Here is a 47,088-nt window from a genome sequence, read left to right on the forward strand (position 1 = left end):
CTCGGTGATCTCGGCGAGAGTGGCAGGCGGATCGCTGTCCGACCTGCCACTTTCGCCCACTCCTGACGCCAGTCAGACAAGGATGTCGGTGGTCGCCGGGATGCTGGTCACCATGGAGAGCGTCACCGAGCCGTGTCTGCGGGAGAACGCCGGCCGACGCCGCCCACGTCAGCCTCGGCGGCGCGGTCCGAGATGGGAGCGGATCGGGAACGGCGTGCACGTCCCGGCCGGGCTCGACGGTGACGCCCGCTGGCGAGCGGGGTTGGCGGCTTGGTCAGCGGTCTTGCCCGGCTCCGCCGTGTTCACCGGCCTGAGCGCCATGCGACTCCACGAACTCTGGTTGCCGCCTCTTCCCGACGACCTGCCGATCTTCGTCGCACTTCATGAGTCGTCGGTCCGGATCCGGCGGCCCGAGCTGCGGATCAGCCGACACCCTCAGCCACCGGCAGCGATCTCGCTCGACGGGCTGCGAGTGGCACCGGTCGCCGAAGCGGCGCTCGCGTGCGCACGTGAGCTCGGTGTGCTCGACCTGGTCGTGCTGCTCGACAGCGCGCTCCACCTGCAGAAATGCACGCTCGCCGATCTCGAGACCGTCGCATCCTCCGGGCGACCGGGCGCACGTCGGCTGAGCGAGGCGCTGCACTTGTGCGACCAGCGCTCAGAGTCCGCCTGGGAGTCCCTCCTTCGCATCCTGCACACCGCGTGCGGGGTCGAGGTCGAGCCGCAGATGGACATCCACGACGCCCGTGGCGTCTTCATCGGACGAGCCGATCTGCTGGTCACCGGGACCAAGACCCTGCAGGAGTACGACGGCGCGCAGCACCGCGAGCGCGGGCAGTACCGCCGTGACCGCGGACGAGACGCGGCACTCGCCAAGTCCGGCTACGTACGCCACGGTTGGGTCGCGGGTCAGGTCCGTCATGACAGCTGGCTGATCCTTCGCGCAGCGACGGACGCGCTCGGTCGAGAGCTCACCGTCGATGACATCCGACCGTGGTGGAGGCTCTTGGAGGCGTCGCTCTTCTCCAAGTCCGGGAAGGCGAGGATGCGAACGGTCTGGCGGCTGCCCGACGTCTCATAGAGAGTGGGCGAAAGTGGCAGGCGGATCGCTGTCCGACCTGCCACTTTCGCCCACTCTCCTCCTCAGAAGGTGTGCCGCAGGGGGTAGCCCGAGCGACCGTCCACGGTCTTGGTCGCGAGCACGTGGTGGAGCTGGATGTTGTTGCGCTCGAAGCCGATCCGGGAGCCGGCCATGTAGATACCCCAGACCTTCGCGGTGCCGAGGCCGACCTCGTTGACGCAGGCGTCCCAGTTGTCGCGCAGGTTGTCGTTCCACGCCGTGAGCGTCTTGGCGTAGTGGACCCGGATGTTCTCGTGGTGCTGCACCTCGAGGCCGGTGTTCTCGACCGCGGAGACGATGGTGCCCGAGCCGATCAGCTCGCCGTCGGGGAAGACGTAGCGGTCGATGAAGGCCCCCGCGTTCGCCCGCGAGATGTTGTCGGGACGGGTGATGCAGTGGTTGAGCAGCCGGCCTCCGTCGCGCAGCTTGCCCTTGATGAAACCGAAGTACGCCGGGTAGTTGGCCACGCCGATGTGCTCGGTGAGCCCGATGGAGCTGACCGCGTCGAAGTCCCCCTCGACCACGTCGCGGTAGTCGGAGAAGCGCACCTCGGCGACGTCGTCGAGACGATCGGCCTTGATCGCCTTCTGGGCCCAGTTGGCCTGCTCGCGCGAGAGCGTGACACCGAGCGCCTTGACCCCGTAGTGCTGAGCCGCGTGGCGCACCATCCCGCCCCAACCACAGCCGATGTCGAGCAGCCGCATCCCGGGCTCGAGCCCGAGCTTGCGGCAGATCAGGTCGTACTTGGCCGCCTGCGCCTCCTCGAGGGTGGCGTCATCGGTCGGGTAGAGGGCACAGGTGTAGGTCATCGACGGACCGAGGACGTACTCGTAGAAGGTGTTGGAGACGTCGTAGTGGTGGTGGATCGCGTCGGCGTCGCGCTCGGGCGAGTGCCGCGTCCACGGCAGCGCGCCGATGGCGCGACCGGAGAGGTGGCGTACGTTCTCGGCCCGCTGCCGCCACGCGGGCAGGTGCTCCTGCGGCGGTGGCTTGGGCGGGACGAAGTTCTTCACCCCGAGCGCGCGCACCATCTCGACCGTCTCCCGAGGACTGGGTCGCTTGAAGTCGGTCTTGTCCAGGATCAGGTTCAGGAGCGGGTAGGGGTCGCCCGGATGGATGCCGTGCAGGGCCATGTCACCGCTGACATAGGCACGTGCCAGGCCGAGGTCGCCCGGCGCGGTCAGCAGGAACGCGAGCCCGCGCGGGTTGAGGATCTCCATCCCGAAGGGAGAGTCGTTGTCGCCGGCGACGCTGCCGTCGTACGCGGTGAGCTTGATCGGCAGCCCACCGTCGAAGAGTTCGTTGATGGTCTCTGCAATATGGTTCACAGTCTCTTCACCGCCTTGCTGTACAGATCGGTCAACCGGTTGCCGGGGTCATACCTCGCCTTCACGGCAGCGAGGTTGTCCCCGTCATAGAGAGCGTCGAAGACATCCTTGTCGTAGAACGCCTCGGAGTAGAGCGATTTATGCCCGCCGAGCTCGTGGACCTGCGCCTCGATCGCCCGGTTCTTGGGAGCGTTGACGGCACCGGGGCCGACGTGGACCGTGCCCCAGAAACCGACGTTGACGTACGTCCGGCCCGCCTCGAGCGGGTAGGTCGGCCATTTCCCTCCTGTGTTCGTCCCCTGGGAGACCAGCGGGCACAGCCACACCGGCCGCATCCCGATCTCGGCGTCGAACCACTCAAGGAACGTCGGAAGGTTCTCGACCGGGACCTCGATGTCCTGGATCACCCGTTCCCTCAGGAGCCGTCCGGCACGCGCGTCGAGCTTGTCGGCGATGCCGAACCGCCGGTCCAGGCCGACCAGCTTCATGTAGACGTCCGAGCGCCGCAGCCGGCGCGGCCAGACCCTGCGGAGGTACTTGTTCTGCGCGCCGAAGGCGCCCGAGCACCAGAACCAGTCGGTGTCCCAGCGCCACAGGTAGTCGTAGGTCGTCAGCAGATCCGTCTCTCGCTCCTGGATCGAGCGGTAGTAGATCTGCTGGCCGCCGTAGTCGCTCGCCCGCTCGGTGACCTGTCGGGTGGCCTGCTCGGTCCAGGTCGCCAGGGTCAGGTAGTACTCCCCCGGCTCGAAGGCGACGCCGTCGAGCCCGTCGACCCGCTCCCCCTCGTACGTCCTGGTCTCGGTGATCTGCGCGATCGTCTTCGTGAGCAGGCCGAGGTCGTCGAAGCGTACGTGCCGCAGCGCGACGTAGCCCGGCACCTTCTCCAGCTTGATCTTGAGCCGGGTGGCGTAGCCGAGGGAGCCGTAGGAGTTCGGGAAGGTGTCGAAGAGGTCGTCGCCGGGACGGGTCGTGACGATCTCGCCCGCGCCGGTGAGGATGTCCATCTCCAGCACCGACTCGTGCGGCATCCCGTTGCGGAAGCTCGTGGCCTCGATGCCCATGCCCGTCACCGCGCCACCGAGCGTGATCGTCCGCAGCTGCGGGACGACGTACGGGATCATCCCGTACGCCAAGGTGGCGTCGACGAGGTCCTCGTAGGTGCACATCCCCTGGACGTCGGCGGTGCCCGCGCCGGCGTCGACCTCGATCACGCCGGCCAGTCCGGAGACGTCGAGACCGGGCGCATCGGTCGCCGCCCGGGCCCGGAAGAGGTTGGTGGTGCGTTTGGCCAACCTCACGGGAGCGCCGTCAGGGATCCGGCGGTAGGAGGCCGTCAACCGCTCGACGGCCTCGGTGTGTCGTTGCCAACCAGTCTCACCCGTCACTCCACGCACTTTACTCGCGCCCTGGGATCTCGGGTTTCGATTTTCAGGTTCGTTCGCTTACAGTCACAAGCGCCGACTGCTCCCGTCGAGCTCCCCCATCTCGTGCACCCTGGAGGGTCCCCATGTCCAGTGCTGCCCATCGTGACGCTGTGTCGACGCTCGCCGAGAAGGCGACCCCCTACTTCACCGAGAACCAGGTCAAGTGGCGCAACAAGTCCGTCTCCCAGGCCCGGCTCGCGCTGGCGATCGACCAGATCGTCGTGCACATGCGTGAGAAGGGCGTCGACATGGCCACCATGAACGGCCTCACGGCCTACCGTGACGAGGACGGGATCCACGTCACCATCGAGCTGGGCACCCTTCCGCTCCTCGCCGAGGGCGCTGCGACCGGCGGCCACCGGGCTGCTCGCTGAGCGAGTTGAGCAGCCCGCAGGGGCTCAGCGGAGGGTGCCGCGCGGGTCGCCGACGAGGACCGGGACGTCCTCGCCCGCGAACTCCTTGACGATCGAGAGGTCGTTCGCCGAGACCTCCTCGGCCTCGCCGAGCACGACGACGGCCTCGAGGCCCTTGGCTCCCGACGCGACCGCCATCGCCACGCAGACGCCGATCGCGGAGATCTGGAGCGAGGGCAGGTCCACGGTGGCAGCGGCGTAGGTGCGGCCGTCGAGGTCGCGCACGGCTGCTCCTTCGGCCGCGCCGGTGCGGGCACGCGTCGCGCGGGCCAGGGTCACCAGCTTGCGGTCCTCCGCGGTGGGCTCACTCTGCTCGGGCATGGGCCTCTTTCTTTCTGTCCGACTTCTCGCTGTGCTCGTCCTCGTCGTCGGCCTCGGTCTCAGCCGGGACGACGGCGCTGATGCGTACGGTACCGATCTTGTTGCGCCGGCCAGCAGCCTCCTCGGCCACGAAGCAGAGCCCGTGGGCCTCGACCTCGGACCCGGGGATCGGCACGAGGCCCAGATGCTTGGCCATCAGACCGCGTACGGAGTCGACGTCGTCCTCCTCGACGGGGACGCCGATGAGCTCCTCGAGGTCGCTGACCAGGAAGCGGGAGGGCACCCGCCAGGAGCCGTCGCCGAGGTGGAGCGGCTCGCGGTCCTCGAGGTCGTACTCGTCGGTGATCTCGCCGACGATCTCCTCGAGGATGTCCTCGATGGTGATCAGGCCGGCGGTGCCGCCGTACTCGTCGACGACGACCGCGATGTGCTGGCGGTGCTGCTGCATCTCGGCCAGCAGCTCGTCGACCGGCTTGGAGTCGGGCACCCAGGTCGGTTTGCGCATCAGCGACTCGACCCGCTGGGTGGTCTCGACCTCCGGCGCCTCGAAGTCTCGCGCGACGACGTCCTTGAGGTAGACCATCCCGATGATGTCGTCGAGGCTGCCGTCGATCACCGGCATCCGGGAGTATCCCGAGCGCAGGAACAGCGACAGCGCCTGGCGCAGGGTCTTGCGGCGCTCCAGGAAGACGATGTCCCCGCGGGGCACCATCACCTCACGGGCACGGGTCTCGCCGAGCTCGAAGACCGAGTGGATCATCCGGCGCTCGTCGGCCTCGATCAGGTCGGAGGCCTCGGCGATGTCGACCAGCTCACGCAGCTCGGTCTCCGTCGAGAACGGGCCCTTGCGGAAGCCCTTGCCGGGGGTGAGCGCGTTACCGAGCATGATCAGCAGGCTCGGGATGGGGCCGAGGATGGCGGTGATCGCCCCGATCGGGCCGGCGACCGCGAGGGCGATGCCCTCGTGGTGCTGACGCCCCAGCGTGCGGGGACCGACGCCGATGACCACGAAGGAGACCACGGTCATCGTTGCGGTCGTGGTGAGCACCGTCGGCCACCAGCGGCCCTGGTAGAGGTCGTAGGCCCACAGCGCGGCCAGCACCGTGGCCCCGATCTCGCACAGCAGCCGCAGCAGCAGCACCGTGTTGAGGTAGCGGGCGGGGTCGCCGACCACCGCGACCAGGCGCTTGGCGCCGGCACGGCCCTCGGAGACGAGCTCCGCGGCCCGGGCGCGGGAGAAGGCGCTGAGCGCTGCGTCGGCGGCTGAGAAGATGCCGGCGATGAGGACCAGAACTGCGGCTGCGATCAGCAGCCTCGCATCGTCCATGGGTGTGGGTCGAGCTCCTAATCGGGTGCTTTGGCCGACGAGCCCCAGGCCGTGAGCAGCTTGGCCTGCAGCCCGAACATCTCGGCGTGCTCTTCGGGGTCCACGTGGTCATAGCCGAGCAGGTGGAGGATGCCGTGGGTGGTCAGCAGCTCGATCTCCGCCACGGTGCCGTGGCCGGCTGCCTCTCCCTGCTTGGCTGCGATCGTCGGGGCGATGATGATATCGCCCAGGTCGCCCTCCTCCGGCTCCTCGTCGAGGCGGCCGGGGAGGAGCTCGTCACCGGGGAAGGACAGCACGTCTGTCGGGCCCTCGGTGTCGAAGTAGCGCTCGTTGAGCTCGGTGATCGTGGCCTCGTCACCGAACTTGATCCGGAGATCGGCCTGCGGGTGCACGCGCAGCTGCTCGAGCAGGAAGCGAGCGAGCTTGGCGACGTGCTCGACGTCGATCTCCTGCTCGGACTCGTTGATGATCTCCGTGCTCATGTGGTCGCTCGCTTGCGCTCGCTCATGCGCGCGTCTCCCCAGTGGCCCGCGTCTGGGTGCGCACGTCGTGCTCCTCGTAGGCGGCGACGATCTTGGCGACCAGCCGGTGGCGTACGACGTCGTGGCTGGTCAGGTTGTTGAAGCTGATGTCCTTGACGTCGTCGAGGATGCCCTCGACGACCCGCAGCCCCGACCGCTGGCCCGAGGGGAGGTCGGTCTGCGTGACGTCACCGGTCACCACGATCTTGGAGCCGAAGCCGAGGCGGGTCAGGAACATCTTCATCTGCTCGGGCGTGGTGTTCTGCGCCTCGTCGAGGATGATGAAGGAGTCGTTGAGGCTTCGCCCGCGCAGGAACGCGAGCGGGGCCACCTCGATGGTCCCCGACGCCATCAGCTTGGGGATCATCTCCGGGTCCATCATGTCGTGCAGCGCGTCGTAGAGCGGGCGCAGGTAGGGGTCGATCTTCTCGGTCAGGGTGCCGGGCAGGAAGCCGAGCTTCTCGCCGGCCTCGACCGCCGGGCGGCTCAGGATGATCCGGTTGACCTGCTTGGTCTGCAGCGCCTGGACAGCCTTGGCGACCGCCAGGTAGGTCTTGCCGGTGCCCGCCGGGCCGATGCCGAAGGTGATCGTGTGCTTGTCGATCGCGTCGACGTAGCGCTTCTGGTTGAGCGTCTTGGGGCGGATGCTCCGGCCACGGTTGGAGAGGATGTTGAGGCTCAGCACGTCGGCCGGCTTCTCCGTCGTGTCGGCCTGGAGCATGCCGATCACCCGCTCGACCGTCTCGCCGCTCACACCCTGACCGGTGCGGATGATCTGGACCAGCTCCTCCAGGACCCGCTCGATCATCGCGATCTCGCTGGGGGCGCCGTGGAGAGTGATCCGGTTACCGCGCACGTGCACGTCGGCGTCGAAGTGGGCCTCGATGATCCCGAGGTGCTCATCGGCCGGGCCGAGGACGGTCACCATGTCGACGCTGCTCGGAACGACCACGGTGTGCTTGGTCGAAGCGGAGCCCGAGACAACCTGGGCGGTCGTCGGTGTGTCGGTCGGAAGCGGACTTGGGTGTCGATCGGTCATGGATGCCCGGAGCGGGCCCTTTCTCGTCATGAGGCTGATACGTCCATGGTACGCGGGCGCTCCGCCCCGTTCCTACTGGATAGTTCGGGGTCAGCTCCCGAGCAGCGATTCGACGCGGGAGGTCTCCTCGGCAAGCTCGTCGCGTTCGTCCGGGGTGAGGTCGCGGAGCAGCTTGACGACCTCGACCTTGCCGTCGACGGGCTTCCAGAGGCCGATGAGGTGGCCGCCGGCGATGATGACGGCGCCGCCGCCCCCGATGCCCCACTCCTTCCGGGTCCCCTTGGCGGTGATCCGCTCCCGGTTGGCGTGCGAGAGCCAGACGTTGTCGAACCTGCCCAGGAGGCGTACCGGGGCGTGCTCCTCACCGGTGGCGAGCGGAGCGTCCGGGACGTCGTAGAGGGTCTTGCCCGCCTCGTCGCGATACGTCACCAGGCCCTCGATCCGCTTGATCACCGGGCCCAGCCGGGTCAGCGACGACCACGTGGTGATGTCGGCGGCGCTCGCCGGCCCGAAGGCGAGCAGGTAGCGGCGTACGATCTGCGGCGCCAGCGTCTGGACGACATCGTCCACGGCCACCGGGGGCACACCCGTCCAGCGCGGGAGCAGGTCGTAGACGAGGCCGCCCGAGCCCTTCCACAGGCCCCGCGGCGGCAGCTGGACCAGCGGCAGCTCGTTGCGCGCCCGCAGGCCGAGCGCCTTGGCCGGCACGCCGGGGAAGTGCTCGACCAGACCGGCCTCGAGGGCCACGTTGGGCAGCGCCCCGAGAGCGAGTACGTCCTCGGCGGCCTCCACGAAGCCCTCCAGCTGCGCCGCCGGGCGGACGATCTCGACCCGCTGGGTGTAGAAGTCGTGGACCGGCTGGGTCCAGGCCCTGATCAGGGCGGCATCGGCCGCGGTGTGCATGTGGATGGTCGAGCGCAGCGAGGAGAGCCGGACCAGCTCGCTCGACTCGAGCTGTGCGCTGAGCGCGTAGGGGTCGAACGACTCCAGCCGGGCGGCGAGCGCGAAGAACGGCGGCAGCGACTCCTGCGCCTGCAGGCCGACCAGATGCTCAATCATCTCGGCCGAGGCGAGCGAGGCCCGGGACAGCAGGTGCTGGCGGAGCAGGAGGGTCCGGTTGAGCTGCCGTTCGGTGAGGATCACGGTAGCGATGATGTCCTACTCGACGGTGATCCGGGCGCCGACCTCCTCAGAAGGCTTCCCCTCGCCGTCGGAGGTGTCGTCGGTGCGGGCGATGAAGAGGTACGTCCCGGGCTCGAGCCCGGAGACGTCGACCGTCGTCGTCCACGGGTAGAGCTTGTCCATCCACCCCTCAGCGGTCGCGTGGCCTTCGAGCACAGTCTCGCCGGAGCCGTCGCGGATCTCCCACGGCACGTTCGCCTCGTTCGAGTTCGCCGTGCCCGAGGCCTCGAAGCTGTCCGACACCGTCGCACCCTCAGCCGGCGCCGCCAGCGTGATGAGAGCGGAGGTCCGTGGCAGCGTCGACGGCTCCTCGGACGGCTGGGTCGACACCTCGGGGTCCTCGGCGACGGCATCGTTGCTGCCGCACCCGGCGGTCAGTACGCCGCAGAGAGCGAGAGCGATGATGGCGCCCGCCGGACGCGTACGTGTGCTCCTCATGCCTCCATACTCACCCGGCGCCACCGAAGGACGAACCCACCACGCCGAGCAGCCGGTGGTCAGTCGGCCGGTCAGTCCCAGCGGCGGGTGCGGGCCAGGAGGGCGGCGCTCGCGGCGACACCGGCCGTCGAGGTGCGCAGGACCTCGCCGCCCAGGCGGATGGTGGTGGCGCCGGCCTTCTCGAACAGGGCGATCTCGTCCTCCGTCAGGCCGCCCTCGGGGCCGACCACGACGAGGATGGTGCCCTCGTCGATGACCGGGACGGCACCGAGCGGGAGGGTGCCCTCCTCGTGGAGCACGACAGCGACGTCGGCCGCCTCGATCTTGGCCACGACGGATTCGGTGGTGGCCATCGGCTCGACCTCGGGGTGCCACAGCCGGCGCGACTGCTTGGCGGCCTCGCGGGCGGTGGCCCGCCAGCGGGCCAGGGACTTGACCGCGCGCTCGCCCTTCCAGACGGCGACCGAGCGGGCCGCTGCCCACGGGACGATGTGGGCGGCGCCGATCTCGGTGAGCATCTCGACGGCGAGCTCGCCGCGATCTCCCTTGGGCAGCGCCTGGACGACCGTCAGCGCGGGCTCGGGCGGCGCGTCGCCGAGGATGACCTCGTCGACGCGTACGGTCATCGACTTCTTGGTGGTCGCCGTGATCGTGCCGGTGACGCCCTCGCCGGCACCGTCGGTGAGCACGACCTCCTCGCCGACGCGGAGGCGGCGTACGACCACAGCGTGGTGGCCCTCGTCACCGCTCACCTCGACTTCGTCGCCGATACGGGTGCCGGCGAGCGACTCGACGAGGTGGACAGGGAGAGTCATCGTGGATCAGTGCCCGTTGAGGGTGTCCTTGAACCAGGAGAAGACGCCGCCCTTGTGGGCCGCCTTGAGCTGGCCCTGGACGGACTCCTCACCGCGCATCTCGGCGAGCTGGCGCAGCAGCGCCTCCTGCTCGAGGTCGAGCTTGGTGGGGGTCTCCACGTTGATGGTCACGATCAGGTCGCCGCGACCGCCCCGCAGACCGGGCACACCGCGGCCGCGCAGGACGTGGTCGGTCCCGGACTGGGTGCCGGGCTTGAGGTCGATCTGGATCGAGGCGTCCTCGGGGTCGATCTGGTCGGCGCCCTCGCCGACGAGGTCGGCCTCCAGCGTCGGCAGGTTGAGCGTGGTGCCGAGCGCGGCCGCGGTCATCGGCACCTTCGCGGTGCAGTGCAGGTCGTTGCCCCTTCGGGTGAAGGTGGCGTGCTTCGCGACGTGGATCTCGACGTAGAGGTCGCCGGCCGGGCCGCCGCCGGGGCCGACCTCACCCTGCTCGGCGAGCTGCACCCGGGTGCCGTCGTCGACGCCCGGCGGGATCTTGACGGTCAGGGTGCGGTGGGAGCGCACCCGGCCCTCGCCGCTGCAGTCGCGGCACGGGTCGGGGATGACGGTGCCGAAGCCGTTGCAGGCCGAGCACGGGCGCAGCGTACGGATCTCGCCCAGGAACGAGCGCTGCACGACCGCGACCTCACCCTGGCCGTGGCAGGTCTCGCACGGGACCGGGTGGGAGCCTTCCGCGGCTCCCTCGCCGCCACAGGTGTCGCAGACGACCGCGGTGTCGACCTTCAGGTCGCGGGTGACACCGAAGGCGGCCTCGGCCAGGTCGATGTCGAGCCGGATGAGGGCGTCCTGCCCGCGGCGTACGCGCGGACGGGGGCCACGCCCCGCACCACCGGCGCCCGCACCGGCGCCACCGAAGAAGGCGTCCATGATGTCGGTGAAGGAGAAGCCCGCGCCCTGCGCGCCGAAACCGCCCGCGAACGGGTCCCCACCGCGGTCGTACGCAGCCCGCTTCTGTGGGTCGCTCAGCACCTCGTACGCGTGGGAGATCTCCTTGAACTTCTCCTGCGACTCGGCGTCGGGATTGACGTCAGGGTGGTACTGGCGCGCCAGCTTCCGGTACGCCTTCTTGATCGTTGCGTCGTCGGCGTCCTTGTCGACACCGAGGAGCTCATAGGGGTCCAACGTCGGTCTTCCTGCCATCGAAGTTCGCTGATCTTCCTTGAATCGAGTCTGCTGCTCAAGCCTCGTCGAGGATCCGGGAGAGGTAACGCGCCACCGCGCGCACCGCCGCCATGGATCCGGGGTAGTCCATCCGGGTGGGGCCGACCACGCCGAGCGTGGCCAGCGCCTCGTCGCCAGGTCCGTAGCCGGTCGCGACCACGCTGGTCTGCGACAGCTCCTGGTAGGGGCCCTCGGCGCCGATCCGCACCGTGACCAGTCCGCCCGCGGTCGCCTCGCCCATCAGCTTGAGCAGGACGACGTGCTCCTCGAGGGCCTCAAGGAGCGGGCGTACGGCGGTGTCGAAGCTGTCGCCGAAGCGGGCCAGGTTGCTGGTGCCGCCGATGGAGATGCGCTCGTCGGAGCGGTGGTCGCTCATCGCCTCGATCAGGGCCTCGGCGATGCTGGTCGCGAGGTCGTCGCTCGGGGCTTCGGCGTCGGCCTCGGGCTGGGCGATCGCGCGCAGCGCCTGGCAGGCCTCACCGATGATGACGCCGTCCACGGCGGCGTTGACCTGCGTACGCAGCCCCGCCAGGGTCTCCTCGGAGACCTCCTCGGTCACCTCGAGCAGTCGCTGCTCGACGCGGCCGGTGCTGAGGATGAGCACGAGGAGGAGCCTGGTCGGGGCCAGCGAGACCAGCTCGACGTGGCGGACGGTGGAGCGGCTCAGCGTCGGGTACTGCACCACCGCGACCTGGCGGGTCAGCTGGGAGAGCAACCGGGTCGAGCGGCTGACGACGTCGTCGAGGTCGACCGCGCCGTCGAGGAAACCGGCGATCGCCCGCTTCTCGGCCGCGGTCATCGGCTTGACCGTGGTCAGCCGGTCGACGAAGAGGCGGTAGCCCTTGTCGGTGGGCACCCGGCCGGCGCTGGTGTGGGGGGCGGTGATGTAGCCCTCCTCCTCCAGCGCGGCCATGTCGTTGCGTACCGTCGCCGGCGAGACGCCCAGACCGTGACGCTCCACCAGCGCCTTGGAGCCGACCGGCTCCTCGGTCTTCACGTAGTCCTCGACGATGGCCCGAAGGACGGAGAGCCTGCGTTCGTTCTGCATCTGCGCCCTCCCTGTCGTCCTGGCTGCCTGGCACTCATTCCGTGCGAGTGCCAATCCTACCGGTTCGCGTCACAGGAACCAGTTTCCGGTGGCCGCTTCATTCTGTGGAACGGATTACTTCTCTCGCCATCGAGATAGCCTTAGGTTAGGCTGACCTTAGAGTCACTCGCTGCACTGCTTCCGCCCCACTGGAGAGTCCTATGATCGCCGACGATCTGCTGGTCCGCATCACGACCCACGCCAACGACGAGCACCAGGCCGACCTGTGCCGCTCGCTCTCCGCCCGGCTCGGTCTGCGGCCGCGTCACATCGTGGGCGTGCGCCTCTCCCACCTCACCGAGGAGAGCGTCGAGGTCTCCTGGATCACCCTCGACGGCGGCCACCACGTGACCTTCCGGTTCCCGGAGACCGCGGCCACGCCGGACGATGTTCTCGAGCAGCTCGGGCGAGTGCTCACGGGTTCTCGCTGCTGACTCCGTTACCGTTCTCCGGATGAGCGATCGCTATGGCTCCGACGTCCTGGCCGGTGATTGGAAGAAGCCCAAGCACGGGCGTGCCGTCGAGACCCCCGCAGAGCTGGGCGCGGTGGTGGAGGAGGTCGAGACCGACTTCGTCGGCGAGATCGTGCGGATCGACCGCGACCTGCACACGCTGACCCTGGAGGACCGGAAGGGCAAGCGGCGTACGTTCCCGCTCGGACCGGGCTTCTGGCTCGACGGCAAGCCGGTCATCCTCACTCCCCCGGTGACCCGCACCGCGCCCGCGAAGCCGACCCGCACCGCGTCGGGCTCGGTCGCCGTGGACAACGTCAAGGCGCGGGTCGCGCGCGAGTCGCGGATCTTCGTCGAGGGGCGTCACGACGCCGAGCTGGTCGAGAAGATCTGGGGCGACGACCTGCGGATCGAGGGTGTCGTCGTCGAGTACCTGGGCGGGGTCGACGACCTCGCCGACCATCTCGTCTCGTTCCGGCCGGGGCCCGAGCGCCGGGTCGGGGTGCTCGTCGACCACCTGGTCAAGGGCTCGAAGGAGGCCCGGATCGCGGAGTCGATCCGGCGCTCCGCGGTCGGCCAGCACGTGCTCATCGTGGGCCACCCGTTCATCGACGTGTGGCAGGCGGTCAAGCCGGCCCGGCTCGGGCTCGAGGCCTGGCCGAACGTGCCGCGCTCGATCGAGTGGAAGAAGGGCATCTGCCAGCACCTGGGCTGGCCCCACCGCGATCAGGCCGACATCGCCCGTGCCTGGAAGCACATCCTCGGACGGGTGAACTCCTTCGGCGACCTGGAGCCCGCCCTGCTCGGGCGGGTCGAGGAGCTGATCGACTTCGTCACCGAGCCCGTCTGAGGCTCCGTCAGTAGGACGACTTCTTCGGCATGATGATCCACAGCACGATGTAGACGATGAACTGCGGTCCGGGAAGCAGGCAGGAGATGATGAAGGCCAGCCGGATCAGGTTCGAGTTGATGCCGAAACGCTGGCCGAGGCCGCCGCAGACGCCGGCGATCCATTTGTCGTTGCTGGGACGGGAAAGAGTTGTGGTTGCCATGGCTCCACTCTCCCCTGTCGAGCGCTCTTTACCAATCAGGATCACCCCTGATCCTTCGGTCAGGACCAAGGTCCCGGACTCAGGGATGCTCAGGGCTCCTCAGGGGAGCAGGTCTCGGACCACCGCGTCGGCGAGGAGCCTGCCGGTCTCGGTGAGAAGGATCGTGTCGCCCTCGACGGTGACCAGGCCGCGGCGTACCTGCTCCGGAAGCGCGGCGCGGCCCTCGTCGTCGAGGGCGTCCGCCGGGAGGCCGTCGGCGAGTCTCAGCTCGAGAAGCACGCGCTCGACCCGCCGGTCCTCCTCGGCGAGGATCTCGCGGGCGTGGGCGGGGCTCTGGTTGCTGCCGATACGGTCCGCGTACGCCTTGGGGTGCTTGACGTTCCACCACCGGGTGCCGCCGACGTGGCTGTGGGCGCCGGGGCCGACACCCCACCAGTCGCCACCCTGCCAGTAGAGCATGTTGTGACGGCAGCGCTGGGACTCGTCGGTGGCCCAGTTGGAAACCTCGTACCAGGTCAGACCGTGCTTTCGGAACGTGGCGTCGGCCAGCTCGTACTTGTCGGCGAGGTCGTCCTCGTCAGGCATCTCGATCTCGCCCCTTCTGACCCTTCGGGCCAAGGCGGTGCCGTCCTCGACGATGAGGGAGTAGGCCGAGATGTGGTCGGGGTTGCTGGCCAGTGCCGTGTCGAGGCTGACCCGCCAGTCGTCGACCGACTCGCCCGGGGTGCCGTAGATGAGGTCGAGGGAGACCTGCTCGAAGCCGGCCTGCCGTGCCCAATCGACGACCAGCGGGACGCGCTCGGGGTCGTGGGTGCGGTCGAGGGTCTTCAGTACGTGCGGGACGGCCGACTGCATGCCGAAGCTGAGGCGCGTGAAGCCGCCCTCGCGCAGGGTGCGCAGGTAGTCCAGGTCTACGGAGTCGGGGTTGGCCTCGGTCGTCACCTCGACGTCGCCGGCGAGACCGAACTCGTCCTTGATCGCCGTCAGGATGCTGGTGAGGTCCTGCGCCGGGAGGAGCGTCGGGGTGCCGCCGCCGAAGAAGACGGTGTCCACCTGCTTGTCACGCTCGCCGAGCACGCGGCGGGCCAGCCGGACCTCCTCGATGGCCTGGTCGGCGTACGTCTGCCGGCTCACGCCGGGGCCCAGCTCGACCGCGGTGTAGGTGTTGAAGTCGCAGTAGCCGCATCTGACCGTGCAGAACGGGACGTGGACGTAGAAGCCCAGGCCCTTCTCCCCCAGCGTGCTCAGCGATTCGGCCGGCAGCGACCCGTCGGTGGGGGCAGGATCGCCGGGAGGCAGAGCGGAAGGCACGCCTCCATTATCGATCCACCTGTCGAAAAGGGTTAACCGCGCTCGATGGGGTGGTGGGAAAATCCTGGGGTGTCCGTCTCGCAGCCAGATCTTCTCCTCGACGATGTTCTCGACAACCCGGTCTGGCACTCGCTGACCGGTGCGCACGCCGCGCTCGCCGAGGGCTCGGGGCTCGCTCGTCGCTACCGTCCCGACGTCTCGCCCTTCGCCGCCGTCTCCGACCCGGGTTCGGCTCAGGCATGGCGCGATCTGGCCGCGGCGGTCGGGCCCGGCGGCACCGCGCTGATCACCGGTGCCGACGGCGTCTGCGGCGAGGGGTGGGAGATGGTCGGGGGTGGCGAAGGGGTCCAGCTCGTCGAGACTGCGCGGGTCGCCGCCGCACCCGATCCCGAGGCGGTCGTGCTCGGAGCCGCCGACGTCCCCGAGATGCTCGACCTCGTCGCCCGCACCGAGCCCGGACCGTTCGAGAAGTCGACCCACACGATGGGTACGTATCTGGGGCTGCGCCACGACGGCCGCCTCGTCGCGATGGCCGGCCAGCGGATGCACCCGGGCGGGTGGATCGAGATCAGTGCCGTCTGCACCGCGCCCGAGGCCCGCGGCCGCGGCCTCGCCGGCCGCCTCGTCCGCGCCGTCACCGCCGACATCCACGCCCGCGGCGCCCGCGCGCTGATGCACGCCTCGGTCACCAACACCGGCGCCATCTCCGTCTACCTCGGCCTCGGCTTCGAGCAGCGACGGCGTACCACCTTCGAGCTCTTCCGCGCACCCCTCTGACCCCCTGCCGAATCTGTAGTTCCGGGGCCCGAGTCTGTGGTTGTGGGCGACGAATCTCTACTTTCGTCGCCCACAACCACAGTTTCGGCCAGCCATTTCTGCGGATTCGGCGGGGTGGGGTCAGTGGAAGTCGCGGGAGCGGTGGCGGGAGGCGATGGCCCGGGCTGCCTCGGGGTGGATCTCCTCGAGCGGGGCGAGGCGGTCGGCGACCAGATTGGTGACCCCGTCGTTGCGCTCGAGGATGCCGCGGATGAGCATGACGGAGGTGGAGACGGCGATCTTGCGGTGCTTCTTCCACAGGCCGGCGGAGCAGACGACATTGAGCATGCCGGTCTCGTCCTCGAGGTTGATGAAGGTGACGCCGCCTGCGGTCCCGGGGCGCTGACGGTGGGTGACCAGGCCGGCGACGGTGATGCGCCGGCCGGGCTCCGCGGTGGGGAGGTCGCTGATCTTGGGGAGTCCCGCCGCGGCCAAGCCGGCCCGGAGATGGGCGAAGGGGTGGCTGCCAGGGGTCACGCCGGTCGCCCACAGGTCGGCGAGGGTCTCCTCGACCGGGTCGAGGCCGGGCAGCGCGGGGGTCTCGGCGGTGAACCGTACCCCTTCGAGCTGGTCCTCGGTCTCGGTCCAGCCCGCCTGCCACAGCGCCTCCCGACGGCTCGATGTGAACACCTCCAAACATCCCGCGGTGGCCAGCGCCTCGAGCTGAGCCCGTTCCAGGCCGGCGCGACGGGAGAGGTCGAGGGAGTCCTTGAACGGCGCCTCCTCGCGGGCCTTCACGATCCGCTCGGCCACGTCCTTGCCGATGCCGCGTACGGAGTCCAGGCCCAGCCGTACCGCGAAGTTGGCGTCACGCCGGTGCTCCGGGGTCGGGTCGGGGGTGCCGGGTACCCACGGAGTCTTCTCCCCATCCAGCCGGCAGTCCTCCCTCCCGGTAGGCGTCACCACCTCGACGTCGGTCGGCTCCAGGTCTGCGGCGGCCTGGCTGCGGAGGAGGTCGGGACGGCGTACCTCCACCCCATGGCGACGGGCGTCCTGGGTCAGCGACTGCGGTGAGTAGAAGCCCATCGGCTGGGCTCGGAGCAGGCCGGCCAGGAACGCGGCCGGGTAGTGGAGCTTGAACCACGACGAGGCGTAGACGAGCTTGGCGAAGCTCAGCGCATGGGACTCGGCGAAGCCGAAGTTCGCGAAGGAGAGGATCTGGGTGTAGACCGCCTCCGCGGTCTCCTCGGTCATGCCCTTGGCGCGCATGCCCTGGTAGAGCTGCTCCTTGAGCGAGTCGATGCGCTCGAGACCACGTTTCGAGCCCATCGCCCGGCGCAGCAGGTCGGCGTCGTCGTGGTCGAAGTCGCCCAGGACCCGGCCCATCTCCATGAGCTGCTCCTGGAACAGCGGCACCCCGAGAGTGCTCTCCAGCACCGGCTCCAGCAGCGGGTGGGCGTAGCTGACCTCCTCGCGCCCGGTGGCCCGGCGTACGTAGGGATGGACCGCTCCGCCCTGCACCGGCCCGGGCCGGATGAGCGCGATCTCGATGGCCAGGTCGTAGAAGCAGCGCGGCTGCAGCCGCGGCAGGGTGCCGATCTGCGCGCGCGACTCGACCTGGAAGACCCCGATCGAGTCGGCCCGGCAGAGCATGTCGTAGACCGCCGGCTCCTCCTTGGGGATGGTCGCCAGGGTCCAGCCCTCGCCCAGATGCTCGAGCGCCAGATGCATCATGTGGTCGAGCGCCGCCAGCATCCCGAGCCCGAGCAGGTCGAACTTCACCAGCCCCATGTATTCGGCGGCGTCCTTGTCCCACTGGATCACGGTGCGCTTCTCCATGCGGGCACGCTCGATGGGTACGACCTCGCCGATCGGCTCCTCGGTCAGCACCATGCCGCCGGAGTGGATGCCGAGATGGCGCGGGGCTCCGTGGATCTCCTCGGCCAGCGCGAGGACCGGAGCCGGGATGCCGACGTCGTCCGGCGCCTCGACGCGGGAGTAGCCGAGGTGCTTGGACCAGGCGTCCTGCTGGCCGGGGCTGTGGCCCAGCGCCTTGGCCGCGTCCCTGACCGCCATCTTCGGCCGGTAGCCGACGATGTTCGCCACCTGCGCGGCGTTGCGCCGACCGTAGGTGTCGTAGACCCACTGGATCACCTGCTCCCGCTTGTCGGAGTCGAAGTCGACGTCGATGTCGGGCTCCTCCTCCCGGTGCTCGGAGATGAACCGCTCGAACGGCAGCTCGTAGAAGACCGGGTCGATCGCGGTGATCCCGAGCGCGTAGCAGACCGCGGACGCGGCCGCCGACCCTCGGCCCTGGCAGAGGATCTTCTGACTCCGCGCGAACTCGACGATGTCGTGCACGATCACGAAGTAGCCCGGGAAGTCCTTGCGCTCGATGACGTCGAGCTCATGCAGCACGCGTTCCCGGGCCTTCTCGACGAACTCCGGGTCGGAGGCGTACGGCTCCGCATAGCGCTCCGCGAAGCCCTCCTCGGTCAGATGGCGCAGCCGGCTCGCGGCGGTCTCGCCCTCGGGGATCCCGCGCTTGGGCAGCTTCGGGGTGGCCTTGCGCAGGTCGAAGGCGCACTCCTCGGCGATCTCGACACTGCGCGCCACCGCGCCCGGGTAGCGCTGGAAGAGCTGATGCATCTCCTCCCCCGACCTGACGTACGCCACCGGACCCGCCGGGAGCCAGCCGGCGATGTCGTTCAAGGTGCGGCGCGCGCGGACCGCCGCGAGCGCGTCGGCCACCCGGTGCCGGTCGGGAGTGGCGTAGTGGACGTTGTTGGTGGCGACCGTGGGCAGACCGGCCTCACGGGCGATGCCAGCGAGCAGGTCGTTGTCGTAGGAGTCGGTCGGATGACCGCGGTCGGTCAGCTCGACGACGACGTTGTCGCGACCGAACCGGTCGGTGAGATCGCTCAGCGCCCGGGCGGCGGCGATCGGGCCGGTGTCGGTGAGAGCCTGGCGTACGGTGCCCTTGCGGCAGCCGGTCAGGATCAGCCAGTTGCCGCTGCGAGCCCGGTCGGCGAGCTCGTCGAGGTCGTAGGCCGGCCGGCCCTTCTCGTCGCCGCGCAGCTGCGCCTCGGTGATCGCGCCGGCCAGCTGCCGATAGCCCTCGACGCCCCGGGCGAGCACCAGCAGGTGGCTGCCCTCGGGGTCGGCGACCCCGTTCTGCGGCTTGGTCAGGCCCAGGGACAGCTCGGCGCCGTAGATGGTCCGCAGCTGCTGCTCCCCGCTGGTCGGGGCCAGCTTCTGTGCCGCCTCGGCGAAGGCAGGCGCACCGTAGAAGCCGTCGTGGTCGGTGATCGCGATCCCGTGCAGCCCCCGCCGGATCGCCTCGGCGACCAGTGCCGACGGCGAGCTCGCTCCATCGAGGAAGGAGAAGTCGGAGTGGGCATGGAGCTCGGCGTACGGCACCACCGGGCCCTCCGGCCCGCGCACCTCCTCCTCGGGAAGCCGCTTCTTGCGGCGTGAGATCGGCGCGTCACCGTAGGGGTCCTTCGGAGGGCGGCCGGACAGCCTCCGCTCCAGCTCCTTCCACGGGATCTCGGGGTTGTTCCAGCCCATCGGTCACCCCGTCAGTCATAGCTGGCTTCGGTGAGCCAGTGGTCGGTGTCGAAGGTGGCCAGCCAGGCGCGGCCGTCGACCCCGACGAGCTGGAAGCGGGCGACCCGCCGCCCGCCGCCGGGCTCCCACCACGCCTCGGTGACCGGCCACGGACCCGCCCAGGAGGCGACCCGCTGCCAGGGTTGGCCGGCCGAGGGCCGGTAGCGGACGGGGTCGCCGGAGACGCCACCGCGAGGGAGCACCACCACCTGCCGTCCGGCCTGGTCGCAGACCTCCGCCTGCCAGGGCTCGGCGAGCACCCGGGCAGGCGCCGGCGGCGGGATGCTTCCCGGCCACGGCAGCGCGCGGTCGCGGAGGGCGCTGGTGCGGTCGCCCCAGGGGACGTACGCCTGCCGGTCGCTCGGGCTCCGACCGCCCTGCAGCACCGGGGCGACGACGGCCTCGTGGCCGAGCAGTCCCTGGACCCGGGCGATGCCGCGGTCGACACGCTCGTTGGTGCCGCCCCAGAGCCCGTCGGCGTGGACCGCCTCGGAGACGGCGACCTCGGGGACGAAGCGGACCTCGGTCACCGCGCCGCCCGCAACGACCCCGGCCAGCTGCCAGTGCAGCCGGTCGATGAGGTCGACGGAGGAGAACCAGCGCGGGTGCGCCCAGGTGCGGCAGGAGTCGGCGCCGCAAGAGCCGGGCACAGTCTCCATCGCGACCTCGATCCGCACCTCGGTGCAGACCTCCTGCCGCGTCGCCAGGCCCTTCACGAACCCCTCCGCGGCCTGCCGGGCCGAGAAGCAGACCGCCTCGGCGGAGTCGAGCGGCGGCTCGAAGGCCACCTCGGTGGCGAGCTCGGGCGGTGGCGTACGCCCGGTCACCGGCCGCGCTCCCTCGCCGTGGATCACCCGGCGGACCCAGGCGGCCTGCGCACCGAAGCGGGCCTTGACGTCGGCGCCGGGCAGGTCGGCGAGGCCGCCGAGCGTGGTCAGGCCGAGCCGCTGCAGCAGGCTGACCGCGTTGGCGTCCTCGAGGACATGGACCGGTAGCGCGCGCAGGAAGGCGGTCGAGCCGCCGTCCGTCGGGACGGCGTACGTCTCCTGCAGCCCGGCGCTGCGCGCGGCCTGCTCGGCGGTGAAGAGCTCATCGGCGATGCCGATCCGTACGTCCCAGATCCCGAGCCCGACCACACACTCGGCGATCGCCGCGCCGGCCTCGGCCTCGCCGCCGTAGAAGCGTGCCGGCGAGCGCAGCGCGACCAGCCCCGGGCGGAGCGGCATGACACCGGGGCGCAGCTCCTCCAGGCGCACCAGCACCTCCTCGAACACCCGCGCATCACGGGCCTCGTCGGCGGCGAGCACCTGGACCTCCGGGCAGCGCGACTGGGCATCTCGGCGCCGCATCCCGCGCTTGATCCCGAAGTCCCGCGCCGCCTGGTTGGAGGTCTGGACCCGGTTCTGCGCGAAGACCGCGGCCGGCAGATGTCGCGGCAGGCCGGCATCGCCCAGCGCCGCGGCGACCGGCCAGTCGGCACACCAGACCACCAGCGTGCGGCTCTTCTGGATGGTCATGCCGACTCCTGTTTCCGCAGGTCAGAAAGGTCAGCGACGGGTTCGAGGACGCGGCGCAGACCGCCGTCCTCGGCCGGGAACCAGAGCGCCGTACGCCGAGGCGGAGCCGTCCCACGCACCGCCTCGACCACCATCCTTCTCGCCCGAAGATGACCGTCGCCGTTGCCCAGACCGATCCAACGCGGTTCGGTCGCCCGCAGGCGTACGTCTGCTCTCGGCCACTCCCCCAGCGCGACCAGCGCGGCGCCGCGGGTGCGCAGCCGGGCACCGATCTTCTCCGCGACGCTCGGGGTCACCCGACCGGTCGGTCGGACCAGCACCAGCGTGACCACGTCGACCAGCGCCGCGGTCGCCTCCAGCCAGGAGTCCTGGGGCCGTGGCACCAGGATGGTCCGCTCCAGGTCGACTCCGGCCTCGGCCGCGGCCTCGACACCGAAGTCCTCGACACCGACGACGGCAGTCCACTCCCCCGCTCCCGACGGCCCCGCCAGCAGCAGCATCGCCAGCGACAGCGAGTCGGCCGCGTACGTCCCGCCCGCCCGCAGCTGCACCACCCCACCGAGCGCCTCGTGCGTCGCCAGCTCCGCACCCATGCCCGGCTTCTGCTCCAGCCGACGCACCTTCGACCGGAGCTGCTCGATCTGAGCCAGCTTCTGGTGTCGCTCAATCCCCGCTACCACTCCCACTCAACGAGTATCGAACATTTGTTCGAACACATCAAGGTCGAGTCCTCACTTCTGGCGTGCCGAGTCTGTAGCTGTGACGAACGAGACTGTCGACTCGTCACCCACAACTGCAGACTCGGCCTCCAGAACTGCAGATTCGGCGCTATCCCCTGAGCGCGGAGGCGAGATAGGTGAGGCGGGGGTGGTCGGAGGTGGGGAGGGCGGTGACGGTGGTCTTCTTGGCCACCGCGACCTTCCAGTAGGTCGCGCCGGCGACGACGAGGAAGTCGGCCTTCGACGAACCATCACCGGACAGGGGCGTGGTGATCAGCTCGGGCTCACCGAAGGCGCGGAGGGCAGCGATGACCGGGGAGTCCTCCGCCAAGGCGGCGCGGGCGGCGGCGATGAGGCCCTCGTGGGCATCGGGGACGGCCACCACTCGCAGGGTCTGGATGCGCGGCTCGGCCTCGGGCGAGAGCATGACCTCGATGTCGTAGCGGCCCCTCTCGGCAGGTACCACGGCCAGCGCGACACCCATCGCCCGGGAGAAGTAGCCGTAGGGCGCACCGCCCAGCGGCAGCCCGACCTTGGCCCGCGCCTGGGTGATCTGGACGCGCCGGGCGGCATCAGGGGCGTCGAGCTCGACGTTGTCGGCGAACAGGGACGGCAGCGCGAACACCTCGGCACCCGCAGGATCGAACGTACGCAGCCGCTCGACCGCGGTCTCCAAGGCCGCGTCGAGCCGCGGGCGAAGCCCCTTGACCACCGTCGAGAACCGGTGCGGACCACCACCGGCGAGCTCGTCGGAGACCAGCGAGCGCAGCGCGGTCATCGCGGTCGGGTAGCCCCCGGCATAGGTGCTGTTGGACAGCGTGATCACACCCAGGCCGGTCGCGGGGTGCCAGACCATCCGCGAGCCGTAGCCGGGGTAGCCGCCGGAGTGGTGGACGAGCTGGCCGAGGCGGCTGTCGTGGTCGACCATCAGGCCGTAGCCGTAGCCGGCCGCGACCGCCCCGATCCCGGCCTCGGCACCGGAGAACCCCAGCGAGGCCGACACCGCCCCGAACCGGTGCAGCTGCTGCATCTCGCGCCGCGACGCCTTCGACAGCGGATGTCCGTCAGCCCCCGCCGAGAAGGCACCCAGGAACCCGCCGACCCAGCGCGCCAGATCGGCCACCGAGGAGTGCAGACCACCCATCGCCGCGAACGATCCCGACGGCACCGGCGGCGCCACGGCCCACGTCGGCGGTCCCTCGAGCCGGTCGCCCGCCCAGGCAGGATGCAGCGGAGGAACATGCCCGGGAACTCGATTCGGGACCGCATCGGGCGAGTAGCCAGAGGAGGTCATCCCCAGCGGCGCCAGCAGCTCGTGCTCGACGAAGTCCCGGTTGGCCCCCTCGGGAGCCGAACCACCCACCACGTTCTCGATCGCCCGCCCGAGCAGGGCATAGCCGAGGTTGGAGTACTCGAACCCGACCCCCGGCTCGCGCCCGGTCGAGAAGCCTCCGTCGAGGAACGTCCCGAAGGCGTCGTAGGACAGCGACTCCTGCCGGTCGCCCCACGGGTCGTCGGTCGGCAGCCCGGCCGACATCGAGAGCAGCAGCCGCAGGGTCACCGCCGGCGAGTCGGCGGAGTAGGGCGCCTGGTCGACGAGCTCGGGCACGTACTGCGCGATCGCCTCGTCGAGGTCGACCAGCCCGCGGTCGCGCAGCAGCAGCACCGCGGCCGCCGTGAACGACTTCGACATCGACGCGATCCGGAAGACGCTCTCGGCGGTCGGCGCCGGACCGCCCTCGGTCGTCGCCCCGAACGCGCCGGAGTGGACCAGCTCGGAGCCGCGTACGACCCCATAGGCCAGCCCCGGAGTCAGGTTCTCCTCGAAACGTTCCTGGAAGAGCGAGTCGATGACGGAGATGTTCAGGCTCATACGGGCGTTCCTTCGCTGGCAGGTTGCTCGACGCGTTGCAGCCTAACCACGGAAGGCACCGCAACCGTGGCAAGACAGGTCAATACACAGAGCACACCGCTCACCAGGAACACCGGTCGCGCCCCCAAAGACTCCCCCAGCGGCCCGTACATCAGCTGTCCGATCGGCATCGCGATATACGACCCGAGCATGTCGTACGACCACGCCCGTGACTGCATCTCCTCGGGCACGTTCTCCATCATCGCGAGATTCCAGCCGAGCCCGAAGATCTCGATCCCGGCGCCGGCGACAGCCATCGCGATGACGAAAGGCACGGTCTCCGGCCACAGTCCGAGCGCGATGAACGGCAGCCCCATCAGCGTGACGCCAAGCATCCCGGCACGCAGCGGATACCGGAGGGTCAGCCGCATCAGCACGAATGTCATGACAAGAATCCCGATCGCCTGGGCCGAGTTGCCCAGCCCCCAGCCCTGGACCCCCAGCGAAGTGGACTTGGCGTACGCCGGCCCCAGCACCTGCATCCCGCCTGCCCACATCGTGTTGATGACCATGAAGGCGAGCACGACGACCCACAGCCAGGTGGTGGAACGGACGTACGTCCATCCCTCGACCAGCTCTGCGATGGCCGACGTCTTCGGGCCCGTCCTGGCGCGGCGCGGGATCCGCACCGGGAGCAGGAAGATGGCGGCGAGGAGCCAGGCCAGCGCGTCGATCGCCAGCGCCCAGCCGGCGCCGACCCCGACGACCAGGACGGCCGCGGCCGACGGCCCGAGGATCGTCAGCGAGCCTCGCGACATCGACAGCAGCAGGTTGGCCGGCTGTAGATCCTTCTTCGCGACCAGCTGCGGCACCATGCCCTGCATCGCCGGGTACGCCATCGCCGACATGGTGCCGTTGACCGCTTCGAGGACGATCAGCATCCAGATCTCGGCGTTGCCGGAGATGATCAGCCCGGCGGCCACAGCCTGGGTGAGCGCCGAGGACAGGTTCGAGATCTGTAGGACCAGCCGCCGCGGGAAGCGGTCGGCGATCACGCCTCCGACCAGCAGGAAGATGACCATCGGGATGGTGTGTGCCGCCACGACGGCACCCAGCGCTGACGCCGAGTCGGTGACCTCGAGCACCGCGAAGGCCAGCGCGATGTGCGACATCGAGGTGCCGGCCATGTTCACGAACCGTGAGGCGAAGAACCACCCGAAGTCGCGGTCCTTGAGGACGAAGAGACTCTCCTTGATGCTCACTCCCCTTCACCCATCACGAACGCGGAAGCGGTCAGGTTCACGTGGATCGTGCCCTCCGTACGCGGCGGACGAGCGTTGTCGTGGAGCAGACCGCTCGCCTCCCGGACGAGGTCGTGGACCCGCTGCCAGACATCGGGGTCGACCCACATCTCCGCGTCCGAGACGATGGCCGGTCCCTCGGCGCGCAAGCGGCGGCGGCGTACGAGCTCCTCGGCGATCGCGCGGGTGTGGACCTCGTCGTCCTCCCTGGACGGCGGCCCCTGGGCGGCGTCGCGGCGCCAGACGTACCGATACCGCTTCGCGACCCCACCGCGGATCCGCTCCTCGCTCGCGACCTCGATCAGCCCGGCGCTCTCGAGCAGCCGGAGATGGTAGGAGGCGTTGGCATGCGTCAGGTCGAGCTCGCGCGCGACCTCCGCAGCCGACAGCTCCGCACCCGTCAGCAGTGACAGCATCCGGAGCCGCAGCGGGTGCCCGGCTGCCCGCAGCCGCGAGATCTCCTCGTCCAATCGAACCTCCCAAGAGTTGTTTGGGAGTGAGTCTGGCGACTCCGCAGCACAACCGTCAAACAGTTATTGGAGAGTCAGTTGGTGGCAGCGTACTTCTCCGCCGCCGCCCGCGGCTTTGAGGGCCCGGAACAGGGTCGAGACGGTGATGTCGTGGTCGGGGCGGTGGACGACGACGATCTCGTCGCCGACCTGCAGCTGCCCCTCCTCGAGGACGCGGAGATAGGGCCTGCAGGGCGTATGCACGCTGCAGATCTGCAGCAGCACCGTCCCGATCCGCCACTGTTGACGCTTCGCACGATGGGCACAGCGCGATTCTCCCGTGGCACACGCATACGGTCGAACGGGTTTCCAGCGAGAATCTCGATGGCCATCTAAAGGGATCCGAGGTCTGATGCGTCAAGAGGCTGTGAGCTTCGACGAGTTCGGTGCGTTCTACGCCTCCCACAAAGACCGCTGCCTGCGAGCCACCGTCGCGAGCGGGGTCGATCCGGCGCGCGCCGAGGACGCGGTGGCCGAAGCCTTCGCCCGCGCCTGGGCGCGGTGGCGCACCGTACGCAACGCCCGATCACCTGCTGCCTGGGTGGTGCGGACCGCGGTCAACGCCGACATCTCCTGGTGGCGGAAGCGCCACCGTGAGGTCGGTCCACCCCAGGACGTACGCAGCGACCAACCCGACCTCGACGGGCGCCGTGACCTCATCGCCGCCGTGCGCCGCCTGCCCAAGCGCCAGCGTGAGGTGGTGGCGCTGCGCTACATCCTCGATCTCGACACAGCGACCACGTCGGTCGCCCTCGGCATCTCGCCCGGAACCGTCTCGGCCCACCTGCACCAGGCGCTCGCCACGTTGCGGACCGACCTCGCCACCGAAGGAGCTCACTCATGAGCCTCGATCTCGAAGACGAGCTGCGCACCAGCAGCGACCTCACCCTCGACCGCTCGCTCGCCCAGATCCGGGTGCGTGGCGACCGGCTCCGCCGGCGGCGTACGTCACTGCTGATCGCCACCACCGCCGCCGTGTGTCTCGTGGCGACCGGGCTCGTCCTCGCCGTCAGCGGGCGCGGGCCGCTGGCCGTCGACGTGAGCCCGGCCGACCAGAGCTCCGGCCCTCGACCCCCCGACCAGGTGCTGACCTGGAGCGGGAAGCCGACCAACGTCACCGACGCCGAGCTGACGATGATGAAGAAGAAGTGCCTCCCGGGGGCGCAACAGGACGCCGCGACCACTGCCGGCACGAACCCCGAGATGCCGAACTCGATCGACCCCGACCGTCTATACCCGATCTTTGCCGAGCGGCGCACCGACTTCGGACCCGAGCACGACGACATCCTGCGCACGATGTTCCTGACCGACGGCTATCTGGTGCACTGCGGGGCCTACACGACCGACTCCGGCCAGCCAAGGACCGAGGACGTCGTGGGCTCAGCAGATCGCATCAAACCTTTCCCCGACATGGGCCGGTGGGAACACTTCAGCAGTTCCTGGACCACCAACTGGATCAGCTTCATGTTGCCGGTGCCCGATGAGGCGGCTTCGGTGAAGTTCTTCATCGGCGGCGGATACGTCGACGGGACCATCAACAGCGGCATCGCGGCGGCCTGGATCAGCGCCGCGGGAGTGAAGAAGTCGCAGGACACCGTCGGGTTCGCGGTCTTTGACGCCGACGGGCGCCGAATTGGCGGTGTCGACCCGGTCCCGAGCAAGGCCTGGCCCGCCGACTGACGGTCTCAGTCCTGCACGGCCTTGACGAGCGAGATCATCGCGGTGATCCACTCTTTATCAGGTCCAGCCTTGTCCGGCGCCGCGTTGTCCTCGACCTCGTCCTTGACGTTGACCATCAAGCGCAGCACCACCCACGCACGGGCACGGTCCTCGTCGAGCTCGGCGGCGTCGACGAGGGCGAAGAACCGGTCACGGACACCGTCGCGGATCCGCCCCGCGTACTCGTCGAAACGGTTCCAGAGCATCGGCGCGAGCTCGTAGTGCGGGTCGCCGGAGAGGGGCTTGGGGTCGATCACGAGCCACTCCTCACGATCGCCGCTCAGCACGTTCTCGTAGTGAAGGTCCGTGTGGATCAGCGTCCCGTCGGTGCCCTCGTCCCCGGCGAAGTCGCGGGCGATCGCCCGGGCCTGCTCGACCATCCGCGGCGGGACCGGAAGCCGCCGGGTCTTCTCCCCCAGCTCGTTCGCCCAGCGCGCGGCCTGCTGCGACAACGTACGCAGCTGCGGCGGAGCCGGCACATGCAGGCGCCGGTAGAACCCGCCCACGATCTCGCACGCCTGCACGTCCCACATCTCCGTGAGGTCCGACGGATGCAGCCGTTCGAGCAGCAGCGCGAACCGCTTCGGATCGGCCCGAAGCAGGCGTACGGCACCTCGACCGCCCCACACCTGCAGCGCGAGCGCCTCGTGCTCGGCCTCCCAGTGCGGCCAGCCGACCTTCAGCACGGCGGCCTCGCCGTCGGCGGTGCGGACCGGGAGCACGACCGCGCAGCTGCCGTGGGTGGTCGGACCGTCGATGCTCAGCGACCACTCCTCGACCAGGTCGCGGAGCAGACCCGGGAGATCGTCGAGCCACGCGGCCCAGGACGGTCCGTTGGCCGCGAGCGCCAGGAAGGAGTCCGGGACGAGCGTCACGGCCGCAACCCTACTGGCGCAATTTCTAATGTGCTTCCCAACCCCGGACGGATCGGGCAGGTTGAGCCCATGTCACTTCCAGAGTCGATGGGGACCAAAGGCGTTCCCTACCCGCCCGAGCGCTACGACGGCGAGGCCGGTGAGATCTCGGCGTTCCACCGTCCCGACAAGACCCCGCCCGACCTCGAGTATCCCAACGGCGTGAAGGTCGACTATCTCGCCACCGGCGCGACGACCGCGGGCGACTACGGGCTCTACCGCTGGCACTTCGGTCCCAACGAGACCGGCCCGGGGCCGCACTTCCACCGTGCCGTGGCCGAGTCGTTCTACGTGCTCACCGGGACCGTGCGGATCTACAACGGCGAGGAGTGGATCCCGGCCGGCGCCGGCGACTTCGTGCATGTGCCGGTCGGCGGCCTGCACGGCTTCCGCAACACCACCGACGAGCCCGCCTCGATGCTGCTCCACTTCACCCCGGGCGCGCCACGGGAGGGCTACTTCGAGGGGCTGCGCGAGCTCGCCGAGGGCACCGAGCTCGGTCCGGACGAGATGGCCGAGTTCTACAGGCTCCACGACAACTACTGGGTCGACTGAGCCACCTTCAGCGCCTCGATCCCCATCCGGACGATGGGGCTGGTGGAGTCGGCTCCGATCGCGGGGTCGTCCAGCTCGACCCACGCGGCGAAGTCGGTGGTCCCGTCGACCTCCAGCGTGCCCAGCTCGCCCCCGACGATCCGCGCCTCGAAGACCACGCGGGTCGACTGGTAGGGCCGGCGCCCCGGGTCGAACGGCACGACGAACACGTCGGTTGTCAGCGGAGCCCCGACCTCGACGTCGTAGCCGGTCTCCTCCTTCACCTCGCGCACGACTGCGGCGGGCATCTGCTCGCCGTAGTCGACGCCACCGCCCGGCAGCGTCCAGCCCGGATCGTTGCGGTGGTTGCCGTTGAACCAGCTCAAGAGGATCCGCCCGGCATCGTCGACGATGACGGCGTACGCCGCCACCCGGGTGTCGTAGTCGGTGAAGTGCATCCCCGCGAGACTAGCGCGGACCAGCGGGAAGTCAGGCGAAGACGAAGGCGGTCGCGTCCTTGGGGAACGAGGTCCAGGCCCGGATCCGCCGTGGATGCACCACCGGCGCGCCTTCGACGTAGTGCTTGGCCTCGAAGACGTTCTCGCCGTACTCGGGGTACTTCGCGTTCAGCAGCCCAGCGATCTGCTCGGCGACCTCCGGCGCGAACCTCGTCTCCCGCACCTCGCCCTCGATGACGACCAGCTTCCACGGGTCCGGCAGGTTCACCGTCACCTTCGGATGCTTGGCCGCGAGCCGCCGGTGCAACGTCTCCGGGCTGCCTCCGTAGACCAGCTCGTCCTCGAACCAGATCCCGTCCAGCGGCGTCACGTGCGGACTCCGCCCCGGCCTCTCGAACGCGAACCAGAACTGCTTGGCCTCGACCAGCCGCGGACGTACGTCCTCCCACGCCAGCAGCTCGCTCGGCGTGCCGTATCCCTCCGGAAACCGAATCTGTTCTGTACGCATGCGGCTCACTCAACCACCGGCGAGGCACGGTCGACCCGACCGTTCTTGCGCAGCCACCCACCGGCCGTGTGATGGACTGGCGGGCATGCATCTTCGGGCTGCACCCACGATCGTCCTGATCGCCGCCACCTCGGCCTGCGGGGCCGGGTCAGGCCCGGTGACAGCTGCCGAGCCGACGCCGTTCTCGGCCGCCACGACCTCGACGCCGAAGGGTTTCACGGCCGGCGAGTGCCCGGCGGTGGTCGGCGGGAAGCCGGTCACCTTGAGGCTGGCCGTGCCGGACGGGTTCGCCTCCGAGTCGACCGGCCCGACCGAGCAGACCCCCAGCGGCCGGTGCACCTGGCGTGACCCCGAGGACCGCTTCCTCAGCGTCCAGGTCGGCGAGACGGAATCGCTCGCCGACCACGTCGACGAGCTGAAGCAGTTCGAGGGCATGGGCGGAGACGACGAGGTCAGAGACGTCACCTATGACGCCCCAATCGACGCCTTCGGCGACCTGGAGGGCGAGCGGCTCACCTGGTGGACCTACTCCGACGGCATGCCGGCCGACTGCGTCAACGTACAGGCGAACGGCATCAGCCTGTTCTGGGAGACCCCGGACGACCTCGGCCAGCGGCTCGACGACCTCGATGTCGTCCTCGACAGCGTCGAGCTCATCCGCTCCTGACCGGACTCTTCTCCGCCGCCGCTCGCCTGCCGCTCGCGATGATCAGCACCACGAGCATCACAGGCACGATCACCGTCCACGATGTGGGGAGCAGCCCGGCGGCACACCCGATCGCCGTGAGGACGAACCCTCGCCTCGGCTGTCGGGGCAGCAGCAGCGTCCCGGCCAAGACCAGCACCCCGCCACCGACGAGCGTGCCGAACCAGAACAGCAGCCCGCCGTCGCCGTTGCGTACGACCCGAACGGTCTCGGCCGCTCCGGCTGCGAGCAGCAGGCACCCGAGGAACAATCCGTACCACCACACCCAGCCACGGCTGGCCGGTCGCTCGTCCTCGGATCGCATCCGCGTCCCCTCCCGTCTCGCCGCCCCCGGGAAAGGCTGTCCACCATCGAGCGTAGGGCGTCGCGGCTCAGGCCGCGAGCGTGTGAGTGAGGAGTACGTCGCGCAGCCTGAGCTCCGCCGGCGACAGGGATGGTGGATCCGGTGACCAGGTGTCTGGTGGTGGGCTGACGTAGGTGTGCCCGGTGGGTGTGGTGGTGATGATGCTGCCGTCGGATCCGGGTCGGGCTTGCCAGCCGAGGGCTTCCTTGGCCTGATTGCACCTTTCGCACAGCCCTTGGAGGTTCTCGGCGCGGGTCTCGCCGCCGTCGGCATGACGCTCGACGTGGTCGATGTTGCGGATCGGGGCATCACAGCCGTTTGTCCGGCAGATCCCGCCGTCACGCGTGGTGACGAACTCCCCCAGCCCGTCGGGCGCCTTCCGTGAACGGGACTCCATCGCGACCAACTGCCCGGCCGGGTCGGTGAACAACCGCCGGACGAAGACCTCCGCATCAGTGAGCGCCTCCCGGGCCCACGCGGCCGGGACGGGTCCGTAGCCCTCGACCATGGCCGGCTGGTCGGCGTCGTTGGTGAGGGAGTCGGCGGTCATCACGATCTTGACCTCGATCCGAGGCTTGGCACCCTCAGCGCGGCCGGTGACTCGGTCGAGGAGCGTGTCGGCCATGACCTGACCACGAGTCCGCTCATCGCCCGCTGCATGGGCAGCCTTGGCAGCCTGGTCCAGTGCCGCGAAGACGGCGACGCCGTCCTTGACCGGCAGCAGGGCGCCGAGCCAGGTCATCGTGTCCGGTGCCGGCCGCAGGCTGACGCGGCGGTCTTGCTTCGCGTTCGCAGCGCGGGCGACCACGGATGCCTGGTCGAGGGTGATCGCGAGCTTCTTCGCAGCGTTCTCGAGCTGCCGCAGTCCCATTGACACCGCTCGAGCGGGTTCCCCGTCTGGACCGGTGGCGCAGAGCTCGTAGTCGATGACCCTGCGGTCCTCCACTGAGAGACAGGCGGTCTCACGGGCCAGGATCGTGGCCTGCCACTGGGAGAACAGTCCTGCTTTCATGAGCGCGAAGGTGTGGGGCATCTCGGTGATCAGGATCTTGGCGAGCCCGAGCAGCTTGGCGCCCTTCTCGGGTGAGACCCGCCGCGCCAACGCGACCTGGGAGGCCACCCCTTCACCAAGCTTCCGGGCAGGAACCCCGGCCGCTGATTGGCGTGCCCGGACAGCTTCCTCCAGACGTACCGCTGCCTGTGCCTGAACCGCCTCGGCGGTGCACTTCACTGCTTCGAGACGACTGATCCAGTCCACTAGCTCGCCCTCGGACGCACCGGGAGGTGGCCCGTCGAGGAGGTGGTCGGTGGTCTCGTACATATCCGTTATTATATGCGATCGACCAGTATTGTGCGACCTATTTGTGCTGGTCAGATGACAGTTATGCAGTCAGCGAACAAGGCACGTGAACTCCGCGCCACTCTTTCGCCGCCGCCCCGATATAGGCGAAATCTTTCTCGATCGGGTGCCGGGTCAAGGACCGCGAAGCGGCCGGCGCAGCCGGCGCCCGCAGGGCGTCCTTGACGCGGCGCACGATCGAGAAACCCTCAAAGCAAGGGTCGGCGGCGAACCCCAGGAACGAAGCACAGTCGCTAAGCGAGGTTTCGCTCAGAAGCGACTGTGTTGGTCTCGACACGCCTCCGCCTAGCGGCTCCGGCGGCTCGACCAGCGGGGGCAAGCGGCTCGACCAGCGAGGCGAGCGGCTCGACCAGCGGGGCTTCACTTCTTCCCGGCGGTCTTGTCCGTAGAAGGCTGGGTGGTGGAGAGAGCGGCGACGAAGGCCTCCTGGGGGACCTCGACGCGGCCGACCATCTTCATCCGCTTCTTGCCCTCCTTCTGCTTCTCGAGCAGCTTGCGCTTACGCGAGATGTCGCCGCCGTAGCACTTGGCGAGGACGTCCTTGCGGATGGCGCGGATGGTCTCGCGCGCGATGACGCGAGCGCCGATGGCGGCCTGGATGGGCACCTCGAACTGCTGGCGCGGGATGAGCTCCTTGAGCTTGCCGGCCATCATCACGCCGTAGCCGTAGGCGGCGTCGCGGTGGACGATCGCGGAGAACGCGTCGACGGGCTCGCCCTGGAGCAGGATGTCGACCTTGACCAGGTCGGCGGCCTGATCGCCGCTGAACTCGTAGTTCAGCGAGGCGTACCCCTTGGTCGAGGACTTGAGCTGGTCGAAGAAGTCGAAGGCGATCTCGCCCATGGGCAGGACGTAGCGCATCTCGACGCGGTCCTCGGAGAGGTAGTCCATGCCGCCGAGGGTGCCGCGCTTCTTCTGGCACAGCTCCATGATCGTGCCGATGTAGTCGGACGGCGAGAGGATGGTCGCGTTGACGACCGGCTCGCGCACCTCGCGGATCTTGCCCTCGGGGAACTCCGAGGGGTTGGTGACGATGTGCTCGGTGCCGTCCTCCATGATCACGTCGTAGACCACGTTGGGAGCCGTCGAGATGAGGTCGAGGTTGAACTCGCGCTCGAGGCGGTCACGGGTGATCTCCATGTGCAGCAGGCCGAGGAACCCGACGCGGAAGCCGAAGCCGAGCGCGCCCGAGGTCTCCGGCTCGTACGTCAGGGCCGCATCGTTGAGCTGCAGCTTGTCGAGCGCCTCACGCAGCACCGGGTACTGGTCGCCGTCGATCGGGTAGAGCCCGGCGAAGACCATCGGGTTGGGGTGGGAGTAGCCGCCGAGCATCTCCTTGGCCGGACGGTTGTTGCCGGTGACCGTGTCACCCACGCGCGACTGGCGCACGTCCTTCACGCCGGTGATCAGGTATCCGGTCTCGCCGACGCCGATGTGGTCGGCCTTGACCGGCTCCGGGCTGATCACTCCGAGCTCGAGCATCTCGTGGACCGCGCCGGTCGACATCATCTTGATCTTGTCGCGGTGGGTCAGCTTGCCGTCGAAGACCCGGACGTACGTCACCACGCCGCGGTAGGTGTCGTAGACGGAGTCGAAGATCAGCGCCCGCGCGGGGGCGTCCGGGTCGCCGACGGGAGCCGGGGTCTGGGCCACGATCTCGTTGAGCAGCCCCTCGACGCCCAGCCCGGTCTTCGCCGAGACCTGGAGTACGTCCTCGGGCTCACAGCCGACGAGGTTGGCCAGCTCCAGGGCGTACTTCTCCGGGTTGGCGGAGGGCAGGTCGATCTTGTTGAGCACCGGGATGATGTGCAGGTCGGCACCCATCGCCAGGTAGAGGTTGGCCAGGGTCTGCGCCTCGATGCCCTGCGCCGCGTCGACGAGCAGGATCGCCGCCTCGCACGCCTGCAGCGACCGGGACACCTCGTAGGTGAAGTCGACGTGGCCGGGGGTGTCGATCATGTTGAGGACGTACGTCTCGCCCTCGACCGCGTTCTCCTGGCCCTCGGTGACCGTCCACGGCATCCGCACGGCCTGGGACTTGATCGTGATCCCGCGCTCGCGCTCGATGTCCATCCGGTCGAGGTACTGCGCCCGCGCGGCACGCTCGTCGACCACACCGGTCAGCTGCAGCATCCGGTCGGCCAACGTCGACTTGCCGTGGTCGATGTGGGCGATGATGCAGAAGTTGCGGATGATCGCCGGGGGCGTGGAGCCGGGCTTCGGGGCAGCACTCATGATGAGGGTCATCCTCCCACGCTCAGTACTGATGGAACCAAAGCGGCAGCTGCACCGACTCGCCCGGGCAGGTCACGTTGCGGTCGCGACCGTTCTCGAGCCACTGCACCATCACCGCCGCACCGCCCTGGAACATCCACTCGCCACCGCACCGCTCCAGAGCCGCGGCCCGCGATGCCTCGCCCGCGGGGCGCCACTCGGGCAGCTGCAGCTGCAGATCGCCGACGATCGGCGTCCACAGGCCCTCGATCGAGTAGACCCCGGCCCGCTTCCCGGCTTCCTGGTAGCCGGCCAGGGCGCCCTGGACCACCGCCTGGTTGGCCTCGACGTCGTCGGACCACTCCCAGTCGGGGACCGGCTCGACGTCCATCCAGACCGAGGGCGACTCGAGGCCCGCGCGCTTCATCGTCTCGAGGTTCCACCGCGCCTGCTGGTAGCCGACGTTGGTCAGCCGGCCGATCTTCGTGTCCGGATCGCCGGGGCCGTCCTCGCCGTGCTCGCGGAGATCGGCCGCGGTGGGGTAGGAGACGACCGCATAGGCCGAGATCATCAGCTTGTTCGTCTTGGCCCACTCGACCTGCGAGGCCAGGCACGGGTTGGGGGTGAACGCCGGGCCGTTGGTGAGCCCGATGACCACGTACTCCGCCGAGTCGAGCGGCATCGGCAGCCCCAGCGTCCGACGCTCCTTGATGCCCATCCCCTCGGGGCACTGCGGCCAGCTGAGGTCACCACCCTCGACGATCCCGCGGTCCTCGGCGGGCGGAACGGTCGGGATCTCGAGGGACTCGGGCGCGCGTGGTGGCGCGCTCGCCGAGGTCTGGGGCTCCGTGCTCGCGGACGTCGACGGCGAGGCGGACTCCGCCTCGGCCGGGGGCTCGGTGGCGCAGCCGAACAGCACCGGCGCCACCAGGAGCAGCAGCACAGCGGCGTAGGTGTTCCTTCTTGCCGACATCACCGCAGATACTGCCACCCGCATCCCCCTCGGGTCACACCTGCGCGAAGTCGTCTCCCATCACCGGCCGGATCTCGATCGGCTCCCCGAGGACCGCGACGATCCGCGACACGATGTCGATGGCGCGCTCCTGGCTGGCCACGTCGATGATCGCGAAGCTGGCCAGAACTTCCTTCAGCTCGGCGAACGGGCCGTCAGTCGCGACCGGCCCGTTATCGCCCGGCCGCACCGTGACCGACACCGCCGGGTGCCCCAGACCTTCCGTGCTGACCAGCTCGCCACTGGCCACCAGCTCCTGCTCGAACCTCTGGTACTCCGCGAACGCCTCGAGCGCCTCCTCGGAGGCCGTCTCGGAGGGGTCCCACGCGTCGGCGGGCGTGTAACCCAGCATCAGATACTTCATACCCCGAAACTAGTCCCCGTAACTAGGCTCTGTCGGCATGACCGAACCGGCGGCGCTCGAGGATCTCCTGCGGACCGAGGCGCCGTACGTCCTGAGCGCCCTGGTCCGCCGCTTCGGCCGGTTCGAGGCGGCCGAGGACGCGGTCCAGGAGGCTCTGCTGGACGCCAGCACCCAGTGGGCGCGCGACGGCGTTCCGGAGAACCCGCGCTCGTGGCTGACCAGGATCGGCTACCGGCGGATGGTGGACCTGCTCCGCTCCGAGCAGGCGGCCCGTCGCCGCGAGCTCCAGGTGGGGATCGCCGAGGTGGTCACGCCGGCCGGCCCGGCAGCGGAGACCGACGACAGCCTGACGCTGTTGCTGCTGTGCTGTCATCCGGCGCTGTCGCGGACCGGACAGGTGGCGCTCACGCTGCGCGCCGTGGGCGGTCTGACGACGACCGAGATCGCCCATGCGTACGGCGTTCCGGAGAACACCATGGGCACCCGGATCAGCCGGGCGAAGCAGACGCTGTGGAAGGCCGGCGCCCGGTTCACACCGACTGGGGAGGCCGAGCGCGCCGATCGGATAGGGGCCGTACTCGACGTGCTCTACCTCGTCTTCAACGAGGGCTACACCGCCACTGCCGGCTCCGAGCTGGGCCGGATCAACCTGGCACACGAGTCGATCCGGCTGACCCGGATGCTCGCCCGGATCGCTCCCGGCGAGCCCGAGGTCGCCGGTCTGCTGGCGCTGATGCTGCTCACCGAGGCGCGGCGGCCGGCGCGCACCGACCCGGATCTCGGCCTGGTGCCGCTGGCCGAGCAGGATCGCTCCCGCTGGGATCGCGCGCTGATCGAGGAGGGGCTGGCCGTGCTGGAGGAGGTGTGGGGCCGGAGCGATTCCGGGCCCTTCCTGATCCAGGCGGCGATCGCCGGCGTCCATGCCCACGCAGAGTCCGCCGCGGACACCGACTGGCGAGAGATCCTCGGCCTCTACCTGCTGCTGGAACGTACGCTGCCCACCGCACCGGTCCGCCTGGGCCGGGTGGTCGCGGCGGCTCACGCGTTCGGCCCGGTGGTCGGCCTGCAACTGCTGGACGAGCTCGACACCGAGCACGGCCTCGCCGACGATCCACTGACCGCGCAGCGGGTCCTGGCGGTGCGGGCACACCTGCTGGACCAGCAGCGCGATCCGTCCGCAGCCGCCCAGTTCCGGGCGGCTGCGAACCTGACCGCCAATGAGGCCGAACGCGACTACCTACTGCGGCGCGCGGATCAGGCCCGGGTCATCGTCGACTCGTAGCCGCCCTGTCCGGCGTAGTCCCACTCGCCGGACATCACGTCACCGGTCTCGTCGAAAGTGCCGACGAACTTCACCGGCGATCCCTTCTCTCCGCCCCAGATGGTGAGGGTGTCGCCGTCGAGCTCGTAGACGTAGTCGAGAGTGGCGCCGGTGTTGTCGTAGTAGCGCGAGTGCACGTCGGCGCTCGGCTCCTCGCCGAACGGGCGCAGGTTGCCGATCACCTCGATCCCCGTCGTGACCTGGCCGAACTGCTCCAGACGTACGTCCTGCAGCAGGAAGTAGCCGCCTTCCATCCAGCGGTAGGTGACCTCACCCTCCGCCCCTCCGGTCACCTTCCAGGTGCCGATGAGCCGGTCCAGGACGCGGATGCCGGAGCTCGGTGCAGGCAGTGCGGGCATGGCGTACTCGTCGTTCATGTTGTCGCTCCTCAGGGTGTGGCCGGCGTATCCGGCCTTCACCCCTCTCTCGGAGCCCGCCGGGCGATCTCGACACCCGGGTGAAAAGAAGTTTCTGTTTCATCCGGAGCCGGCATCCATCGCGTACGTGTTCACTGACAGGACCCGCGGAACTCACCGGTCGTTCCGCCGGGATCGGCAGGTTTGGTCCATGACCCCACTCAACCGCCGCTCCGTCCTCGGCCTCGGTGCCGCCGCCGGTGCCGGACTCGTCATCCCCACGACCGCAACCACCGCCCACGCAGCCCCCGCCTTCGGCCCTGCCCATTTCGTACGGAGCAACCGTCCGAGCCTCACCCACGGCGTCCAGTCCGGCGACGTCGGCGCCCGGGGCGGGGTCCTGTGGAGCCGCGCGGACAAGACCTCGCGCCTGGTCGCCGAGATCTCGGCCGACGAGTCCTTCCGCCGGGCCCGCCCGGTCAGCGGGCCCGTGGTGACCGCGAGGAGCGACTTCACCGGTGAGCTGAAGGTCGACGGTCTCGAGGCGGGATGCGACTACTTCTACCGGGTCCGTGCCGTCGACCCCGACGACCCGCGCCGCGGCAGCGCCTGGGAGCTGGGCCGTCTCCGTACGGCGCCGAGCAAGCGCCAGGACATCCGGTTCCTGTGGTCCGGTGACATCGCCGGCCAGGGCTGGGGTGCCAACCCCGACTTCGGCGGCTTCCGGATCGCACCCGCGATGGCGGCGCGCGAGGCCGACTTCTTCCTGAGCTCCGGCGACAACGTCTACGCCGACGGCCCGCTCACCTCGACCGTGACCCTCCCCGACGGACGGGTCTGGAACAACATCGTCACCGACGAGAAGCACAAGGTCGCCGAGACACTGACCGAGTTCCGCGGGCAGTTCGCCTACAACCTGCTCGCCGACAACTGGCGCGCGTTCCTCGCCCAGACGCCGATCGTGGCGCAGTGGGACGATCACGAGGTCACCAACAACTGGTACCCGGGCGAGATCCTCCCCGACGACGGCCGCTACACCGAGCGCCGCGTGGATGTCCTCGCGGCCCGCGCGAAGCAGGCCTTCCACGAGTACATCCCGGTCGGCGACGCCTCCCCCGACCCCGACGGCCGGATCTACCGCAAGCTCTCCTACGGCCCGCTCATGGACCTGTTCGTCCTCGACATGCGCACCCACAAGGACGCCAACACGACCGACGCCGAGACGAGCGCCGACGGCGGCGTGCTCGGTGAGCGTCAGACGAGGTGGCTGCTGCGCGAGCTGGCCGCCTCCCGCGCCACCTGGAAGGTCATCGCGGCCGACCTGCCGATCGGCCTGGTCGTCCCCGACGGCACCCTGCAGGAGGGCATCTCCCAGGGCGACGCCGGCGCCCCGCTCGGCCGCGAGCTCGACATCGCCAAGGTGCTCACCGGGCTCAAGCGCCTCGGCATCCGCAACCACGTCTGGCTGACCGCCGACGTCCACTACACGGCGGCTCACTCCTACGACCCGAACCGCGCCGCCTACCAGGACTTCGACCCGTTCTGGGAGTTCGTCTCCGGCCCGCTCAACGCCGGCGCCTTCGGCCCCAACAAGCTCGACTCGACCTTCGGTCCGGCCGCCGAGTTCGTGGCCGCTCCCCCGGCCGCCAACACCTCACCCGCCGACGGCTTCCAGTTCTTCGGCGAGGTCGAGATCGACGGACGTACGCAGCAGCTCACCGTTACCCTCCGGGACATCGACGGCGGTGCTCTTTTTACGAAGACGCTGGACCCGAGTTTCCGTTAGGGTCTCCGGGCTAGGGCGTGTCTGTTGTGAAGACACGCCCTAGCCGTCTCCCGTTCGGGCCCAGGAGGACCAGCAGACCATGAGCGAAATTCATGTCGTCCCCAAGGACATGAAGACATCCATCGGCATCGCCACGGACGCCGAGAGCGCCGTACGCAAAGCCGATTCCGCCGGTTACCTGACCAAGGCGGGCGCTGCGGTCCCCGGGGCGGAGTCGGTCGGCTACCTGTCCGATCTCGGCACCCGCTGGACCGACGAGACGAAGGCCGCGGCCGACAGCTCCCAGAAGCTCGCCGCGGAGATGCAGAAGGCTCTCGACGAGTTCGAGGCCGCTGACAAGGCCTCCGGCGAGAAGGGCGGAAAGGTCATGGGCCCGAACTGATGGCGATCACGTTCGGCCAGGTGAAGACCTGGAAGGCAGCACCGTTGGGTGACGCCGGCGACGGTCTCAAGGCCGACCTCCGAAACCTGGAGACCAGCCGCGACGAGCTCGAGGCCAACGGCGTGGCCAAGTCCTGGACCGGTGTCGCCGCCGACGCGGCCCGCGGTCACCGCGACTCCCTGGTCAAGAACCTCAGCACCCACATCACCGGCAAACAGGGTATGCAGAAGGCCCTCTACTCCGCCGAGACCCAGGTCGAAGCCATCGAGCGCCTCGTCCAAGGCATCCTGGACCGCGCCAAGACCCAGGAGTTCACCGTCGCCGACGACGGCACGGTCACCAGCACCGCCACCCCACCCACCTTCCACAACCGCTACGAGGCCGAAGAGTGGGGCAACAGCCGCAACACCACCGCCCAGGAGATCGCCGACGACATCTCCGACGCCCTCGCCAAGGCGGCCGGCGTCGACCAGATCCTCACCGACGGTATCCCCGACGGCACCGACGCGGACCTCGACCAGACCCGCGATCAGCGCGGGATGGCCTCTCCCGAGACCACCGAGCGGTGGGCCCAGCTCACCGAGGCCGAACGCAAGGCGATCATCGACCAGAAGATCGAGGAGCTCGCCGAGGAGTACGGCGTCGATGTCGAGGACATCGTCTGGGACGCGCAGGGCAGCACCAACGGCTACTGGAGCGAGGACGACCACACCGTGCACCTCAATCCGGGCAACGTGGACAATCCCGACATCCTGCACACCGTGGCTCACGAGATGCGCCATGCCCGGCAGTACGAGGCCATCGACGACAACAACGACTTCCAGTTCTGGTGGGAGGACGACCCCTTCGACATGCACGAGGAGGACGGCATCACCGAGAAGCAGGCCGAGTCGTGGGAGGAGAACTTCGACGACTACAAGAGCACCGACAACGGCGCCACCTACGACGAGTACTACAACCAACCCGTCGAGGCCGATGCCCGCAAGTCCGGTCGCGAATATCTCGACAACCTGACGCCCGCTGAGCTCGACCGCCTCCTGAAGGAGTCGAAATGACGACGTACGCCGACCTGGTCACCGCCTACCTCGACGTCCCCGGCCCCGAGACGCTGGGGCCGCTTCGACGCGCGGTCCGCAGCTCCGCCAACTTCACCGTCGACCTCGACCTGGCTGCGATCGACAAGCTGCTCGCCGACGGCGCCTACGCCGAGGCCGCGGCCGCGCTGCGGGCGCTCATGCCCGGGGCGATCTTCAGCCCGTCGGCCCACCTGCGCCTGGCGACCGCGCTGGAACGCTCCGGCGAGGAGCGCTCCGCTGCCCGTGAGCGCCAGGTGGCGAGTGCCGCCCTGCGGAGCATCCGGGCGACCGGCGACGGCACCGAGGAGCATCCCTGGACCGTGCTGCGGATCAACGACGAGTACGACCTGCTCCGCGCCCTCGACAAGGTCCCGGGCCGCCAGGATCTCCTCGAGGTCGGGGGGCGGCGGATCGACCGTCACACCTGCACCGACGGGACCCTCGCCCACTTCGACGCCTCCGCGCTCGTCTGATGGCGATCACGTTCGGCCAGGTCAAGACCTGGAAGGCGGCGCCGTTGGGTGACGCCGGCGACGGTCTCAAGGCCGATCTCCGCAAGCTGGAGACCAGTCGCGACGAGCTCGAGGCCAACGGCGTGGCCAAGTCCTGGACCGGGATGGCCGCCGACGCGGCCCGCGGTCACCGCGACGGCCTGGTCAAGGACCTCGGCAGCCACATCACCGCCAAACAGGAGATGCAGAAGGCCCTCTACACCGCCGAGACCGAGGTCGAAGCCATCGAGCGCCTCGTCCAAGGCATCCTCGACCGGGCCAAGACCCAGGAGTTCACCGTCAGCGACGACGGCACGGTGACCAGCACCGCGACCCCACCGACGTTCAAGAGCCGCTACGAGGCCGAGGAGTGGGGCACCAGCCGCCAGAACGTCGCCGAGGAGATCGCCGACGAGATCGAGAAGGCGCTGGCCAAGGCCGTCGGCGTGGACGCGATCCTCGCCCGCGGCCTGCCGACCGGCATCGACGAGCAAGGCGACGAGTACGGCAACATCGACCCGGCCATCGCGGAGAAGTGGGAGACGCTCAGCATCGAGGAGCGCAAGGCCGTGCTCGAGGAGATGGTCAAGAAGATCGCCGAGGAGAGCGGCGTCGACATGCCCACCATCGACTGGGACGACCTGGCGAACGACACCTGGGACGACAACAGCATCACCTACGGCTACTGGAGCGACGAAGAGCCCACGATGGCGCTCAACCCCAACGTGCTCGACGATCCCGGCCAGCTGATCAACACCGTCGCCCACGAGGTCCGCCACGGTCGCCAGCACGAGGCCATCGACGACAAGAACGACTGGCAGTTCTGGTGGGAGGACGACGACCCCTTCGACGAGCACAAGGCCGACGGCATCACCGAGGAGCAGGCCGAGTCGTGGGAGGAGAACTTCGACGACTACAAGAGCACCGACAACGGCGCCACCTTCGACGAGTACTACAACCAGCCCGTCGAGAAGGACGCCCGCAACTCGGGCCGTGACTACCTGAACAATCTCACCGAGGAGGAGTTCAACCGCCTCCTCGAGGAGTCGAAGTGACGACGTACGCCGACCTGGTCACCGCCTACCTCGACGATCCCGGCCCTGAGACCCTCGGGCCGCTTCGCCGCGCGGTCCGCGGCTCGGCCAACTTCACCCCCGATCTCGACCTTTCTCCAGTCGACAGGCTGCTCGCCGAGGGGTCGTACGCAGCGGCCGCCGACGAGCTGCGGCAGGTCATGCCGGGAGCGATCTTCAGCCCCTCGGTCCACCTGCGGACGGCCACCGCGCTGGAGCAGTCCGGCGACGACCGGGCCGCTGCGCGCGAGCGGCAGGTCGCGGGGGCCGCCCTGCGCAGCATTCGCTCCACCGGCGACGGCAGCGAGCAACATCCGTGGTCGGTGCTGCGTATCAACGACGAGTACGACATGCTCCGAGCCCTCGACAAGGTCCGGGACCGCCAAGACCTCGTCGAGACCAGAGGCCGTCGTCTCGACCGCCTCACCTGCACCGATGGCACCGTCGCCTACTTCGACGTGTCCTCGTTCGCCTGACCGATCTCTCAGAAGGACCGATGAAACCCCGAACGTACGTCCTCAGCGTCCCGCTCATCGGCGTGCTCGCCGCCGCGCTCCTGGCCGGGTGCGCAAGCGACCCCGACCAGGACGGCTGTGACATCTCCGCGCTCGGGACGTCCGGCGGCTCGATCAGCCTGGCCGCCGCAGCGATGCCGTCGCGGGTCGACGCCGGCTCGCTGGTCACCGACCCCGAGGGGAAGTACGTCGTAACCAGCTGCACCGACGGCACCTGTCGCTGGAACGCCGCCGGTGGTGCGTACGAGACGATCTCCGACACCGGCTACCGGGCCATCAGCCCGGACCTCACACTCGTGGCGAGGAAGGTCGGCTGCTCGGACATCGCGCTGGTCGAGGTGGACGGCGACAAGCAGGTCCAGCGGCTCGAGGGCCTGCCGAACCCGAAGGTCACCGACGCCGGCCCGGTCGGCGAGATCGCGTTCAGCCCCGACGGCGAGCTCGTCGCCGGCGCTGGTCTCGAGGGCGACCTGATCATCTGGTCGGTCGAGGACGGCGACGAGCAGGCGAGCACCGATCTCGGCAACGGTGTCGGATCGATCTCGTTCAGCCCCGACGGCACGCAGGTGGCGGTCGCCTCCGGCGACAAGGTCTCGATTCTCGAAGCCGACTCGGGCGACGAGGTCGGCACCGTCGCGGCGGCGAGAGGCGCCGACCCGGTCTGGAGCCCGGACGGGCGCTGGATCGCCGGGGTGACCACCGAGGGCTACCCGACGCTCTGGGATGCCAAGACGCTCGAGGCGGCCGAGACCCTCCCCGGTCACCCGGTCACCGCCATCGCCTTCTCCCCCGACTCTCGCTCGTTGGCCGCCACCGGCGGGACCGACGAGACCGGGCTGATGCTGTGGGCACCCACCGCCCTGGGCGGCACGGGCGAATCCCGTGACCTTGCCCGGACCGCGGGCCCCAGCGCGAACGTGATCTTCAGCCCGGACGGCAAGATCCTCTACACCGCTTCTGCCGAGGACGGTGTCGCCGCCTGGGACGTCGCCACCGGCAAGCCCGCCGCGCATCTCGACCAGCCGCCGATGTCCTAGTGCCGTGGCGCGCTGGCGCATCACCGCCGGCGTACACAAGGATGTGGTCGTGAGCGCGATCCCGACGAACATCCCGCACGGGCAGACCGCCCGCCGTTTGGAGTGGCCCCACCTGCCACCTTTCCTGCGGTCATCGATCGAGAAGCGGCTCGGCGGTGGGCCGGTGGTCTCGGCGGAGTCGCACGGGGCCGGGTTCACGCCGGGGTTCGCCTCGGTGCTGACCTGCCAGGACGGCTCCCAGCACTTCGTGAAGGCGGCCTCCGCCAAGGCGCAGCGTGACTCCGCGGCGCTCTACCGCGAGGAGGCGGCGAAGCTGAAGAAGCTCGCCGGCTGGGTCCCCGCCCCGAAGCTGAGGTGGTTCGACGACGGCGAGTGGGTGGTCCTGGCCTTCGAGTACGTCGAGTCGCGGCTGCCGTCGCGGCCGTGGACGTCCTCGGACCTCGAGATCGTCTCGCAGGCACTGGTCGAGACCGCCGCCGCGCTCACCCCGGCCCCGGGCATCGGCTGGCCGACGTTCGCCGAGGAGCACGCCACCTACCCGGCCCTGTGGGACCGCGTGGCCGGCTACCCGGATGCCGACCGAGCGGCCGCGCTCGCGGCGGGTTTCGCCGAGCACACCGCCGGCGAGACACTGGTCCACCTGGACGTACGCGACGACACCGTCCTCATCCGCCCCGACGGTGGTGTCCTGCTGGTCGAGTGGACCTGGCCGGTCCTCGGCGCCGACTGGATCGACTCGCTCCTGCTGCTGGTCGGGCCGCGCGGTGACGGCCTCGACGCCGAGGCGTTCCTGGCCACGCACCCGCTGCTGGCGAAGGCCGCACCGGAGGCCGTCGACTCGGTCCTGGCCCTCTTCGCCGGCTACTTCCTGGCCGCCGCCGACCAGCCGGTCAAGACGACCTCGCCCCACCTCCGCAGGATGCAGCGGTGGCAGGGCGAGGTGTGTCTGGACTGGCTGGCTGAGCGCCAGGGCTGGGTTTAAGAGCTGGGATCAGGAGCCTGCGTAGAAGGCGTCGATCCGCGCCTGCTCCTTCGCCTCGACCACGTTGCGCTTGACCTTCAGGGACGGGGTCAGCTCACCGCTCTCGACGGTCAGGTCGTGCTCGAGGATCTCCCACTTCTTGATGGTCTCCCAGCGGTTGAGGCCCGCGTTGAGCTCGTCGACGTAGCCGCCGATCAGCTCGCGCACCTGCGGCGAGGTGACGATCTCCTCGTAGGACTTGCCCTCCAGACCGTGGGAGGCGCCCCATGCGGTGATCGACTCGGGGTCGAGGGTGATCAGCGCGGTGACGAAGTTGCGGTTGGCACCGAAGACCAGGAACTGGCTGGAGTAGGGGCACAGCGCGGCGAACTTCGACTCGATCGCCGGCGGCGCGACGTACTTTCCGCCCGAGGTCTTGAACAGCTCCTTGATCCGGCCGGTGATGGTGATGTAGCCCTCTTCGTCGATCGAGGCCTTGTCGCCGGTGTGGTACCAGCCCTCCGCGTCGAGCGCCTTGGCGGTCTCCTCGGGCAGGTTGTGGTAGCCCGGCATCACGTGCGGGCCGCGGATGAGCAGCTCGTCGTTGTCGCCGATCTTCACCTCGCTGCCCGGGAACGCCTTGCCGACGGTGCCGAGCTTGTTCTCCTCCAGGGTGCCGACCGCCGCACCGGCGGCATTCTCGGTCGAGCCGTAACCCTCCATGATCAGGATCCCGGCGGCCCGGAACCACTCGGCGATGTCGCGGTTGAGCGGGGCGGAGCCCGAGATGAAGAACCGTACGCGGCCACCGAAGCGGTCACGGACCTTGCTGAGCACCAGCTTGTCGAGCACGGCGTGCTTGAGCGCGATCGCGGTCGGCACGGACTTGCCCTCACGCAGCAGCCGGTCGCGGGCGATGCCGTTGGCGAAGGCGGCGTCGAAGAGCTTCTTCTTGATGCCGCCGTCGGCCTCGGTCATCATCACGATCTTGGAGTGGACCTTCTCGAAGATGCGCGGGGCCGCGCCCATGAAGGTCGGCTTCACGATGCCGAGGTTGTCGACGATCTTGTCCATCCGGCCGTCGATCGCGGTCGGGAAGCCGCAGGCGATCTGGATCGAGAGCAGCACCTTGCCGAAGACGTGGGACATCGGCAGCCACAGGAACTGCAGGTCGTCGGGGCCCAGGACGTCGCCCCGGACCCGGACGGCCTCGCCCTCGTAGACCCAGGCGCGGTGGAGCAGGCGTACGCCCTTGGGCCGGCCGGTGGTGCCGGAGGTGTAGACCAGCGTGGCCAGGTGGTCCGGGGTGATCTTGGCGGCGGTCTCGTCGATCAGGTCCGGGTGGTCGGCGAGGTACTTGTCACCGATCGCCGCGAGGTCGTCCAGGCCGATGACCCGCTCACCGTCGGTCTGGCCGTCGAAGGTGATGACCTTGACGATCTCGGGCAGGTCGGCGGCCTTCTCGGCGATCTTGGCGAGCTGGCCGTCGTCCTCGGCGAAGACGAAGCGGCACTCGGCGTCACCCAGGATGTAGGCGGTGTCCTCGACGTTGGTCGTCGGGTAGACCGTCGTGGTCGCTCCGCCGGCGAGCATCACCGCGAGGTCGGCAATGATCCACTCGTAGCGGGTGGTCGAGGCGATGCCGACCCGCTGCTCGAGGTCGAGGCCGAGCGAGACCAGGCCTGCGGCGAGGCGGCCGGCCAGGTCGCTGGCCTCCTTCCAGGTCAGCGACTTCCACTCCTCTTCGCCTGCCTCGGTCGTCGAGCCGACCACGGGATAGCGGAACGCCTCCGCATTCGGGGTCGCCTTGACCCGGTTGAGGAAGTGAAGGGCGAAGTTCGCCGGCATCTCGTCGAGGAATGCGAGATCGATCGCGGACTGGGTCGGCATGATTCTCCTGGCCTGCAGTGTGTGCGTGGGGGTGAACGGTGGGCGGTTAGCACGAGAGGGACCGCGCGGGGGACCCTAGACGCTGGAGCCGAGCCGCAACAGGGGGTTCCGCCGGAAATCTCGTGACCGAGATCACCACAGCCTACCCCGGAGTAGCTAGGTGAGGTACGGCGATTTGAGGCCAAACGACGCGAGTCTGTAATCTTGACCGCAAGCGTGTTCGCGTAGGCCTCTCCCCTCTCATTTCCCCGAGGGGCCGGATTGAGAGCTCGCACCACCACACGTCGAAGCACTGGAGATCATTCACCCATGGCGAACATCAAGTCGCAGATCAAGCGCAACAAGCAGAACGAGAAGGCGCACGAGCGCAACAAGGCCGTCAAGAGCGAGCTCAAGACCGTCATCCGCAAGTTCCACGCCGCCGCTGAGGCCGGCGAGAAGGACACCGCGGTCGAGACCGCCAAGGTCGCCACCAAGAAGCTCGACAAGGCCGTCTCCAAGGGCGTCATCCACAAGAACCAGGCCGCCAACCGCAAGTCGGCGATCGCCAAGAAGGCTTCCTCCCTCTGAGGCACCTTCTCTGACAAGCCCCGTCCTTTGGACGGGGCTTGTGTCATTTCTGCCGAAGCGTCCCCCGCGTCCAGCCGAAACCTCAGTTCTGGCGGCCGAGTAGTCAGTTCTGGCGGCCGAGATTGCAGATGGCCGCCGAGCTCGACGCGAAGCGCGCGATCGCCCAAGGCACAGCCGTCGCTGC

General features: G+C 69.3%; 48 protein-coding genes and 1 pseudogene. 19 read left to right on the plus strand and 30 right to left on the minus strand.

What is annotated here, in order from left to right; genetic code table 11:
• Window positions 1-1,081 (plus strand): annotated as a pseudogene (locus tag ABZ796_RS15985) (hypothetical protein); the annotation flags it as partial.
• 62 nt (window positions 1,082-1,143) lie between these two features.
• On the opposite strand, the gene ABZ796_RS15990 reads toward ABZ796_RS15985, so the two are convergent.
• Together ABZ796_RS15990 and ABZ796_RS15995 are read right to left on the minus strand one after the other, a co-directional pair.
• Window positions 1,144-2,448, minus strand: coding sequence for a class I SAM-dependent methyltransferase (locus ABZ796_RS15990; RefSeq protein ID WP_357338127.1), 1,305 nt, complete (start codon window positions 2,446-2,448; stop codon window positions 1,144-1,146).
• Entirely contained in the window at window positions 2,445-3,833 is a 1,389-nt protein-coding gene (locus ABZ796_RS15995) for an FAD-binding oxidoreductase (protein ID WP_357338128.1), read from the minus strand. Before ABZ796_RS15995 ends, ABZ796_RS15990 begins: the two co-directional genes overlap by 4 nt.
• 122 nt (window positions 3,834-3,955) lie before the next feature.
• Here ABZ796_RS15995 and ABZ796_RS16000 point away from each other — a divergent pair, with 122 nt between their 5' ends.
• Window positions 3,956-4,246 (plus strand): hypothetical protein, encoded by a 291-nt coding sequence (locus tag ABZ796_RS16000; protein WP_357338129.1) that lies wholly within the window; start codon window positions 3,956-3,958, stop codon window positions 4,244-4,246.
• Window positions 4,247-4,270: 24 nt separating this feature from the next.
• On the opposite strand, the gene ABZ796_RS16005 is transcribed toward ABZ796_RS16000, so the two are convergent.
• The 9 genes from ABZ796_RS16005 to hrcA all read right to left on the minus strand — a co-directional run bounded on the left by ABZ796_RS16005 (window position 4,271) and on the right by hrcA (window position 12,197).
• On the minus strand, window positions 4,271-4,606 hold the full coding sequence (locus tag ABZ796_RS16005; protein WP_357338131.1) for a cytidine deaminase: 336 nt from the start codon (window positions 4,604-4,606) through the stop codon (window positions 4,271-4,273).
• Window positions 4,590-5,933: a hemolysin family protein gene (locus ABZ796_RS16010; protein WP_357338132.1), complete on the minus strand. Its 1,344-nt coding sequence runs from the start codon at window positions 5,931-5,933 to the stop codon at window positions 4,590-4,592. The genes ABZ796_RS16005 and ABZ796_RS16010 overlap by 17 nt, the downstream gene beginning before the upstream one ends.
• A gap of 17 nt (window positions 5,934-5,950) precedes the next feature.
• Window positions 5,951-6,415, minus strand: coding sequence for an rRNA maturation RNase YbeY (gene ybeY, locus ABZ796_RS16015; RefSeq protein ID WP_357338133.1), 465 nt, complete (start codon window positions 6,413-6,415; stop codon window positions 5,951-5,953).
• Window positions 6,416-6,437: 22 nt separating this feature from the next.
• On the minus strand, window positions 6,438-7,382 hold the full coding sequence (locus tag ABZ796_RS16020; RefSeq protein ID WP_357338255.1) for a PhoH family protein: 945 nt from the start codon (window positions 7,380-7,382) through the stop codon (window positions 6,438-6,440).
• A 201-nt stretch (window positions 7,383-7,583) separates the two neighbouring features.
• Window positions 7,584-8,636, minus strand: a complete 1,053-nt coding sequence (locus tag ABZ796_RS16025) for a winged helix DNA-binding domain-containing protein (RefSeq protein ID WP_357338135.1) — start codon at window positions 8,634-8,636, stop codon at window positions 7,584-7,586.
• A gap of 15 nt (window positions 8,637-8,651) precedes the next feature.
• Entirely contained in the window at window positions 8,652-9,113 is a 462-nt protein-coding gene (locus ABZ796_RS16030) for a Gmad2 immunoglobulin-like domain-containing protein (protein ID WP_357338137.1), read from the minus strand.
• A 71-nt stretch (window positions 9,114-9,184) separates the two neighbouring features.
• Window positions 9,185-9,928, minus strand: coding sequence for a 16S rRNA (uracil(1498)-N(3))-methyltransferase (locus tag ABZ796_RS16035; RefSeq protein ID WP_357338139.1), 744 nt, complete (start codon window positions 9,926-9,928; stop codon window positions 9,185-9,187).
• Between the two features lie 6 nt (window positions 9,929-9,934).
• Window positions 9,935-11,128 carry a molecular chaperone DnaJ gene (gene dnaJ / locus ABZ796_RS16040; protein WP_357338140.1) on the minus strand — a complete coding sequence of 398 codons (1,194 nt, stop codon included), beginning with the start codon at window positions 11,126-11,128 and terminating at the stop codon, window positions 9,935-9,937.
• A 37-nt stretch (window positions 11,129-11,165) separates the two neighbouring features.
• Complete coding sequence (gene hrcA, locus ABZ796_RS16045; RefSeq protein WP_357338142.1) at window positions 11,166-12,197, minus strand: heat-inducible transcriptional repressor HrcA; 1,032 nt, start codon at window positions 12,195-12,197, stop codon at window positions 11,166-11,168.
• 200 nt (window positions 12,198-12,397) lie between these two features.
• On the opposite strand from hrcA, the gene ABZ796_RS16050 reads away from it, so the two are divergent.
• Window positions 12,398-12,670: a hypothetical protein gene (locus tag ABZ796_RS16050; RefSeq protein ID WP_357338144.1), complete on the plus strand. Its 273-nt coding sequence runs from the start codon at window positions 12,398-12,400 to the stop codon at window positions 12,668-12,670.
• 19 nt (window positions 12,671-12,689) lie between these two features.
• The gene (locus tag ABZ796_RS16055) at window positions 12,690-13,538 is read left to right on the plus strand and encodes a DUF3097 domain-containing protein (protein WP_357338146.1); all 849 of its coding nucleotides are present in this window, start codon (window positions 12,690-12,692) and stop codon (window positions 13,536-13,538) included.
• Between the two features lie 7 nt (window positions 13,539-13,545).
• Here ABZ796_RS16055 and ABZ796_RS16060 read toward each other — a convergent pair whose 3' ends face one another.
• Entirely contained in the window at window positions 13,546-13,740 is a 195-nt protein-coding gene (locus tag ABZ796_RS16060) for a PspC domain-containing protein (RefSeq protein ID WP_357338148.1), read from the minus strand.
• Between the two features lie 99 nt (window positions 13,741-13,839).
• The gene (hemW, locus tag ABZ796_RS16065; protein ID WP_357338150.1) at window positions 13,840-15,051 is read right to left on the minus strand and encodes a radical SAM family heme chaperone HemW; all 1,212 of its coding nucleotides are present in this window, start codon (window positions 15,049-15,051) and stop codon (window positions 13,840-13,842) included.
• A gap of 69 nt (window positions 15,052-15,120) precedes the next feature.
• Between hemW and ABZ796_RS16070 the strand changes: the two genes are divergently transcribed.
• Complete coding sequence (locus tag ABZ796_RS16070) at window positions 15,121-15,828, plus strand: GNAT family N-acetyltransferase (protein WP_357338151.1); 708 nt, start codon at window positions 15,121-15,123, stop codon at window positions 15,826-15,828.
• Between the two features lie 120 nt (window positions 15,829-15,948).
• Here ABZ796_RS16070 and ABZ796_RS16075 read toward each other — a convergent pair whose 3' ends face one another.
• The 7 genes from ABZ796_RS16075 to ABZ796_RS16105 all read right to left on the minus strand — a co-directional run bounded on the left by ABZ796_RS16075 (window position 15,949) and on the right by ABZ796_RS16105 (window position 25,539).
• A complete protein-coding gene (locus ABZ796_RS16075; protein ID WP_357338153.1) occupies window positions 15,949-19,377 on the minus strand; it encodes an error-prone DNA polymerase in 3,429 nt (1,142 codons plus the stop codon).
• Window positions 19,378-19,388: 11 nt separating this feature from the next.
• The gene (locus ABZ796_RS16080) at window positions 19,389-20,933 is read right to left on the minus strand and encodes a DNA polymerase Y family protein (RefSeq protein WP_357338155.1); all 1,545 of its coding nucleotides are present in this window, start codon (window positions 20,931-20,933) and stop codon (window positions 19,389-19,391) included.
• A complete protein-coding gene (locus ABZ796_RS16085; RefSeq protein ID WP_357338156.1) occupies window positions 20,930-21,619 on the minus strand; it encodes a hypothetical protein in 690 nt (229 codons plus the stop codon). Before ABZ796_RS16085 ends, ABZ796_RS16080 begins: the two co-directional genes overlap by 4 nt.
• A gap of 142 nt (window positions 21,620-21,761) precedes the next feature.
• Entirely contained in the window at window positions 21,762-23,525 is a 1,764-nt protein-coding gene (locus tag ABZ796_RS16090) for a serine hydrolase domain-containing protein (protein WP_357338158.1), read from the minus strand.
• On the minus strand, window positions 23,522-24,766 hold the full coding sequence (locus ABZ796_RS16095) for an MFS transporter (RefSeq protein ID WP_357338159.1): 1,245 nt from the start codon (window positions 24,764-24,766) through the stop codon (window positions 23,522-23,524). Before ABZ796_RS16095 ends, ABZ796_RS16090 begins: the two co-directional genes overlap by 4 nt.
• Window positions 24,763-25,275 (minus strand): helix-turn-helix domain-containing protein, encoded by a 513-nt coding sequence (locus tag ABZ796_RS16100; RefSeq protein ID WP_357338160.1) that lies wholly within the window; start codon window positions 25,273-25,275, stop codon window positions 24,763-24,765. The genes ABZ796_RS16095 and ABZ796_RS16100 overlap by 4 nt, the downstream gene beginning before the upstream one ends.
• 63 nt (window positions 25,276-25,338) lie before the next feature.
• Window positions 25,339-25,539: a hypothetical protein gene (locus ABZ796_RS16105; RefSeq protein WP_357338162.1), complete on the minus strand. Its 201-nt coding sequence runs from the start codon at window positions 25,537-25,539 to the stop codon at window positions 25,339-25,341.
• A 127-nt stretch (window positions 25,540-25,666) separates the two neighbouring features.
• Here ABZ796_RS16105 and ABZ796_RS16110 point away from each other — a divergent pair, with 127 nt between their 5' ends.
• Both ABZ796_RS16110 and ABZ796_RS16115 read left to right on the plus strand, forming a co-directional pair.
• A complete protein-coding gene (locus ABZ796_RS16110) occupies window positions 25,667-26,158 on the plus strand; it encodes a SigE family RNA polymerase sigma factor (RefSeq protein ID WP_357338163.1) in 492 nt (163 codons plus the stop codon).
• Window positions 26,155-26,994 (plus strand): hypothetical protein, encoded by an 840-nt coding sequence (locus ABZ796_RS16115; RefSeq protein WP_357338165.1) that lies wholly within the window; start codon window positions 26,155-26,157, stop codon window positions 26,992-26,994. Before ABZ796_RS16110 ends, ABZ796_RS16115 begins: the two co-directional genes overlap by 4 nt.
• Before the next feature lie 5 nt (window positions 26,995-26,999).
• Here the strand turns inward: ABZ796_RS16115 and ABZ796_RS16120 are convergent, their stop codons facing one another.
• A complete protein-coding gene (locus ABZ796_RS16120; protein WP_357338166.1) occupies window positions 27,000-27,908 on the minus strand; it encodes an aminoglycoside phosphotransferase family protein in 909 nt (302 codons plus the stop codon).
• Between the two features lie 69 nt (window positions 27,909-27,977).
• On the opposite strand from ABZ796_RS16120, the gene ABZ796_RS16125 reads away from it, so the two are divergent.
• Window positions 27,978-28,502 carry a cupin domain-containing protein gene (locus ABZ796_RS16125; protein WP_357338167.1) on the plus strand — a complete coding sequence of 175 codons (525 nt, stop codon included), beginning with the start codon at window positions 27,978-27,980 and terminating at the stop codon, window positions 28,500-28,502.
• Here the strand turns inward: ABZ796_RS16125 and ABZ796_RS16130 are convergent.
• Complete coding sequence (locus ABZ796_RS16130; protein WP_357338169.1) at window positions 28,487-28,939, minus strand: NUDIX hydrolase; 453 nt, start codon at window positions 28,937-28,939, stop codon at window positions 28,487-28,489. The two genes, ABZ796_RS16125 and ABZ796_RS16130, sit on opposite strands and share 16 nt — an antisense overlap.
• Before the next feature lie 31 nt (window positions 28,940-28,970).
• On the minus strand, window positions 28,971-29,447 hold the full coding sequence (locus ABZ796_RS16135) for a pyridoxamine 5'-phosphate oxidase family protein (protein WP_357338171.1): 477 nt from the start codon (window positions 29,445-29,447) through the stop codon (window positions 28,971-28,973).
• Window positions 29,448-29,532: 85 nt separating this feature from the next.
• On the opposite strand from ABZ796_RS16135, the gene ABZ796_RS16140 reads away from it, so the two are divergent.
• Window positions 29,533-30,114, plus strand: a complete 582-nt coding sequence (locus ABZ796_RS16140) for a hypothetical protein (RefSeq protein ID WP_357338172.1) — start codon at window positions 29,533-29,535, stop codon at window positions 30,112-30,114.
• Here ABZ796_RS16140 and ABZ796_RS16145 read toward each other — a convergent pair.
• From ABZ796_RS16145 to ABZ796_RS16165, 5 genes are all read right to left on the minus strand, one after another.
• Window positions 30,101-30,457 carry a hypothetical protein gene (locus ABZ796_RS16145; protein ID WP_357338173.1) on the minus strand — a complete coding sequence of 119 codons (357 nt, stop codon included), beginning with the start codon at window positions 30,455-30,457 and terminating at the stop codon, window positions 30,101-30,103. The two genes, ABZ796_RS16140 and ABZ796_RS16145, sit on opposite strands and share 14 nt — an antisense overlap.
• 67 nt (window positions 30,458-30,524) lie before the next feature.
• The gene (locus ABZ796_RS16150; RefSeq protein ID WP_357338174.1) at window positions 30,525-31,817 is read right to left on the minus strand and encodes a DUF222 domain-containing protein; all 1,293 of its coding nucleotides are present in this window, start codon (window positions 31,815-31,817) and stop codon (window positions 30,525-30,527) included.
• 399 nt (window positions 31,818-32,216) lie between these two features.
• A complete protein-coding gene (gene lepA / locus ABZ796_RS16155; protein WP_357338175.1) occupies window positions 32,217-34,091 on the minus strand; it encodes a translation elongation factor 4 in 1,875 nt (624 codons plus the stop codon).
• A gap of 22 nt (window positions 34,092-34,113) precedes the next feature.
• Window positions 34,114-35,061 carry a hypothetical protein gene (locus ABZ796_RS16160; protein WP_357338176.1) on the minus strand — a complete coding sequence of 316 codons (948 nt, stop codon included), beginning with the start codon at window positions 35,059-35,061 and terminating at the stop codon, window positions 34,114-34,116.
• A 16-nt stretch (window positions 35,062-35,077) separates the two neighbouring features.
• The gene (locus ABZ796_RS16165) at window positions 35,078-35,446 is read right to left on the minus strand and encodes a YciI family protein (RefSeq protein WP_357338177.1); all 369 of its coding nucleotides are present in this window, start codon (window positions 35,444-35,446) and stop codon (window positions 35,078-35,080) included.
• A gap of 37 nt (window positions 35,447-35,483) precedes the next feature.
• Between ABZ796_RS16165 and ABZ796_RS16170 the strand changes: the two genes are divergently transcribed.
• Window positions 35,484-36,728: a sigma-70 family RNA polymerase sigma factor gene (locus tag ABZ796_RS16170; RefSeq protein WP_357338178.1), complete on the plus strand. Its 1,245-nt coding sequence runs from the start codon at window positions 35,484-35,486 to the stop codon at window positions 36,726-36,728.
• Here ABZ796_RS16170 and ABZ796_RS16175 read toward each other — a convergent pair.
• Window positions 36,701-37,144 (minus strand): hypothetical protein, encoded by a 444-nt coding sequence (locus tag ABZ796_RS16175; RefSeq protein ID WP_357338180.1) that lies wholly within the window; start codon window positions 37,142-37,144, stop codon window positions 36,701-36,703. The genes ABZ796_RS16170 and ABZ796_RS16175 overlap by 28 nt on opposite strands.
• 190 nt (window positions 37,145-37,334) lie before the next feature.
• Between ABZ796_RS16175 and ABZ796_RS16180 the strand changes: the two genes are divergently transcribed.
• The 8 genes from ABZ796_RS16180 (at window position 37,335) to ABZ796_RS16215 (ending at window position 44,465) form a co-directional block, all read left to right on the plus strand.
• Window positions 37,335-38,909, plus strand: coding sequence for an alkaline phosphatase D family protein (locus ABZ796_RS16180; protein WP_357338181.1), 1,575 nt, complete (start codon window positions 37,335-37,337; stop codon window positions 38,907-38,909).
• Between the two features lie 79 nt (window positions 38,910-38,988).
• Window positions 38,989-39,291, plus strand: a complete 303-nt coding sequence (locus tag ABZ796_RS16185; RefSeq protein WP_357338183.1) for a hypothetical protein — start codon at window positions 38,989-38,991, stop codon at window positions 39,289-39,291.
• The gene (locus ABZ796_RS16190; protein ID WP_357338184.1) at window positions 39,291-40,346 is read left to right on the plus strand and encodes a hypothetical protein; all 1,056 of its coding nucleotides are present in this window, start codon (window positions 39,291-39,293) and stop codon (window positions 40,344-40,346) included. The genes ABZ796_RS16185 and ABZ796_RS16190 overlap by 1 nt, the downstream gene beginning before the upstream one ends.
• Window positions 40,343-40,840: a DUF4919 domain-containing protein gene (locus ABZ796_RS16195; protein ID WP_357338185.1), complete on the plus strand. Its 498-nt coding sequence runs from the start codon at window positions 40,343-40,345 to the stop codon at window positions 40,838-40,840. The genes ABZ796_RS16190 and ABZ796_RS16195 overlap by 4 nt, the downstream gene beginning before the upstream one ends.
• Window positions 40,840-41,913, plus strand: a complete 1,074-nt coding sequence (locus ABZ796_RS16200; RefSeq protein ID WP_357338186.1) for a hypothetical protein — start codon at window positions 40,840-40,842, stop codon at window positions 41,911-41,913. The genes ABZ796_RS16195 and ABZ796_RS16200 overlap by 1 nt, the downstream gene beginning before the upstream one ends.
• Window positions 41,910-42,407 carry a DUF4919 domain-containing protein gene (locus ABZ796_RS16205; protein ID WP_357338188.1) on the plus strand — a complete coding sequence of 166 codons (498 nt, stop codon included), beginning with the start codon at window positions 41,910-41,912 and terminating at the stop codon, window positions 42,405-42,407. Before ABZ796_RS16200 ends, ABZ796_RS16205 begins: the two co-directional genes overlap by 4 nt.
• A gap of 20 nt (window positions 42,408-42,427) precedes the next feature.
• Window positions 42,428-43,483 carry a hypothetical protein gene (locus tag ABZ796_RS16210; RefSeq protein WP_357338189.1) on the plus strand — a complete coding sequence of 352 codons (1,056 nt, stop codon included), beginning with the start codon at window positions 42,428-42,430 and terminating at the stop codon, window positions 43,481-43,483.
• Between the two features lie 49 nt (window positions 43,484-43,532).
• Window positions 43,533-44,465, plus strand: coding sequence for a hypothetical protein (locus tag ABZ796_RS16215; protein ID WP_357338190.1), 933 nt, complete (start codon window positions 43,533-43,535; stop codon window positions 44,463-44,465).
• Between the two features lie 9 nt (window positions 44,466-44,474).
• On the opposite strand, the gene ABZ796_RS16220 is transcribed toward ABZ796_RS16215, so the two are convergent.
• Window positions 44,475-46,334 (minus strand): long-chain fatty acid--CoA ligase, encoded by a 1,860-nt coding sequence (locus tag ABZ796_RS16220; RefSeq protein ID WP_357338192.1) that lies wholly within the window; start codon window positions 46,332-46,334, stop codon window positions 44,475-44,477.
• 309 nt (window positions 46,335-46,643) lie between these two features.
• Here ABZ796_RS16220 and rpsT point away from each other — a divergent pair, with 309 nt between their 5' ends.
• Window positions 46,644-46,904 (plus strand): 30S ribosomal protein S20, encoded by a 261-nt coding sequence (gene rpsT, locus ABZ796_RS16225; RefSeq protein WP_357338193.1) that lies wholly within the window; start codon window positions 46,644-46,646, stop codon window positions 46,902-46,904.
• Window positions 46,905-47,088 lie beyond the last annotated feature (184 nt).

This window comes from Nocardioides sp. NPDC047086 (assembly GCF_040643685.1).
Classification (GTDB): Bacteria; Actinomycetota; Actinomycetes; order Propionibacteriales; family Nocardioidaceae; genus Nocardioides.

Coding starts and splice junctions, on each gene's coding strand:
- ABZ796_RS16000 (WP_357338129.1), top strand. CDS start 3,956: ATGTCCAGTGCTGCCCATCGTGACGCTGTGTCGACGCTCGCCGAGAAG.
- ABZ796_RS16005 (WP_357338131.1), bottom strand. CDS start 4,606: ATGCCCGAGCAGAGTGAGCCCACCGCGGAGGACCGCAAGCTGGTGACC.
- ABZ796_RS16010 (WP_357338132.1), bottom strand. CDS start 5,933: ATGGACGATGCGAGGCTGCTGATCGCAGCCGCAGTTCTGGTCCTCATC.
- ybeY (WP_357338133.1), bottom strand. CDS start 6,415: ATGAGCACGGAGATCATCAACGAGTCCGAGCAGGAGATCGACGTCGAG.
- ABZ796_RS16020 (WP_357338255.1), bottom strand. CDS start 7,382: ATGGTGACCGTCCTCGGCCCGGCCGATGAGCACCTCGGGATCATCGAG.
- ABZ796_RS16030 (WP_357338137.1), bottom strand. CDS start 9,113: ATGAGGAGCACACGTACGCGTCCGGCGGGCGCCATCATCGCTCTCGCT.
- ABZ796_RS16035 (WP_357338139.1), bottom strand. CDS start 9,928: ATGACTCTCCCTGTCCACCTCGTCGAGTCGCTCGCCGGCACCCGTATC.
- dnaJ (WP_357338140.1), bottom strand. CDS start 11,128: ATGGCAGGAAGACCGACGTTGGACCCCTATGAGCTCCTCGGTGTCGAC.
- hrcA (WP_357338142.1), bottom strand. CDS start 12,197: ATGCAGAACGAACGCAGGCTCTCCGTCCTTCGGGCCATCGTCGAGGAC.
- ABZ796_RS16050 (WP_357338144.1), top strand. CDS start 12,398: ATGATCGCCGACGATCTGCTGGTCCGCATCACGACCCACGCCAACGAC.
- ABZ796_RS16055 (WP_357338146.1), top strand. CDS start 12,690: ATGAGCGATCGCTATGGCTCCGACGTCCTGGCCGGTGATTGGAAGAAG.
- ABZ796_RS16060 (WP_357338148.1), bottom strand. CDS start 13,740: ATGGCAACCACAACTCTTTCCCGTCCCAGCAACGACAAATGGATCGCC.
- ABZ796_RS16075 (WP_357338153.1), bottom strand. CDS start 19,377: ATGGGCTGGAACAACCCCGAGATCCCGTGGAAGGAGCTGGAGCGGAGG.
- ABZ796_RS16080 (WP_357338155.1), bottom strand. CDS start 20,933: ATGACCATCCAGAAGAGCCGCACGCTGGTGGTCTGGTGTGCCGACTGG.
- ABZ796_RS16090 (WP_357338158.1), bottom strand. CDS start 23,525: ATGAGCCTGAACATCTCCGTCATCGACTCGCTCTTCCAGGAACGTTTC.
- ABZ796_RS16110 (WP_357338163.1), top strand. CDS start 25,667: ATGCGTCAAGAGGCTGTGAGCTTCGACGAGTTCGGTGCGTTCTACGCC.
- ABZ796_RS16115 (WP_357338165.1), top strand. CDS start 26,155: ATGAGCCTCGATCTCGAAGACGAGCTGCGCACCAGCAGCGACCTCACC.
- ABZ796_RS16125 (WP_357338167.1), top strand. CDS start 27,978: ATGTCACTTCCAGAGTCGATGGGGACCAAAGGCGTTCCCTACCCGCCC.
- ABZ796_RS16130 (WP_357338169.1), bottom strand. CDS start 28,939: ATGCACTTCACCGACTACGACACCCGGGTGGCGGCGTACGCCGTCATC.
- ABZ796_RS16135 (WP_357338171.1), bottom strand. CDS start 29,447: ATGCGTACAGAACAGATTCGGTTTCCGGAGGGATACGGCACGCCGAGC.
- ABZ796_RS16140 (WP_357338172.1), top strand. CDS start 29,533: ATGCATCTTCGGGCTGCACCCACGATCGTCCTGATCGCCGCCACCTCG.
- ABZ796_RS16145 (WP_357338173.1), bottom strand. CDS start 30,457: ATGCGATCCGAGGACGAGCGACCGGCCAGCCGTGGCTGGGTGTGGTGG.
- ABZ796_RS16150 (WP_357338174.1), bottom strand. CDS start 31,817: ATGTACGAGACCACCGACCACCTCCTCGACGGGCCACCTCCCGGTGCG.
- lepA (WP_357338175.1), bottom strand. CDS start 34,091: ATGAGTGCTGCCCCGAAGCCCGGCTCCACGCCCCCGGCGATCATCCGC.
- ABZ796_RS16165 (WP_357338177.1), bottom strand. CDS start 35,446: ATGAAGTATCTGATGCTGGGTTACACGCCCGCCGACGCGTGGGACCCC.
- ABZ796_RS16170 (WP_357338178.1), top strand. CDS start 35,484: ATGACCGAACCGGCGGCGCTCGAGGATCTCCTGCGGACCGAGGCGCCG.
- ABZ796_RS16175 (WP_357338180.1), bottom strand. CDS start 37,144: ATGAACGACGAGTACGCCATGCCCGCACTGCCTGCACCGAGCTCCGGC.
- ABZ796_RS16180 (WP_357338181.1), top strand. CDS start 37,335: ATGACCCCACTCAACCGCCGCTCCGTCCTCGGCCTCGGTGCCGCCGCC.
- ABZ796_RS16185 (WP_357338183.1), top strand. CDS start 38,989: ATGAGCGAAATTCATGTCGTCCCCAAGGACATGAAGACATCCATCGGC.
- ABZ796_RS16190 (WP_357338184.1), top strand. CDS start 39,291: ATGGCGATCACGTTCGGCCAGGTGAAGACCTGGAAGGCAGCACCGTTG.
- ABZ796_RS16195 (WP_357338185.1), top strand. CDS start 40,343: ATGACGACGTACGCCGACCTGGTCACCGCCTACCTCGACGTCCCCGGC.
- ABZ796_RS16200 (WP_357338186.1), top strand. CDS start 40,840: ATGGCGATCACGTTCGGCCAGGTCAAGACCTGGAAGGCGGCGCCGTTG.
- ABZ796_RS16210 (WP_357338189.1), top strand. CDS start 42,428: ATGAAACCCCGAACGTACGTCCTCAGCGTCCCGCTCATCGGCGTGCTC.
- ABZ796_RS16220 (WP_357338192.1), bottom strand. CDS start 46,334: ATGCCGACCCAGTCCGCGATCGATCTCGCATTCCTCGACGAGATGCCG.
- rpsT (WP_357338193.1), top strand. CDS start 46,644: ATGGCGAACATCAAGTCGCAGATCAAGCGCAACAAGCAGAACGAGAAG.